This is a genomic window from Sorangiineae bacterium MSr11367 (genome assembly GCA_037157805.1).
Taxonomy (GTDB): Bacteria; Myxococcota_A; Polyangia; order Polyangiales; family Polyangiaceae; genus Pendulispora; species Pendulispora rubella.
Genome location: CP089983.1, coordinates 2536626 through 2593171, shown reverse-complemented (window position 1 = coordinate 2593171; position 56546 = coordinate 2536626). Strand labels below are relative to the sequence as shown.

The 56546-nt window shown below is 65.6% G+C and carries 53 protein-coding genes and 1 pseudogene (2 of these 54 cut by a window edge); 17 read left to right on the top strand and 37 right to left on the bottom strand.

The genetic code is table 11. The features are described from left to right. The 14 genes from LVJ94_10315 to yedA form a co-directional block, all read right to left on the bottom strand. Positions 1 to 782 carry the 5' portion of an acetyl-CoA C-acyltransferase gene (locus LVJ94_10315; protein WXB07624.1) on the bottom strand. It extends 517 nt beyond the left edge of the window, so only the first 782 of its 1299 coding nucleotides appear in the window; it begins with the start codon at positions 780 to 782; its stop codon lies beyond the left edge, outside the window. A 38-nt stretch (positions 783 to 820) separates the two neighbouring features. Next, the gene (locus LVJ94_10310; GenBank protein ID WXB07623.1) at positions 821 to 2248 is read right to left on the bottom strand and encodes a 3-oxoacyl-ACP reductase; all 1428 of its coding nucleotides are present in this window, start codon (positions 2246 to 2248) and stop codon (positions 821 to 823) included. Continuing rightward, complete coding sequence (locus LVJ94_10305; protein ID WXB07622.1) at positions 2241 to 3161, bottom strand: hypothetical protein; 921 nt, start codon at positions 3159 to 3161, stop codon at positions 2241 to 2243. Before LVJ94_10305 ends, LVJ94_10310 begins: the two co-directional genes overlap by 8 nt. A gap of 116 nt (positions 3162 to 3277) precedes the next feature. Beyond that, on the bottom strand, positions 3278 to 5290 hold the full coding sequence (locus tag LVJ94_10300; GenBank protein ID WXB07621.1) for an acyl-CoA dehydrogenase family protein: 2013 nt from the start codon (positions 5288 to 5290) through the stop codon (positions 3278 to 3280). After that, entirely contained in the window at positions 5287 to 5910 is a 624-nt protein-coding gene (locus LVJ94_10295) for a TetR/AcrR family transcriptional regulator (protein WXB07620.1), read from the bottom strand. The genes LVJ94_10300 and LVJ94_10295 overlap by 4 nt, the downstream gene beginning before the upstream one ends. 44 nt (positions 5911 to 5954) lie before the next feature. Then, the gene (locus LVJ94_10290; protein ID WXB07619.1) at positions 5955 to 7367 is read right to left on the bottom strand and encodes a HAMP domain-containing histidine kinase; all 1413 of its coding nucleotides are present in this window, start codon (positions 7365 to 7367) and stop codon (positions 5955 to 5957) included. 14 nt (positions 7368 to 7381) lie between these two features. Continuing rightward, positions 7382 to 8095: a response regulator transcription factor gene (locus LVJ94_10285; GenBank protein WXB07618.1), complete on the bottom strand. Its 714-nt coding sequence runs from the start codon at positions 8093 to 8095 to the stop codon at positions 7382 to 7384. Then, positions 8092 to 8979 carry a hypothetical protein gene (locus LVJ94_10280; protein WXB07617.1) on the bottom strand — a complete coding sequence of 296 codons (888 nt, stop codon included), beginning with the start codon at positions 8977 to 8979 and terminating at the stop codon, positions 8092 to 8094. The genes LVJ94_10285 and LVJ94_10280 overlap by 4 nt, the downstream gene beginning before the upstream one ends. Before the next feature lie 2 nt (positions 8980 to 8981). Beyond that, on the bottom strand, positions 8982 to 11030 hold the full coding sequence (locus LVJ94_10275) for a TonB-dependent receptor (GenBank protein ID WXB07616.1): 2049 nt from the start codon (positions 11028 to 11030) through the stop codon (positions 8982 to 8984). A gap of 10 nt (positions 11031 to 11040) precedes the next feature. Continuing rightward, complete coding sequence (locus tag LVJ94_10270; GenBank protein WXB07615.1) at positions 11041 to 11898, bottom strand: hypothetical protein; 858 nt, start codon at positions 11896 to 11898, stop codon at positions 11041 to 11043. Then, a complete protein-coding gene (locus tag LVJ94_10265; GenBank protein ID WXB07614.1) occupies positions 11895 to 13235 on the bottom strand; it encodes a hypothetical protein in 1341 nt (446 codons plus the stop codon). Before LVJ94_10265 ends, LVJ94_10270 begins: the two co-directional genes overlap by 4 nt. After that, positions 13232 to 13477, bottom strand: coding sequence for a hypothetical protein (locus LVJ94_10260; GenBank protein WXB07613.1), 246 nt, complete (start codon positions 13475 to 13477; stop codon positions 13232 to 13234). The genes LVJ94_10265 and LVJ94_10260 overlap by 4 nt, the downstream gene beginning before the upstream one ends. 3 nt (positions 13478 to 13480) lie before the next feature. Then, on the bottom strand, positions 13481 to 14689 hold the full coding sequence (locus tag LVJ94_10255) for a hypothetical protein (protein ID WXB07612.1): 1209 nt from the start codon (positions 14687 to 14689) through the stop codon (positions 13481 to 13483). Between the two features lie 53 nt (positions 14690 to 14742). Further along, positions 14743 to 15681: a drug/metabolite exporter YedA gene (gene yedA, locus LVJ94_10250; protein WXB07611.1), complete on the bottom strand. Its 939-nt coding sequence runs from the start codon at positions 15679 to 15681 to the stop codon at positions 14743 to 14745. A 154-nt stretch (positions 15682 to 15835) separates the two neighbouring features. Here yedA and LVJ94_10245 point away from each other — a divergent pair, with 154 nt between their 5' ends. Continuing rightward, positions 15836 to 17275, top strand: coding sequence for a PLP-dependent aminotransferase family protein (locus tag LVJ94_10245; protein WXB07610.1), 1440 nt, complete (start codon positions 15836 to 15838; stop codon positions 17273 to 17275). A 23-nt stretch (positions 17276 to 17298) separates the two neighbouring features. Further along, on the top strand, positions 17299 to 17949 hold the full coding sequence (msrA, locus tag LVJ94_10240) for a peptide-methionine (S)-S-oxide reductase MsrA (GenBank protein WXB07609.1): 651 nt from the start codon (positions 17299 to 17301) through the stop codon (positions 17947 to 17949). On the opposite strand, the gene LVJ94_10235 is transcribed toward msrA, so the two are convergent. From LVJ94_10235 to LVJ94_10215, 5 genes and pseudogenes are all read right to left on the bottom strand, one after another. Further along, positions 17936 to 18706: a BON domain-containing protein gene (locus tag LVJ94_10235; protein ID WXB07608.1), complete on the bottom strand. Its 771-nt coding sequence runs from the start codon at positions 18704 to 18706 to the stop codon at positions 17936 to 17938. The genes msrA and LVJ94_10235 overlap by 14 nt on opposite strands. Before the next feature lie 138 nt (positions 18707 to 18844). Further along, positions 18845 to 19171 (bottom strand): thioredoxin, encoded by a 327-nt coding sequence (trxA, locus tag LVJ94_10230; protein ID WXB10700.1) that lies wholly within the window; start codon positions 19169 to 19171, stop codon positions 18845 to 18847. Between the two features lie 141 nt (positions 19172 to 19312). Next, positions 19313 to 19606 (bottom strand): annotated as a pseudogene (locus tag LVJ94_10225) (Rrf2 family transcriptional regulator). A gap of 175 nt (positions 19607 to 19781) precedes the next feature. Continuing rightward, positions 19782 to 22205 carry a DUF1343 domain-containing protein gene (locus LVJ94_10220; GenBank protein WXB07607.1) on the bottom strand — a complete coding sequence of 808 codons (2424 nt, stop codon included), beginning with the start codon at positions 22203 to 22205 and terminating at the stop codon, positions 19782 to 19784. Between the two features lie 155 nt (positions 22206 to 22360). Next, positions 22361 to 23251 (bottom strand): hypothetical protein, encoded by an 891-nt coding sequence (locus LVJ94_10215; GenBank protein WXB07606.1) that lies wholly within the window; start codon positions 23249 to 23251, stop codon positions 22361 to 22363. 167 nt (positions 23252 to 23418) lie between these two features. On the opposite strand from LVJ94_10215, the gene LVJ94_10210 reads away from it, so the two are divergent. Then, a complete protein-coding gene (locus LVJ94_10210) occupies positions 23419 to 23658 on the top strand; it encodes a DUF2007 domain-containing protein (protein ID WXB07605.1) in 240 nt (79 codons plus the stop codon). Positions 23659 to 23668: 10 nt separating this feature from the next. Next, positions 23669 to 24532, top strand: a complete 864-nt coding sequence (locus tag LVJ94_10205; GenBank protein WXB07604.1) for an aldo/keto reductase — start codon at positions 23669 to 23671, stop codon at positions 24530 to 24532. A gap of 120 nt (positions 24533 to 24652) precedes the next feature. Here LVJ94_10205 and LVJ94_10200 read toward each other — a convergent pair whose 3' ends face one another. Continuing rightward, on the bottom strand, positions 24653 to 26440 hold the full coding sequence (locus LVJ94_10200; GenBank protein ID WXB07603.1) for a tryptophan 7-halogenase: 1788 nt from the start codon (positions 26438 to 26440) through the stop codon (positions 24653 to 24655). 55 nt (positions 26441 to 26495) lie between these two features. Between LVJ94_10200 and LVJ94_10195 the strand changes: the two genes are divergently transcribed. From LVJ94_10195 to LVJ94_10175, 5 genes are all read left to right on the top strand, one after another. After that, positions 26496 to 27272 (top strand): hypothetical protein, encoded by a 777-nt coding sequence (locus tag LVJ94_10195; protein WXB07602.1) that lies wholly within the window; start codon positions 26496 to 26498, stop codon positions 27270 to 27272. After that, the gene (locus LVJ94_10190; protein WXB07601.1) at positions 27272 to 27424 is read left to right on the top strand and encodes a hypothetical protein; all 153 of its coding nucleotides are present in this window, start codon (positions 27272 to 27274) and stop codon (positions 27422 to 27424) included. Before LVJ94_10195 ends, LVJ94_10190 begins: the two co-directional genes overlap by 1 nt. Positions 27425 to 27490: 66 nt before the next feature. After that, the gene (locus LVJ94_10185) at positions 27491 to 28516 is read left to right on the top strand and encodes an alpha/beta fold hydrolase (GenBank protein ID WXB07600.1); all 1026 of its coding nucleotides are present in this window, start codon (positions 27491 to 27493) and stop codon (positions 28514 to 28516) included. A 32-nt stretch (positions 28517 to 28548) separates the two neighbouring features. Further along, positions 28549 to 29043 carry a hypothetical protein gene (locus tag LVJ94_10180; protein ID WXB07599.1) on the top strand — a complete coding sequence of 165 codons (495 nt, stop codon included), beginning with the start codon at positions 28549 to 28551 and terminating at the stop codon, positions 29041 to 29043. A 77-nt stretch (positions 29044 to 29120) separates the two neighbouring features. Then, entirely contained in the window at positions 29121 to 29357 is a 237-nt protein-coding gene (locus LVJ94_10175; protein WXB07598.1) for a hypothetical protein, read from the top strand. A 169-nt stretch (positions 29358 to 29526) separates the two neighbouring features. Here LVJ94_10175 and LVJ94_10170 read toward each other — a convergent pair whose 3' ends face one another. Then, on the bottom strand, positions 29527 to 30399 hold the full coding sequence (locus tag LVJ94_10170; protein WXB07597.1) for a polyphosphate kinase 2 family protein: 873 nt from the start codon (positions 30397 to 30399) through the stop codon (positions 29527 to 29529). A 54-nt stretch (positions 30400 to 30453) separates the two neighbouring features. Here LVJ94_10170 and LVJ94_10165 point away from each other — a divergent pair, with 54 nt between their 5' ends. Beyond that, positions 30454 to 31299 (top strand): hypothetical protein, encoded by an 846-nt coding sequence (locus tag LVJ94_10165; protein WXB07596.1) that lies wholly within the window; start codon positions 30454 to 30456, stop codon positions 31297 to 31299. 3 nt (positions 31300 to 31302) lie between these two features. Here the strand turns inward: LVJ94_10165 and LVJ94_10160 are convergent, their stop codons facing one another. Then, the gene (locus LVJ94_10160) at positions 31303 to 31935 is read right to left on the bottom strand and encodes an XRE family transcriptional regulator (protein ID WXB07595.1); all 633 of its coding nucleotides are present in this window, start codon (positions 31933 to 31935) and stop codon (positions 31303 to 31305) included. Positions 31936 to 32064: 129 nt separating this feature from the next. Between LVJ94_10160 and LVJ94_10155 the strand changes: the two genes are divergently transcribed. Further along, a complete protein-coding gene (locus tag LVJ94_10155; protein ID WXB07594.1) occupies positions 32065 to 32298 on the top strand; it encodes a hypothetical protein in 234 nt (77 codons plus the stop codon). A 7-nt stretch (positions 32299 to 32305) separates the two neighbouring features. Here the strand turns inward: LVJ94_10155 and LVJ94_10150 are convergent, their stop codons facing one another. The 3 genes from LVJ94_10150 to LVJ94_10140 are packed head-to-tail and all read right to left on the bottom strand — an operon-like array spanning position 32306 to position 36275. After that, positions 32306 to 34069: a serine/threonine protein kinase gene (locus LVJ94_10150; GenBank protein ID WXB07593.1), complete on the bottom strand. Its 1764-nt coding sequence runs from the start codon at positions 34067 to 34069 to the stop codon at positions 32306 to 32308. Between the two features lie 44 nt (positions 34070 to 34113). After that, complete coding sequence (locus tag LVJ94_10145) at positions 34114 to 35328, bottom strand: VWA domain-containing protein (protein ID WXB07592.1); 1215 nt, start codon at positions 35326 to 35328, stop codon at positions 34114 to 34116. Between the two features lie 17 nt (positions 35329 to 35345). Then, a complete protein-coding gene (locus LVJ94_10140; protein WXB07591.1) occupies positions 35346 to 36275 on the bottom strand; it encodes a LysR family transcriptional regulator in 930 nt (309 codons plus the stop codon). A gap of 318 nt (positions 36276 to 36593) precedes the next feature. Here LVJ94_10140 and LVJ94_10135 point away from each other — a divergent pair, with 318 nt between their 5' ends. Further along, positions 36594 to 37271: a type 1 glutamine amidotransferase domain-containing protein gene (locus LVJ94_10135; GenBank protein ID WXB07590.1), complete on the top strand. Its 678-nt coding sequence runs from the start codon at positions 36594 to 36596 to the stop codon at positions 37269 to 37271. Between the two features lie 7 nt (positions 37272 to 37278). On the opposite strand, the gene LVJ94_10130 is transcribed toward LVJ94_10135, so the two are convergent. The 5 genes from LVJ94_10130 to LVJ94_10110 form a co-directional block, all read right to left on the bottom strand. After that, the gene (locus LVJ94_10130) at positions 37279 to 39570 is read right to left on the bottom strand and encodes a S9 family peptidase (GenBank protein ID WXB07589.1); all 2292 of its coding nucleotides are present in this window, start codon (positions 39568 to 39570) and stop codon (positions 37279 to 37281) included. 186 nt (positions 39571 to 39756) lie between these two features. Beyond that, complete coding sequence (locus tag LVJ94_10125; protein ID WXB07588.1) at positions 39757 to 40263, bottom strand: hypothetical protein; 507 nt, start codon at positions 40261 to 40263, stop codon at positions 39757 to 39759. A gap of 35 nt (positions 40264 to 40298) precedes the next feature. Beyond that, on the bottom strand, positions 40299 to 41150 hold the full coding sequence (locus LVJ94_10120) for a succinate dehydrogenase/fumarate reductase iron-sulfur subunit (protein WXB07587.1): 852 nt from the start codon (positions 41148 to 41150) through the stop codon (positions 40299 to 40301). Next, the gene (locus LVJ94_10115) at positions 41150 to 42967 is read right to left on the bottom strand and encodes a fumarate reductase/succinate dehydrogenase flavoprotein subunit (GenBank protein WXB07586.1); all 1818 of its coding nucleotides are present in this window, start codon (positions 42965 to 42967) and stop codon (positions 41150 to 41152) included. Before LVJ94_10115 ends, LVJ94_10120 begins: the two co-directional genes overlap by 1 nt. Further along, positions 42967 to 43743, bottom strand: a complete 777-nt coding sequence (locus LVJ94_10110; GenBank protein WXB07585.1) for a hypothetical protein — start codon at positions 43741 to 43743, stop codon at positions 42967 to 42969. Before LVJ94_10110 ends, LVJ94_10115 begins: the two co-directional genes overlap by 1 nt. Positions 43744 to 43789: 46 nt before the next feature. Here LVJ94_10110 and LVJ94_10105 point away from each other — a divergent pair, with 46 nt between their 5' ends. Further along, complete coding sequence (locus LVJ94_10105; GenBank protein ID WXB07584.1) at positions 43790 to 45106, top strand: cation:dicarboxylase symporter family transporter; 1317 nt, start codon at positions 43790 to 43792, stop codon at positions 45104 to 45106. 119 nt (positions 45107 to 45225) lie between these two features. Here the strand turns inward: LVJ94_10105 and LVJ94_10100 are convergent, their stop codons facing one another. Further along, positions 45226 to 46122 (bottom strand): zinc metallopeptidase, encoded by an 897-nt coding sequence (locus LVJ94_10100; GenBank protein WXB07583.1) that lies wholly within the window; start codon positions 46120 to 46122, stop codon positions 45226 to 45228. 32 nt (positions 46123 to 46154) lie between these two features. Here LVJ94_10100 and LVJ94_10095 point away from each other — a divergent pair, with 32 nt between their 5' ends. Next, a complete protein-coding gene (locus tag LVJ94_10095; protein ID WXB07582.1) occupies positions 46155 to 47348 on the top strand; it encodes a pyridoxal phosphate-dependent aminotransferase in 1194 nt (397 codons plus the stop codon). 330 nt (positions 47349 to 47678) lie between these two features. Here LVJ94_10095 and LVJ94_10090 read toward each other — a convergent pair whose 3' ends face one another. Together LVJ94_10090 and LVJ94_10085 are read right to left on the bottom strand one after the other, a co-directional pair. After that, positions 47679 to 48461, bottom strand: coding sequence for a Nif3-like dinuclear metal center hexameric protein (locus LVJ94_10090; protein ID WXB07581.1), 783 nt, complete (start codon positions 48459 to 48461; stop codon positions 47679 to 47681). 83 nt (positions 48462 to 48544) lie between these two features. After that, the gene (locus LVJ94_10085) at positions 48545 to 49147 is read right to left on the bottom strand and encodes a hypothetical protein (GenBank protein ID WXB07580.1); all 603 of its coding nucleotides are present in this window, start codon (positions 49145 to 49147) and stop codon (positions 48545 to 48547) included. Positions 49148 to 49318: 171 nt separating this feature from the next. Between LVJ94_10085 and LVJ94_10080 the strand changes: the two genes are divergently transcribed. From LVJ94_10080 to LVJ94_10070, 3 genes are read left to right on the top strand one after another with little or no spacing between them, the layout of a single operon-like run. Further along, positions 49319 to 49612 carry a DUF1232 domain-containing protein gene (locus LVJ94_10080; GenBank protein WXB07579.1) on the top strand — a complete coding sequence of 98 codons (294 nt, stop codon included), beginning with the start codon at positions 49319 to 49321 and terminating at the stop codon, positions 49610 to 49612. Next, complete coding sequence (locus LVJ94_10075) at positions 49609 to 50739, top strand: 3-deoxy-7-phosphoheptulonate synthase (GenBank protein WXB07578.1); 1131 nt, start codon at positions 49609 to 49611, stop codon at positions 50737 to 50739. Before LVJ94_10080 ends, LVJ94_10075 begins: the two co-directional genes overlap by 4 nt. A 58-nt stretch (positions 50740 to 50797) precedes the next feature. After that, entirely contained in the window at positions 50798 to 51877 is a 1080-nt protein-coding gene (locus tag LVJ94_10070) for a teichoic acid biosynthesis protein (protein ID WXB07577.1), read from the top strand. A gap of 560 nt (positions 51878 to 52437) precedes the next feature. Here LVJ94_10070 and LVJ94_10065 read toward each other — a convergent pair. The 4 genes from LVJ94_10065 to LVJ94_10050 all read right to left on the bottom strand — a co-directional run. Beyond that, entirely contained in the window at positions 52438 to 52854 is a 417-nt protein-coding gene (locus LVJ94_10065; protein WXB10699.1) for a secondary thiamine-phosphate synthase enzyme YjbQ, read from the bottom strand. Positions 52855 to 52938: 84 nt separating this feature from the next. Continuing rightward, the gene (locus LVJ94_10060) at positions 52939 to 53283 is read right to left on the bottom strand and encodes a hypothetical protein (protein ID WXB07576.1); all 345 of its coding nucleotides are present in this window, start codon (positions 53281 to 53283) and stop codon (positions 52939 to 52941) included. 272 nt (positions 53284 to 53555) lie between these two features. Beyond that, positions 53556 to 56126, bottom strand: coding sequence for an MMPL family transporter (locus LVJ94_10055; protein WXB07575.1), 2571 nt, complete (start codon positions 56124 to 56126; stop codon positions 53556 to 53558). Next, positions 56123 to 56546 carry the 3' end of a phosphatase PAP2 family protein gene (locus LVJ94_10050; GenBank protein ID WXB07574.1) on the bottom strand. Its footprint extends 581 nt past the window's final position, so the window shows 424 of its 1005 coding nt (coding positions 582–1005); its start codon lies beyond the right edge, outside the window; its stop codon occupies positions 56123 to 56125. The genes LVJ94_10055 and LVJ94_10050 overlap by 4 nt, the downstream gene beginning before the upstream one ends.

Below are 56546 nucleotides of genomic sequence, written 5' to 3'. Positions count from 1 at the left end.
GTTCCTTCCCGCGCGAACGCGGGACGCAGCTTGGCCAGCTTCTCCAGCGTCGAATCGGCGCGCACCAACGTGTCGGTGTGGACCCATTTGCCGCCCGCGCCCTGCACGGGGAACACTTCGTCCTCGAAGCGCCCCGAGGCAATGGCCGCCGCCGCGCGCTGATGCGACCGCAGCGCGAACGCGTCCTGGGCCTCGCGCGAGATTTCGTTGCGGCGGGCCATGCGCTCGGCGGATTCGCCCATCACCTCGCCGGTGGAGCGCTCGGCGACCTTCGGCTGGCGCGGGATCAATTCCGTCAGGGGGAGAAGCTTGGGCGCGGCCGAGAGGTAGTCGGCCGGGGTCGGCTTGCCCAATGCAAGGGGGGCGAAGGCGTGCACGAGCTTCTGCGGAAGCTTCACTTCGGCGTTGCTCGTGGAGTCCGCGCCGCCACAGATGAGGATATCCGCCTCACCCCGCTCGATGGCCGCCGCCCCCGAGGTGACCGCCTGCAGGCCCGACGCGCACGCACGCGTGACCGTGTACGCCTCGCAACCCGGGTCGAGACGCAGGTCGAGGGCAATCTCGCGGCCCACGTTGGGTGCGCCACTCGGCAGGATCACGCCGCCCCAGACGATGCCTTCCACCTCGCGGTACGGCAGATCGACCTTTTTGAGCAAAGCTTTCGTCGCGAGCACCCCGAGGGCAATCGCATCGAGCTCGATGTACTCGGAGAAGGCCTTCACGAAAGGTGTGCGCGCGCCCGCGACGATCACCGCCCTGCGCCCGTTCTTGACGTTGCCCATGACTCGTTCCTCTTTCTCGTCTTTGCTCGTCTTGCTTCCTATGCCCCAATCAACCCGCCGCCGCAGACGCGAAGGATCTGGCCGGTCATGCCCTGAGCCCCGGGGCTCGCAAGGAAGACCAAGGCCTGCGCCACGTCGATGGGTAGCCCGCCTTGACCGAGCGCGCTCATGCGGCGGCCGCCCTCGCGCACCACGAAGGGGATGGCCGCGGTGAGCCGCGTCTCGATGAACCCCGGGGCCACCGCGTTCACGGTGATGCCGCGGTCGGCGTATTTCTCCGAGAGAGCGCGCACGTAGCCGATGATGCCGGCCTTCGAGGCGGCGTAGTTCGTCTGCCCGACGTTGCCGGCGATGCCGGCGATCGACGAGAGGCAGATGATGCGGCCGCCGGCCTTCAACTGCGGCTCCACGGCCTTGGTGATGGCCACCACCGACACCAGGTTGACGTCCATGACCTGGTCCCAGAGCTCCGCTTTCATGCGCAGCAAGGTTTTGTCCCGGGTGATGCCCGCGTTGTGGATCACGGCGTGCACGCCGCCGAGCCCTTGCAGTGTGTCCGCGATGCGGCGCGGTGCCTCGGGGTCCGTCACGTCGAGGAGGAGCGGCGTGCCCCCCACGTCGCGTGCGAGCTTACTCGTCGCCGCGTCGTCGGCGGGGCGATCCAAACAGACGACGTGCGCGCCCTCCTGCCCGAGCGCGCGCGCCGTGGCCTCGCCGATGCCGCGTGCGGCGCCCGTCACGAGCACCACCTTGCCATCGAGCGGGCGCACGAACGGCGCCTTGCCGTTGGGCTTGTGCGCGGCGCGCGCGCGGACGACGAAGGGCTGCGCCGAGATGAACGCGGATCGCGCGGAGAGCACGAAGCGAAGCACCGGCTCCAGGTGTGCCGCAGCATCGGGCTCGACGAGGATCAGGTTCGCGGTGGCCCCCTTGCGGCCCAGCTCTTTTGCGGCGCTGCGCACGAAGCCTTCGAGGGCCGTCGCCACCAGCGCGTACTCGGGCTCCGCACGAGGATCCGTGCGGCCGACGACGACGAGCCGCCCGCACCGCGCCACGCGATCGATGTGCGCGTGGAAAAAGTCGTACAAGGCTTTCAAACCGGTCGCGCCATCGATGCCCGAGGCGTCGAAGACCAGCGCGTGCACGCGCTTTCCTTCGCCGAGCTCCGTGGCCTGGCGAAGCGGGCGCCCGTACGCCTCGCCCGCCGCCCGGAACGCCGCCTTTTGCGCCTCGCTCACCGCGACGTACGGATCGGCGCCGGCCGACGCGAGGGACGCGGCCACTTCGGAGACCAGCGCCGCACCGTCCGAGGCGCCGGCGAGGACCGCTTGATCGCGCAGCGGCGCGGTGCTCCAGGGCCCCTTGTCGCGCACGAGCTTCTCCGGGACGGGCACCGGCAGCCCGAGCGACCGAATCATGGTGCGCGCTTGCTTGTTCTGTCCGATTTCGACGAGCCAATCATTCATGGTCATCCCTCCGCTCGAACTCCCCTTCGAGATACGCGCCGGCTCCCGGAGCATCGCCGACGTAAACGCGACCGACGCGCTCACCGAGAACGGCATAAACCCCTACCGCCGCCGGCAGGACCAGCGGCCGCGTGAAACGCGCTTCCATGCTGCGAATCGCGTTGACGTCGCCGGAAAAGACATTGCGCGTGACCGCCTCGTAGGCACGCGCAAAGGTCGAAAACCCGTGCAAGATGCACGAACGGAAGCCCGCGGCCCGTGCCAGCGCCGGGACCCAGTGGATCGGGTTGATGTCGCCCGTCAGCTTCGCGAAGTCGAGCCCTGCGTCCTTCTTCAAGCGGAAGAAAGCGACCTCGCGTGCGGAAACCGGCACAGCCGCGGCATGGCGGCCGTTCTTCGGCTTCTCGCCCCCGTTCGACTTGTCGGCCGAGGCGATGGGCACGTAGGTGCGCCACTCCGCCACCAACGCCTCCGATGCGTGGCGTGTGCCCGTGATCAGGCGCGCCGTCAACTTGGCGCGTCGGTCGTCGGCTTCGACGGACTCGAGTCGCGCCTTGACGAACAGGGTTTCCCCCGAGACCAGCGGCTCGCGGTTCTCCAAGCGGAAGCCCGCGTTGATGACACGCGTGAGCGGGTAGCCCGCTTGCGCGAGCACTCGGCCCACGAGGTCGAATCCCCACTGGGGGACGAAGTGCGGCGGAAGCCTCCCGCGGTACAGCGAAGGATCTCCCCCCACATGGCGCACGTACGCGCGCACCAAGTCGTCGTTGCGCGGCGGGAGCTCCTGCTCCAACCAGGGCCCGGGCAACGCTTGCGGATGCTGCACGGTGCGCATGAGCGAGCCGACGGCGGCACGCCCGACGGCACGAAGCGCGGAGCTCTGCGAAAAAAGGTACTTGCTGGAGATCGACATGGCCTTTTACCCCGCTGCTCGGTCAGCGTTCACGATCCTCGAACCGAACAGAGAAACCGCCAAGACGCCAAGATCGCCAAGGTGGATGGATGTGCTGAAGCACCGAGGAACGCCGTTCACGAAATCTCCATCACTTGGCGTCCTTGGCGTCTTGGCGGTTCCCCTCCTACTTCCGCTGAATGAAATCCGGCTCGAGTGCCCTGCTCACCGATTTTTAGCGGCGCAGCCTCACGCGCCGGATTGGTGATGGCCAGAATACGCTCACCCGTGGTGGTGATCTCGCGATGAAGCGCGTGGCAACGAAGTTCGGCCCGCTCCAGGTAGCGCTCGAGCACGTCGCGGCGTTCGGGGAACGTTTGCGCCTGCTCCAGCAGAACGTCGCAGATGGCTTCGTCGGTCAGGATGCGCGTGATGCGCTCGGCGTGCAGCATGGCCAGTGCGAAGTCGCGCTTCGGGTTCCACCCGGCGAGCGCTCGGCGCCAGCCGCCCACGGACACGCCCGACAGCGAGCGAAGCTTGTCCACCGCCGTGCGCGTGGCCAAATGCTGCAGCCCCGACAGGGCGATCAAGGTGATGCCTGCCACCCGCCGCTCCAGCGGATCGCGCGCGGTGGCCTGCCGCCACTTGGCCTGCGCCCTTCGACGGACGAAGGCGTGCGGCTTCTTCACCAAGGCCACGAGCTGATCCTTCATCGCCATGAGCGACTGAATCTGGCTCGTGCCCTCGTAAATCGGCATCACCATGGCATCGCGCAGCAGTTTCTCCGCGCCGTAATCGCGCGTGTAGCCGGCGCCGCCGTGGATCTGCACCGCGCGGCGGGCCATCTCCACGGCCTTTTCGGCGGCGAGGTACTTCAAGAGCGGTGTCACCCGGCGCGACTTGGCCACGTGCTCGGGGAGCGTGCGCCGGACGCGTTCCGCCTCTTCGTCGGAGGCGATGCCTTGGCCGATCTTGTCGAGGAAGATGAGCTTCTGCGCCATCTCCTCGTGGAAGGCGCCGTACATGGCCAGGGCGCGCAGGCCCTGCAGATCCGTGCGCATTTCGTCGAGGTAGTCGGCAATCATCTCGTGCTGCGCGACGGCTTTGCCCATCGAGCGGCGTTCCTCGGCGTACGCTTTGGCGAGGCGGTACGCGGCCTCGCACAGGCCGATGCTCTCGAAGCCCACGCCGAGGCGGGCGTTGTTCATAAGGAGCAGCATGCACTTGAAGCCTTCGCCCCGCGCCCCGAGCAGCTCCGCCGGCGCGCGATCGAAGAGCAGCGATGCCGTCACGGAGCCGTGCTGCCCCAGTTTTTCCTCGATGCGGTCGATGGTGACGTAGCGCCGGCGCGTGCCATCGGGCAAGTCGTCGTACGCCTTGACCAGGAACATCGAGAGCCCGCGCAGGCCCGCCATGGGATCGTCGCTGCGTTCGGTGCGCTCCGTGCGGGCGATGACGAAGTGGTACTTGCCGTGGCCGGAGGTGATGAAGATCTTCTGCCCGCTGAGAAGCCAGCGGCCCTCGGCGTCTCGTTCGGCGAAGGCCCGCAGCGCGGCCATGTCGCTTCCCGCGTTGGGCTCGGTGATATCCATGCAGCCCCACGCATCGCCGCGCGCGATCTCGTCGATGGCCGCGCCGAAGCGCGTCTCGAGGATGCGCGCGTTCTCGACGTCAAAGGTCGTGGTGCCCTCGTGCAGCGAATACGCGAGCATGGCCATGGCCATGCCGCCGTGAAACGAGTGGTGCGCCACTGCCGAGGCGTCCGCACGCGCCATGAGCTCGATGTTGACGAAGTACGAGAGCACCGGCACATTGAGACCGCCCAGCTCGCGCGGAAGGCACAATCGGTGGAGATCCAACTCGCGGATCCGCTCGAAAATAGCGGTCATGGCCGGACCGGCCACGGCCTCGCCGTTCTGCAGGCGCACCTCCTCGCGATCGATGGCCGCGGCCCGCGGTGCGATGTCGTCGGCGGCGAGCTCGCCCACCATTTCGGCGACCTCGCCGTAAAAGGCGACCGCCTCGCGCGCGCTCTTGAAACCGTCCTGGGTGCGGTAGCCGTACTCGGTGACCTCGACCAGCGGCTCCCAGTCGATGCCTTTGTCGAAGTAGAACGCGAGGTCGTCGTTGTCTTTGAAGAAGTTGCTCATTCTCGACGTCCCTTCTGGATTCCCAAGCTGCTTCGCGCGATGCGCAGAAGCTCGCGCTCGTAGCGCTGCTTCGCATCTTTTCCATCGAGTGCGGCCAGCGCGACGCTCTGCGAGGCGCTGGCACCGATGACCAAGAGCAGGATGTGGATCACGTACGCCTCGGAATCCACCGACACCGACGTTTCGCCGCTGTTTTTCCCACGCTCGATGTAGCCCGAGACGGCGCCCAGCCACGGGCGCACCGCGCTCTTGAGCAACGCGCGGATCTCCGCCGGCCGATCGAGCATCTCGCGTGCGACCAGCCGCGCCCGATCCGGATCGGCGGTGAAGAAGCGGAGCAGCTCACCGATCACGCGTTCGAAGCGGTCGTCCCCGGCGGTGGCGGCGAGCAGGAGGTTCGGCAGGGTCTTCTGCCAATGGTCGAGCATGTTGCCGACCACGGCGCGCCGCAGCTCCTCCTTCGAGGAAAAATGATGGAGCACGGCCGGCTTGGTGACCCCCACCTCGTCCGCGATGAGCTGCACCGATGTGCCGTCGAACCCGCGATTGGCAAACAGCCGCGTGGCGGCCGCCAGCACCCGCGAACGCACGTCGTCCTCGGCATCGACCCGGCTTACCATCTGATTGAGATGTGCTTACCATTTGGTAAGACAAAGGCAAGCCCTCAGGGCACGCGCGGAAACCTCATGATGAACTTCGCCCCTTTTCCGAGCTCGCTTTCGACGCGGATGCGCCCGCGCATCGACTCGACGAACTGCTTCGCGATGGCCAGGCCCAACCCTGCGCCCCCCTTCTCGCGCGAGCGCTCGGGATCGACGCGGTAGAAGCGGTCGAACAGGCGCGGCAAATGGTGCGTATCGATGCCGGGGCCGTCGTCCTCGACCTCGACGAGGACTTCGTCGCGGTCTTCGTGCCCGCGAATCGCCACCGTTCCGCCGGTGCGGCCGTACTTGATGGCGTTGTCGACCAGGTTCTCCAGCACCTGTTCGAGCGCGGATGGGTCGCCGCTCATCTCGACGCGCCCTTCTACGTCCACACGGAGCGCGACGCCCTGGGCCTCGGCGCGCGCTTGCAAAGTGTCCACCACGGCGGAGGCCACGCCCCCAACGTCGACCCGCTCGAAGATCGCGTCCGCGGAAGGGCGCACTTCGAGCGACGACAGGCGCAGCATGTCCTCCACCAGACGGCCGAGGCGGCAGGCGTGGCGATGGATCGTTTCCAAGAATTGCCGCGCGGTGCTGCTGTCGGCGCCGCCCTCGATGAGCGTCTCCGAGTAGCCCTGAATGGCCATCACCGGCGTGCGCAACTCGTGCGATGCGTCGGCCATGAACTCGCGCCCCACGGTCAGGAGCTGCGCCACCTGCGTGCGCTCCGCGGTAAGCTCGCCGATGTGCGCTTTGAGCTGCGCCGCGAGCGACGAGAGCGAGCGCGCGAGAACGCCAAATTCGTCCGGCGCGCTGGACTTCACCTCCACGTCGAAGTCCCCGCCCGCAATGCGCTCCGCGGCCGCGGTCATCGCGCGAAGCGGCCCGGCGGCCACCCGTGACGCGAGAACCCCCAGGCCCAAGGCGGCCACGGCGGCCACGATGGCCGCCGCCAGCAATTGATGCCGCGTCGTCGCCAGAGTCTCGTTGATGTCCGACAGCGGTGCGGCCAGCCGCACCACCCAGCCATCGGAGGCGCCTACCGCCACGTAGTGCATCTCCTGCATCGACTCACCCGCGGGGCGGGTGGCATGCCCGATGTTTCCCTCGAGCGCGGCCCGCACCTCGGGCGCCACCTCGGCCTCCCGCTTTTGCGCGCCGCGCGAATCGCCGAGCACCTTACCCTCGCGATCGAACAGCGTGACCTCGGCGCCCACCACCGCCGCCAAACGCGCGGCAATCTTCTCCGGATGCCGTCGCTCGCCGACGCCCCACTGCGCGGCACCGCTCGCCTGCTGCTCGAGCCGCTGATCGAGGCGACGCTCCAAATCGGCGCCGAGCGAGCGATCCAGAAGGAGCACCAGCAAGGTCACAATCGCCGCCACGAGCCCAACGTGGCTCGCGAGCAGCTTCGTACGGAAGCTGATGGACATCGTCGCCTCGTCTTCTAAGGGGTACGTAACCGATAACCGACGCTGTGCACCGTCTCCACGGCGTCGCCGTAGGCGCCCAGGCGCTCGCGCAGCCGGCGCACGTGCGTGTCGACGGTGCGCGAGGGGGTGCTGCCGCTCATGCCCCACACCTCCTCGAGCAGGTCCCGCCGGGTGAAGGTGCGTTGCGCGTTCTCCAGGAAAATCGCGATCAGCTTGTATTCGAGCGGGCGTAGCGAAAGCTCGGCCCCATCGACGTAGACGCGCTGCCGGACGGTGTCGACCTCGAGCCCGCGCCAGCGAAGGCGCACGCCGGTGTCCGGTGCACGGCGCGCCACGGTTCGCTCGCTCACGCGGCGCACCAGCGCGCGCACCCGCAGCACAAGCTCGCGCACGCTGAAGGGCTTCACCACGTAGTCGTCGGCGCCGAGCTCGAAGCCGAGGATGCGGTCGTACTCGTCGCCGCGCGCGGTGAGCATCAAGATGCCCACGTCGGAGAGCGCGGGATCGGCCCGCATGCGCCGGCAGACCTCCGTCCCGGAGAGATCGGGCAGCATCAAATCGAGCACCACCACCGCGGGCCTTTGCCGCGCGGCCGCCTCGAAGGCTTCTTTCGCCGTGCCGACCGCCTCCGGGTCGAAGCCCGCCTCGCGGAAGTTGAAGAGAAAGAGCTTCTGCAGATCGACTTCGTCGTCCACGAGAAGGATGCGCGAGTTCGGGTCCAGGGTCATGGGCTCACCGAAAGCGTGTAGATGGCATAGGCAGATCCACCGCGGCTATCGCGCAAGACGACCCATAGATGAATGCGTGGAGCTGCCGTTCCGATCGACCAAACATTGCTGGTAAAGGTATCAAGTTCGGCCTCGGTGCGCCCGGTGCGATCCGCCGCGAAATTTCCCGCCGTCGCATACCACGAGACGCGCATCGCTTCGCGGCGCGCCACGATCGACTGGGTGGCCGGATCCATGGACACGTAGCCTTCGGCGTCCTCCCGCGGCCAGGTTACGGTGAATTCGACGTCGCGTCCCACAGGCAAGCGGTCGAGCGCGTACGCTTCGCCGCCGATGCGGGCGGAGAGCTCGCCGAGCCTGGGGTTCTGGTTCACCGCGTAACGTCGCCGAAATTCCAAGGTGACGTCCGCCGGTGCATTCGCCAAATTGCAGGTGACCCGCTCGCGCGCAAAGGCCGTGAGCCCGGCCCACGACGCGCGCAGCGGCTGGTAGTAGCCACCGGTGACGTCGGCATCGCGCGGGCGAAAGCCGCCGGGCGGCACATCGGGCCCGAAGAGCGCGCACGCATCGGGCAAGGTCGCCGCGGTGATGCGGGGCCCCGAGGCTGCGAGCGGCCGCACGCCCTCGCGCGTGCACTCCGGGCTCACCGAGCCATTCTCGGTGAGCAACTTGGGCGTCGCGCAATAGGCCCATTGAAGGGGTGCAGCGAGATCGGGCCCGTCGGGGGTGGCCACGACGGCGGTGTACTGCACGGCCTCGCCCGGCTTCGCCTCCGGTGGATCGGACACGATGGCCACGACGCGCGGCGACTCGATGCGGGATTCCCGTTCATCGAGGTCCGGCTTGCAGGCCGCCGCCACGAGAAGGAGCAAGGCGGCGCGCACCGTCAAAACTCCACCTTGGCGCCAACGACGGCCAAGGTCGGAAGCCCTCGAAGGGTCCCCCGCGCGCGAAAGTCCGGCGTGTAGACGAGCTCCTCGGCATTCTCGTGGTACGTGACGTTCTGCACGTCCAGCGAGAGCGCCAACGTCACCCCGCGCCCCAAGGGAAACGAGCGCTCCACCCGCGCATCGAGCTGGTAGAACGCCGGCAGGCGCACGGCATTCTGGGCGCCGAATATCGGCTCGGAGCGATCGTTGGCCACGTCGTAGTAGCTTCCCACGACGGGCGTGCGCGGCATACCCGAGGCATAGCGAAATCGCGCCCCGAACACCCAGCGACCGATCTCCTGGCTCAAGGCCAGGACGAGCACGTGCGGCTGATCGAAGTCGAAAAGCCGGTAGCGCACTTGCTCGGGGTAGCGTCGCTCGCTGCGGCTCACGGTGTACGAGAACCACCCGGAAAGCCCGTGCCCGAGCTCGCGGCGCACCATGAATTGCAGGCCATAGCTCCTGCCCTCGCCATCCTGCACCAGCGCGTGCGCGAGCTGTGGGTTCACCTCACGGCTGCGCACCACCAGATCGTGCATCGATTTGTAGAAGCCGGTCACCTCGGCGGAGAGGCCCGACCCCAAGGTGATGCGCTCGCCGAGGCTCGCGTGGAGCGCGCGCGAAAGTCCCAGGGTCGGCGTTCCGAACACGGCGCTCAGATCCGCGGGCTCGGGCGCCTGGTGGTACACGCCGCCCGCCGCCAAGAAGGCCACGCGCGGGGTCAGTTGGTAGCGCACCAGGAGCCGCGGATCGATCGACGGTTCCAAGCGCGAGAAGCCCACGGTCGGCGTTTGCCCCGAGACATTCGGCGTGAGGCGGCTTCCCTCGAGGAGAAAGGTCTCCAGCCGCACCCCGGGCGTGATCGTCACGTCGCCGAGGCGGACGTCGAGCGAAAGGTGCGGCGCCGCGTCGAGCAGGTGCGCGGTGAACTCGTCGGCGGTGGTGTCGTCGCTGGGCGGCGCACCAAAGACGGACACGTCCCCCTCGCGCGGTGGAAGCGTGAGCGACCCTCGCCGGGTGATGCGCGACGCCGTTCCCGAGGCGTCGAAGCCGGCGGAGACGACCAAGCTTCGGCCAAGCCGCGCGCGGTAGGACGCGCGCAGCCCGTACCGGTACGAGCCCACGTCGAGCCGCGTCGGCTGCGCGCCGAACGATGTCGTCAACGCGCTCTGGTCGTAGCCCACGAACGGGGTGACCTCGATACCCTCGGCCTCGCCCGTCGTCCGCTTGTAGCGCGCGTACACGCGGTGAAAGCCGCTCTCGGTGCTCTCCCGTCGCGTCTTCGCCGGATCGGCCGATGCGACGGTGCGATCGAGCGCGTCGTGGGCACCCAACAAGGTGACGTCGAGCGACTCGTTTTCGCCGATGTCGAATGCCGCACGCGCCTGGTAATCGCGGTAACGCGGAATGGGAAAATAGTCGCCGATGTCGCGCGCCGAGGTGGCCGCGAGCAGCGCATCCAAATAGCTGTACCGCGCCGCGACCCCGGCGCGTGCCCGAGGTCCGATGGCCGCCGACACGAGCCCCGACGCATCGAAGGTGTCCGCCCCCGCGTAGCCGTGCACCCCCTCGTCGCGAAGCGGGCGCGTCTCCACGCGGACGGTGCCGCCCAAGGTACGCCCGTAGTCGGCGCCGAAGGCTCCGGGCAAAAGTGTGACCTGCGACACGAGGTCCGAGTTGATGACCGAGCGCAACCCGCTCCCGTGGTACAGCGCGGGGATCTCCACGCCGTCGACGTAGACGCGGGTATCGGCCGGTGCGGAGCCCCACACGACGAGCTGCCCCGAGCCAAGCGGCGGGCGGGCCACGCCGGGCAAGCTATCGACGACCTTGCCCACGTCCCCCTGGGTGCCGGCGACATGGCGCGCCTGCTCCGCGCTCACCGCGGTGGAAACGGCCTCCCGCGGCGGGCGCGGCGCCGCACGCACGCGCACCTCGTTCGGCTCCTGCCCGCGCGCAGGGAGCGCCCATGCGAGCGCGATTAGAAGGAGCAGCGCACGGTGCATGGTGCAGCCATCACGGGACGTCGAATTCCAGCGCGAGCACCCCCGCCCCGCGATCGTGCGGGAAGCGCGCATCCGCCTCGGTGCTCAGGCCCTCCGCCGCGCCCAGCGAGGCGCCACGACGGGCAGCTTCCACGCGAAAGCGCGCGGTTTGCGCCTGGCACAGCGAAAACGTGTCGACGCGCACGATGTAATGCCCCGCGGGCGGTGCCGTCTTCCAGAGGACGGTCTCGCGCCGGCGGCCGTCGATCAAGCACGCAGCGTTGGAGTCGAAATCGAGAATCGCCCCATCGCCCGAGTTGATGTTCCGCTTCCAGATTTCCACCCCGCGGGCATCCACGACGTGCAAATCGAGATCCGCCTCGGTGTCCCATCGAAGCGACACCGCGAGCTCCGCGTCGTCGTCGGCCGCGGCGGCCGTGGACAGCGAGCGCTCCACCGGAAGACCGAACCGCCCTGCCCCATCGACGGCGCGCACCACGAGCTGGTAGGCCCCGCTCGCCAAGGTCGGCGCGAAGGCCAGGGTGGCCTCGAACGACGGAAGCTCCGGCGTCTCCACCGCGGGCGGCCCAGCAGGGACCACCCAGTAGCCGAGGTCGCCCGACAGCGCGATGGCCGCCGCCGTCGCTGGGCGTGCGAGGGCACCGCCGCACGACTTGTCCTTCGCGCCCGCGCGGATTTCGTTCGTGCGCAGCGCCACCGCCACCACGGCGGGCCCGCCCTCCTCGCCGGCGGGCATCGAACCGCGAAAAAACTGAGCCCCCTCGATGCGCAGCTTGGCATCGAGCCCGGCGTCGGCCTGCGTCCCTTCGCAACCGGCCGCCATCGCGGCGAGCACCCACACGCAGATTGGCCGTGCGCGCGCCTTCAAAACGACACCTCCCCGCGCAAGGTGAGCGAGTCGTCCGCCAAGGTCGTCGGCGCCCCCGAGGCGTCGCGCCCGAGCGCGTTCGTGCGATGGTCGTACTGCACGATGCACCGCGCCGCATAGAACACGCGTGGGAGCCCGATGTCCGTCGCCGCCAAGAGCGCACCGTCTTTGCTCCGGCCCACGGCCACCGGCTTGTAGCGCACCGCCGCCATCACCGACCACGTCGACGCCGAAATGTCGCGCGCGACGAGGCGCACGCCCGACGGCCCGCTCGCGTCGGCATCCGGATCGTACCGATCGTAGCGAACCCCCACGATGCCGTACGGCGTCACCTCTTGCAGCACGTCCACGTAATAGCCAACCTCGCGGAGATCGCGCCCCGCCGCCACGGGATCGGCCGTCCAAAGCCCGCGGTCCAAGTTCTTCGCGCGCACGATCTCGCCGCGCACGGAGAGCTCCCCCAGCCACGGAACGTCCGCACTCGCCCGCAGATCCGCCCCCAGCGCGAACCGTGAAAAGCGCTCGGACGGCGTCGCCGCCGTGCCCGCGATCACCTGAATCTCCGTCGGATCCACGGTGCCGTCTTCGTTGACGTCGCGCCACACGAATACATCTTTCGTGGGCGGCGTCCCCACGTGAAGGCCCGCGCCGGTCAGCCCGGAGAAGCCCGCCTCGATCCGAAAATGCGACGCCCGATTCGACTCCACGCCGATGCGAAAGACCAAATCTTTGCTCTGATTGGGGTCGCGCCCTGGAAAGGCACGTTCACCAATGGGATCCCCATTCAGGATACCCAATGAGTAGTTGAAGAATCGGTACCCGCCACGCAGTGCCAGGCCCAAATCGTACGCACCAGGGAACAGCGCTTCGCTGAAGAGGCTGCGGCCCAGAAACGGACGGCGCTGCGCGACCTCCTGTGTGTCGAAGCCGAACGGCGTCCGAAAGAGCCCCAGGGTCGCCTGGAAATACGCCTCCCCCGCGCGCGGTGCGCGCGCCGGCCAGCGCAAGGTCACCTCGGCATCGATGGGCCGCACCTGGCCCCCGCGCTGCGTGTTTGCATCGATCTCGAGCATGCCCGTCACCAGCCCGTGATCGACATTGGCCCGCAGGCGCGCCGAGGGAATGACGAAGCGGTCCTCGTTGAGCGGCTCCCGCGTCGACGGATTCACTTCGTCTTGGGACGATTGGCGAAACACCACCCAATCCGCATGCACATACCCGGATATGCGCACCGCACTCCAATCGATCGGCGGAATCTGCTGGGCCTGCGCAAGCAACGGCATCGCCAGGCTCACGCTCAGACCGACGCCCAACGCGACTGCGAATCGGCCGCTCAAGGCAGCGCGGGGCGTTCGCCGTTCGGCCCCAGGAGGGGCAGCGCGGGCTTCTTTTCGACCTTCTCCACGCCGTCGGCCGCGCACGCGTTGAGGATCTCCTCGTGCGATTTCGGATTCTGTACGCACGGCGGAATGTTCGGCCCGGCGTCACGCGGAGGGCTCGCAGGGGAGTCGCTGCTGGAGCAACCCCAACCCGATTGCATCGACAACACCATTCCTATTGCAAACGTGATGCGTCGCATGGCCTACCTCGCCTCGCAGTAGCCGTGGCGGCACTTGCCACTTCCACAGGTTTCACCGGTGCACGCCGTACAGCTCGTCGCGCCGTTGGGCACCTTGCTCTCGTAATAACAGCCGCATGGCTCGGGATCCTCGTAGAGCGAAAGGTCGCCACCCTCGGTCGAGCGCGTGACCTTCATCGCGCACTCGGGCACGAGCCCCTTGTCGATGACCACCGCGAGCCCGTCGACGTCGGGCAACGTCGTCCGGCCCATCACCAGATCGAGGAACACCCTCTCCCGGGGCAAAAGCGGCCCGCCGACGGCGTTGATCGGCTCGATGTAAATCGTGGGCGCCCAGGGGAAATAGTGCCCATCGCGCAGATTCCGCTTGTCGAAGCTCGTGGCCGTCGAATCGGGGTAATACGCGTAATGCTGTTTGGCCGCCTGGAACGCGAGCAAGGTCACTTTGCTGCGGTTCGCATCGTAAATCTCGGTGCCGAGCAAGCCGATGGCCTTGTCCGGCCCCGCCGCAGCCGCAGGACCGGTGAGCGCCGCGAGCACCTCGGACGACTTCTCGTATTGCGTCCCCTTCATGCGGGGCGCAGGAATGCCCAAGGCTGCGGCCAGCGTGAGCAATGTGCTTTTCGTCGTTTTGCGAATGTAAAAGAATTGATCGTCAATCCACGGAAGCGCATTGCCCTGAGCGCCGAAGCCACCAAACGCGAAATACCCTTCTTCCGCGGTGATGGCGCGTTGCGAACTCCCCTTGGGCACCGCAAAGCCGTAGCCCTGAATGGGCCCTTCGACGAGCTGCATGTCCGACGGCGGCGGACTCGCATCGCAGCTCGAAAGGTAGGTGGCACCGATGCCGAGATCGATGGGCATCCCGATCCCATCGGGCACGGTGCATTGAAGCGGCGGATCGCTCGTTTTCCAATCCTTGTTCTCCGCCGTCGATGGCATGTACGAGAGCACCGTCTTCTGCGGGATGTTCTTGTGCCCGTACATGTACTCTTGAACCGTGCACGTGCCGCCCGTCTGGTAAATGACGGTCATAGGCGTCGCCGAGTCGCGAAGCTTGCGGCCCATGGCTTTCAAGAGCGGCTCCTGCGTATCGCCCGAGAAAATCACCAGGCGATCCGAGAGCGTCGTGCACAGCGGTGGATCGGCCGCCGCCGCCGTTCGAGCCGACATCACGAGCAAGCCCGCGAGCAGCATGTTTCCGCGCATCATGCCGCGACTTTTGCACATGCCGGGGCGGCCAGTTGTTACACCTCGTGTAACGACTATGTAACGCTGGCCTTTTTGCCCGTCATGATGAACACCACGCCCAGCACGACGAGCAGGGCGGCGATGGGCGTGGAGACCCCCACGCGCTCGTGCCCGATGACGATGCCGATGGCCACGCCCACCAGCGGATTCACGTACGCGTAGCTCGTGGCAACCGACGGTGGCGCATTGCGAATCAAATACGTGTACGCGGAGAACGCGACCAGCGACCCGAAGATCACCAGGTACACCAGCGCGAGCAGCGCTTGCTGCGGCAACTCGGAGAGCGGCGCCTCGGGCATGCGCTCGCCCAGCACCAAGCCCGCGAGAATCTGCGCCAGGCCGCCCACGATCATCTGGGTGGCCGCGGCGAGCATGCCCGGCGGCAATGGCAACTTGCGCGCGAGGTTCGTGCCCAATGCCCAACAGGCCGCGGCAAGGAGCAACAACAAGAGCCACTGCGGCGAGCCGCCCATGTCGCCGACACCCATGACGAGGATGCCCAAAAAGCCGAATCCCAATCCAATCCACTGGCGGCGCGACGTGCGCTCGCCCATGGCCGCCGCGATGAGCGCGGCGAACAGCGGCATGGTGGCGATGAGAACGACGGCGGCGCTCGACGAGACGTGCTTTTCCGCCAAGGCCACGAGCCCATTGCCCATCATGAACAGGAGCAAGCCGCCCGGAATGGACGCGACCCAATGGCGACGTGTCGGCAGCGCATGGCGCCCACCCACGACCAAGAGCAATAGAAGCAGCGTGCCGGCGGCGAGAAAGCGCGCGCCGCTCGCCATCATGGCGGGAAGTACCTCGACGACGTAGCGAATCGCCAAGTACGTGGAGCCCCAAATGAAATAGAGAAGCCCGAGACAGACCGCGATGGGCGCCGTGATTCCACGCCACGCGGTCGATGTAGGTGGCAAAACCTCCGCTAACTCCGTCTTGCTCGTCGCCATGATTGGGCCATTGTGGGGTCGCGTGCGAAGCATGCACAGGTACAGATGCCGTTCTTTCGACCAGTACAGATGCATTCTGTTCCGTATCAAATCTACATGATCTGTGCCGGTGTTAAGCTGGCGTGGGGTCGTCGCTGCGCTAGTCTGACGAGCCGTGGATGACCAAGGGAGCGAGCTTTTATATCGCCGCATCGCCGCCGACATTTCTTCATTGATCGAAGAGGGCGCACTTCGCCCCGGCGACCGATTGCCCTCCGTTCGCCGCACCAGCCGCGACCGGCGCGTGAGCGTCGGAACCGTACTCGCGGCGTACCTTTCGCTGGAAAAGGACGGATTCGTCGAGGCGCGACCCAAGTCGGGGCATTTCGTCCGCCGGCGCCACGAATCGCCGACGCCACTGCGCCGCACGCGCATCAAAGTCGCGCCCGCGCGCATTTCCGTTTCCACGGGCGTGGCCGCGCTCATGTATTCGCTGCGCGAAAAGAGCGTGCTGCCCCTGGGCTCCGCCGTGCTCGCACCGGAGCTTTTGCCCATTCGCGCGCTCAACCGCACCCTGGCCACCATCGCGCGGGAAATGCCGGTGCGCGGGGGTGGCTACGAACCGCCGCCGGGTCCGCCGAGCCTGCTCCACCAGCTCGCGCGCCGCTCGCTCACCTGGGGCCTCGCGCTCGAAGAAGATGCCTTCATCACCACCGTGGGCGCCACGGAGGCGATGCATCTCTGCTTCCGCGCCCTCACCAAGCCAGGCGACACCGTGGTGGTGCACTCGCCCATGTACTTCGGCGGGCTGCAGCTGCTCGAGGAGCTCGGCCTGCGGGTCATCGAGATCCCCACCTTGCCCGGCCGCGGGATGGATCTCGATGCGCTTCGCGACGCGCTGAAAAAGGCGCCGGTGCGCGCCTGTCTGGCCATTCCCAACTTCGACAATCCGCTGGGCACGTGCATGTCGGACGAAGCCAAGGAGCGCCTGGTGCGCCTGCTCGCCCGGCACGACGTGCCGCTCATCGAGGACGACGTGTACGGCGACATGGCCTTCGACGGATCACGCCCGCGCCCCGCCAAGGCCTTCGATCGCGATGGGCGCGTCCTCCTCTGTGGCTCGGTGTCGAAGACACTCGCGGCCGGCTACCGCGTCGGCTGGGTGGTGCCGGGCCGCTACCGCGCGCTCATCGAGCGCATGAAGTTCTCCCAAACCGTGGCCACCCCCACCCTTCCCCAACTCGCCGTGGCCGAGTACTTGGCCGGCGGTGGCTACGATCGCCATCTGCGCGCGGTGCGCAACAAACTTCGTCCGCAGGTTCAACGCTACCGCGAGGCCATCGCGCTGGCCTTTCCGCGCGGCACCTGCGTCTCCGATCCGGGCGGCGGCTTCGTCCTGTGGGTGGAGATGCCGCGCGAGGTGGATGCGCTCGCCATGCAGGCGGAGGGACTTCGCCGTGGCGTGGCCATCGCCCCTGGCCCTATCTTTTCGGCCCGGCAGCGTTACACGAACTGTATTCGCATAAGCTGCGGCATTCCTTGGTCCGTGCACGTCGAGGAAGCCATCGCTACGCTGGGCGAGATTGCGCACGCCCAACTGAAAGCCGCCAAGTAAGACCGCTGAGAGGAACGTGTCCCATGGCCCATGAAAAGTCCTTGCCGACCCCCGCCCAAGCCCTTCCCGGCCGCACCGAGCGCATGCCGGTGCCCAAGAGCCACTACGTCAACGGCAACACCCTCGTTCCGCCTTTTCCCGAGGGCACCAAGCTGGCGATCTTCGGCCTCGGTTGCTTCTGGGGCGCCGAGCGCAAATTCTGGCAGCTTGGACCGGAGGGCGGCGTCTTCACCACCGCGGTGGGCTACGCGGGAGGCATCACGCCGAACGCGACCTACAAGGAGGTGTGCTCAGGCCAGACGGGGCACACCGAGGTCGTCCTCGTCGTTTACGATCCCAAGGTCGTCTCCTACGAGGCGCTGCTCAAGGTGTTCTGGGAGAACCACGACCCCACGCAGGGCATGCGCCAAGGCGGCGACATCGGCACGCAGTACCGCTCCGCGATCTACACCTTCGACGACGCGCAAAAGGCCGCCGCCATCGCCTCGCGCGACGCGTACCAGAAGGACCTTACGCGCGCGAACTACGGCACCATCACCACGGAAATCGGCCCCGCACCCGAGTTCTACTACGCCGAGGACTACCACCAGCAGTACCTGGCGAAGAACCCTGGTGGCTACTGCGGCCTGGGCGGCACCGGCGTGGTGTGCCCCGTCGGCCTCAAGACGGCCTGACGTGCCCGTTGGTCGGGCGCGCGCGCGCCGCGTCCATGATGTCCTCCCGCAGCGGCGAACCCGGGCCTCGCGCGCGCCGTGAGCCGCGGCGCTCGAGGGTGCGCGCGCGGCGTGCTCGGGTTTGCTCTTCTTTGTGTGCGGCCACCCCGATCCCGAGGAGGGTACCGATGGGCAGCAACAACGCCGGGGCCATCGCGCCCAGCGCAAGGATCCCCGCGGAGCCCAACACCAGCTTGCCCGCCGGCGAGGACAACCGCCGCATGACCGCAGGCCTCGTCGGCCGCGCCGCACCTTGAAGCGCGGGGATCGCCTCCGTGTGCGCATGCGCCTCGAGCAAATCTTTGACGATGCCGACGGCCGGCACCCGCGCCACATGGCGAATCACCGAAGCGCGCTCCTCGTTGAGTACCAGCCCGGTCAACTCGACGACCCCGCGGTCCACGGTCACGTGGATCGCGTGCGGATGGCTGCACACGTGCCCGAGCGCCGAGCGCACGCGCGCCTGCAGGACGTCGTCGGAAATGTGCTCGCGCGCCGCGAAGGTGTGAACCGCACCGTAAACCGCGCTCACCAAGCCGTGCACGCGATGCGAGAGATCGCGCGCGCCAGCGTCGACGTGGGTCTTCACGGCACCGGCGAAATGAACGGCTTTATCGCGCACCATCGCCCGGCGACGCGCACCTTGCCGGGGATCGAAGAAATAGGTCACGCCGGACCCGACGCCCACCCCCAGGAGAAAGAGTTTGGCCATTCTCATGACGCGGCGGGCTCGCATCACACATGCCAGGTGATGGGTTGGGGGCCGGGCGCGCGGGGTTAGGTTTTGGCGTTTTATCCCCTAACCCCTGCTCCCCAACCCCTGCCATTCCGCCACACGAGTGGCGATCATGCCGGATCAGACGTCGAGAAGCTTGAGCAGCGCGTCTTTGTTCGTGAGGCCCACGTGCTGGTTCTTCTTCTCGCCGCCCTTGAAGACGATGAGCGTGGGAACGCCGCGGATGCCATATTTCTGCGCGACGGCGGGCGCGTCGTCGATGTCGATCGCGACGACCTTGTACTTGCCAACGTTCTCGTCGGCGATCTTGGCGACGATGGGCGCGAGGGCTTTGCACGGCCCGCACCACGCAGCGCCGAAGTCGACGAGCACCGGAAGATCTGCTTTGAGAACCTCGCTGTCGAAGTTCGCGTCACCGACTTCGAGAACGTTTTTGCTGGATGCCATGGTGTATCTCCTAGATTCGACTGATTTTTTGGATTGGGATGGACGCCGCTTCTCTGATTTCTGCACTTCCAGTTTCGCGCGCGCGGCGATGTCGGCGATGGTTTGCTTGGCGAGACCTTCGAGGAGAGATTCGTTCGCGGCGCGTGCCGCCTCGGCGAATGCGACGCGCATCCCGCCGCCAATGCGGCATGCGTCATTCGGTTCGCTCGGACTCGGCGGAATGGGGCCCGCCGGTTCGGTGGCGAGGTACACCTCGCTCAATGCGATTTCGCAGGCGGGGCGCGCGAGGCGGTAGCCTCCGCCAAAGCCTTCGCGTGCCTCGACGAGGCCGGCCGTGCAGAGGCTCTTCATCACGCGGCGAAGGAATACCGGGTGCGTGTTGATGCTTTGGGCGACATGCTCGCTGGGGTAACCGTCCTCCAGCTGAGACAGCATCGCAAGAGCATGTGTGGCGATGGCGAACCTTCCCGACGACACGACGGCAACCTCGGACCAAAACGCCCCTCCACTGGGGCCTGAGGACCATCTGTAATCTTCACGGTTTCAGATGTCAACGCCTCGACCGCGCCAAGATTTGGCCGCGAAATCGCGTTTCTCACCAGGCAGAGGCTCAGTAGAGGAGGTACTTGGCGCGCTTGACCTTGAAGGCCTCCAGCTCGCCAGCCCACATCGCCTCCACATCCGCAAGCGGTCTGCGCGCGTCCAGCGCCTCGAGCACCTTTCGGTCGGCGAGCAGCTTGTCCAAATCGGCGAAGTGCCACTCTTTCGGATACAGCGCGCGCAAGGCCTGCGCGAGGGCGAGCCCCGTGTGCACCGGTTCGAACGACGCGCGCTGCTGCACGGTGAGCCGCACGCCACCGCATCGCTGGCCCGCGTAGACGGCTTGGCGGGGCGTGAAGGTCACGGGCGCGAAGGTCACCCCGGAGACGTTGGCCGCGCGAAGTGCGCTCGCGAGCGCGTTGCCATCGATCCAGGGGGCGCCGATCACCTCGAACGGCATCTCGGTGCCGCGACCCACGGAGAGGTTCGTTCCCTCGAGCAGGCCCACGGCGGGGTAGAGCACCGTTTCGGTGACGCTGCGCAGATTCGGCGAGGGTGGCGTCCAGGCGAGCCCCGTTTTGTCGAAGTAGTCGCCTCGGCGCCAGCCACGCATCGGGACGACTTCGAGCGGGGTGCCGGCGTGGTCTTCGGCATTGAAGAGGAGCGCGAGCTCGCCCATGGTCATGCCATGGCGCACGGGGAGAGCGCTCTCGTTGACGAAGCTTTTGGCGACGGGCACGAGCACGGGGCCGGCCACGTCGATGCCATTGATCGGGTTCGGCCGGTCCAAGACGACGACGCGCACGTGGTGCTTCGCCGCGGCGTGCATCAAGTGCCGGAGCGTCGAGGCGTACGTGTAGAACCGCACGCCCGCGTCCTGCAGATCGACGACGAAGGTGTCGATGCTCGCGAGGCTTTCGGGAGAAGGCTCGAATCCGTTCTCGCCGCGACCGTACAGGCTGTAGATGGGCAGGCCGCTCTTCGCGTCGCGCGCATCGGCGATTTTGCCTTCGCGATCGCTGCCGAGCCCGTGCTCGGGGGTGAACAGGGCGACGAGTTTCACGTCGTGCGCCGCGGCGAGGACGTCGATGGTGGACCGGCCATCGCGTGCCTTACCCGCGGCATGGGTCACGAGTCCAACTTTGGCGCCGCGGAGGCGGTGGAACTGCTCGGCGCGTAGGACGTCGATGCCGGGCAAGACGGCTCCCGGCATGACGGCTCCCGAGACGGCTCCCCCCCTCCCGGGGTTCGCGATCGCCGCGGTTTCCCCCCCTGCGGGGGGGGAATGGGCTACGAGGGTGCCGATTCGGCCGGCGAGCTGGTTGATATTGCCCTTTCCCTCCGGGTGGACCCGATTCGACAAGACGATGACGAAGAGGTCCCGCTCCGGATCGATCCAGAGCACCGTGCCCGTGTACCCACCGTGCCCGATGGATCGGGGCGACCAGCCTTCGCCGCGGCTGCCCGAATAGGAGCTTTTGACGTCCCAGCCGAGGGCGCGAATGCCACCGGGCACGTCGTGCGGGGCCATGAACTGCTGCGCGGTGCGCGGTGACCAGACGCGCTGCCCATCGAGCTCGCCTTCGCCGAGCATGGCCTGGGCGTAGCGCGTGAGGTCTTCCGCCGTGGAGAAGAGGCCCGCGTGCCCGGCCACGCCACCGAGGAGGTAAGCCCGCGGATCGTGCACCTCACCGCGCATCCACTCACCGTTGCGCTGTTCGGTCACGACCGCGCGCGGACGAAGGGCCGGCTCAGGCCGAAAGGTGGTTTGCGACATGCCCAGCGGGCGGAACACGTTTTTCGCCGCGAAGGTCGAGAGCTCCTCGCCGCTCACGCGCTTGACGACTTCCTCCAGGACGAGGAACCCCACGTCGGAATAGACGAAGGTCTGCCCCGGCGGGGTGCGCGGGACCAAATCGTAGATGCGCTCCATGGCCACGGCGCGCCCCAATTCGAAGTCGCGCAGCGGCGTCTCCACCGGCAATCCCGAAACGTGGGTCAGAAGCTGCCGCACGGTGATGGCTCCTTTACCGGCGCGCCCGAACTCGGGCACGTACCGCGCCGCCGGCTCGTCCAGGCGCACGAGACCGCGGTCGACGAGGACCATGATGCTCGACGCGGTCGCCATCGGCTTGGTGAGCGACGCGAGGTCGAACACCGTATCGAGGGTCATCTCCTCCGGCTCGGGCGCATACGCACGAAAGCCATACGCGTGGCGAAAGAGCACTTTGTCCCGCCGCCCCACGACGACCACACAACCGGGAAATCGCCCCTCCATGAGGGCGAGATCGACCGCATGATCGATGGCACCGAGCCGCGCGTCGGCAATGGGCTCGAGCGTCGCGGCGGCGACGGGTGCGGCCGCCGATTTCGGCTCCTTGGACGACACGAAGCTCGGAGAAGGAGCTACCGAGGGTGCACTTTGCGCACGTTCGCCACCGCACACGGCCAGGCCTGCGCAGGCCACGAGGCCCGCCAAGACGAAGTCCCTCACATTCTCAGTATGACCTGATCGAGCTCAAACTCGCCAAGCGTCACACGATTTCTGATCAATCGTCGGGTGAATGCCCGCCTGGGGTGGTATCCGCCGTTGCCTGTAAGTGGCCGTGGGCACCATCGCTTCGCGCGACGGTGCCCACGCTTCGGCGATCAGATGCGACGCTGACGTCGACGCGCGATGCCGATGATCGCTGCACCGAGTCCCATGGTGAGCAGCGTCCCCGAAACCGGCGCACCGCCCGGGGCAGCTGCGCCCGGGGCCGCAGCGCACGACGCGCTCGCGCTGGCCTCACCCGAGCACGTATTGCCGTAGCACCGGCCGCTCGCGCTCGCGTTGACCTTGATGTCGAACGCTTCTTCGAGCGCCTTGGCGCAGTTTTCCAGGTTGTTGCCGACGTCGACGTATTGACCGTCGCAGTACAGCGCGCCCTCAGGCTTCTGGCACTGTGCCTTGCAGCCACCACTCAGGTTGGCTTGGCACGACGCGTAGCCTTTGGCCTGGCAGTCGACGTTGCACTTGAAGTTCGACTCCGCCGTGCAGCTCCCTTGGCAGCTTGCCTGGCACTTGCCCTGACAGGACGGAGGCGATCCGGTGCACTTGGCATCGCAGGAGCCCTTGCAGCTCGCCTTGCAGGACGCTTTGCACTTCGAATCGTTGCTCGAGCAATAACCATCGCACTTGGCGTCACACGTACCTTGGCAATTCGCGGAGCAATCGAGCGTCCCGGGATCACACTGCGCGTTGCAATCGGCCTCGCACTTTCCCGTGCAGCTCACCTGCGCCGTTCCCGAGCAGCCTCCTCGGCAGCTCACATCCAACTTGGCTGCGCACGCGGCCTCGAACCGAACCGGCTCGCAGTGGGCGACACATCCGCCCTGGACCTCCACCACGCAGTTGGAGCTCGCGCTCACGTCGATGTTGCCGCAGGCCGAGAGATCGGCGGCCTGAGCCGACGATGGAAGCGCCAGGTAAGTGGCTGCTGCAGCCAAGGTCATCGACACGGCGCGAAGGAGACCCGAAACCCGGTGATTGTCACCCATGAGAAAACCCTCCGAATTCAAGCAAAACCGCGCTGCAAGGCGATCATCGTAGCAGACGCGTCTCACCGTTGGACGCAAGCCGATGGCGATTCATTCGCGATGGCGCCATCATCTCGCAGGTTGGTCTACATACCGCATCGGTTTCGACCGAACGAAAGGAGCGGACCATGGATGCCGAAGATCTGGTCACCGTAGCATCGTTTCGAACGGCCCCCGAGGCGGAGCTCGCAAAGGAACTGCTCGAGAACGAGGGCATTTCAGCGTTCCTCGGCAATGAGATGGCGGCAGGGCTCATGCCCTTCCTCACACCCGACCTCGGCGGTGTCACCCTGCAGGTGCAGCAAAAGGATGCAGGGCGTGCGCGGGAAGTCCTCACCCCCGAGAATGCTCCGACCTCGTCCTCGTAACTAGGAAGCCATGCAAACTGCTCAACTTGGATCGAACGGCCCCGTCGTCACACGACTCGGTTACGGAGCGATGCATTTGTCGCTGGCCGGCCGCCCCAGTGAAGACGACGGAGAACGCACGCTTCACGCCGTCTTCGACGCCGGCGTGACCTTGATCGACACCGCGGACGTCTACTGCATCGACGACTCGGACATCGGCCACAACGAACGACTCATCGCGCGCGCCCTGGCAAGCTGGCGCGGCGACCGCGATCGCATTTTGGTCGCCACCAAGGGCGGCCTGCGCCGTCCACGCGGGGAATGGCCCACGGATGGACGGCCCTCGGCCTTGCGCGAAGCGTGCGAAAACAGCCTGCGCGCGCTCGGTCGCCAGGTCATCGACGTCTACCAATTCCACGCCCCCGATTCGAAGGTGCCCTTTGCCGACAGCATCGGTGCGATCGCGCGCCTGCGCGAAGAGGGCAAAGTCCGGCACGTGGGGCTCTCCAACGTGAACGTGGCCGAAATCGAAGAGGCGCGGGCCATCGTTCCCATCGTGAGCGTGCAAAATCGATTCGGCCCCATGTCGCGCGAGTCGGAGCGCAACGGCGTCGTCGCCCACTGCGCGAACCACGGCATCGCGTTTCTTCCCTATGCGCCCTTCGGCGGCTCGCGGAAGGCCAAAGGGCTGGCCGAGCTGGGTACCTTGGGCAAGACCGCCGCTTCGTACGGCGTATCGCCCCACCGCCTCGTGATCGCGTGGCTGCTGGGCAAGTACCCCGGCTTCTTCCCCATCCCAGGCAGCACCCGCCGCGAGGCCATCCTCGACGTCGTGGCCGCCGAGGGCATGCGCCTCACGGCCGAGGACGTGAAGCGCATCGAGGCATCGTTCTAGTAAACGCCGCCGCAATCTCGGCGACGGTGAAACGAGAGAATTGAACAGGGAGATCGGGAGATCGGGAGATTTTTTGTTTGATTCATCTCCCGCCCTCCCGATCTCTCTGTTCATTCATTCTTAGTCGACGAGCACAGTCGTTTGCCACAAGACGAACGCCCGTGCTTCGACGGTGCTGCGAAGCTCCGCGTCCAGGTCGCCGGTGATCTCGAGGGACAGATCGTCGCGAACGCGGACGCGCTCGATGGGCGCCGTGGGGAACTCGCGCGCGAGCTCCTTTTTCAGGCGAAGGCCGAGCCGCTCGAAGAAGACGCCGACGCTCTTCTCGTCGATGTCCTTCCAGAGGACCACCGCCGGAAACGGCAGCTCCTTGAGCACCAGGTCCCGCGCGGCGAGATCCGTCTTTCCGGTGGAACGCTCGAGAACGCGTGCGAACACGCTGCCGTAGTTCTTCTGCACCTGGTCGCGGCGAACGAGCTCGTCGAGCATGGGGCCGACCCGCTTCTCGAGGGAGCGCACACCATCGAGGCCGTTGGCGAAGAGCCCTTCGTTGCGCGCGAAGTATTCCCCGGAGTCGCGTAGCTTGTCGGCCAAGGCCACGAATTGCCGCGCCATCGTGCTCTGGGCCATCAAGATGCGATCGGCGAAGCGAAGCTCGTCGCGCAGAAACGCGACGTCGCGCAGCTTACCGGCCATGAAGGGCCAGAGCACCAAGTTGTAGTAGTTGTTGAAGTCGAGCCAAAACTTGAGACGGAATACGTCGTAGCTCCCGAAGATGGGATACAAATCGATGTAAAGTCGAATCGTCGATTCATATTTGAATCGATAGTAGTCATTGTACGTCGCCACCTTGGTGCGAAACGCCTCCGCGTCCCCATCGAGATCCGACGCGATCATCGAGGCGATGAACTCGTTCGCGGTGGCGATGAAGTCGGAGCCCGGGCTGTAGAACGGATCGGTGAACGCGCCGGCCTCACCGGTGAGCGCCCAGCGGTCTTCCGAGAAGTACACGTCGGAGCGGTACGGGAGGTGCGCGTAGGCCTGGAAATCCTCGAAGACGGCGCCCTCCATCAGATCGCGCACGGCGCGGTGCTCGCGCAGGAACGCTTCGAAGGCCGGCTTCGTGCGCACGCTGTCGCCGATGCGGCTCTTGTCGTAAACGACGCCGACGCTCATGAGATCGCCCGCGAGCGGGATGAACCAGATCCAGTAGCCGTCGTACATCAAGTGGTTCGTCGATAGATGGCGCGACGTCCATCGCACGCGCTGGCGCCACTCGGGATCGGTCGGCGCATCGAGCCCTGCAACGTTTCGGTAGCGCCCCCACGCCGCCGCCGTGGGAAGACGCTCCTCTTTGTGAACTTTGTGGCCGAGGGCTCGCGGGAGCAGGTGCCTTCGACCGGTCGCATCACAGAGCCAGCGGGCACTCACTTCGTGGCGGACCTTCTCCTGCTCGCCGTCTTCGTAGACGACACGATGCGGAGACCCCACCGCGACTTCGACCACCTTGGCTCCGAGTTGGACGTCAATCCCAATCGCCCGATTCAAATCGACCAAATCGCGCTCCAAAGCGGCGCGTTCGAGCTGAAAACTCGGACAGTAGGGCATATGATCCGAGCCGATCTCACTCATCCGTGTAAGTGGGAGCGACTTGTCCGCGTTGTCGAAAAAGAAACGGAGACCATTTTTCGGGAGCTGATGCTGATAGAGGTACGTACCCAGATTCAGGCGGGTGATCATGTAGTGAGCGGCCACCTCCACGGTCGATTCACCGACCTTCAGGTTGTCGATGTCCCGCGCCTGTTCGAGCACCAGAATCGACAACGAAGGGCGCTCGAGCTTCAGCTGCCGCGCTAGAAATGCCCCTGCAATTCCGCCCCCTGCGATGATCACGTCGTACGTTGTCATTTCACTCATCGTTGGTTTGGGCTTATGAAAGGACACAACCTGTCCGGAGACAACCATGACGAAGCCTTTCTCTCGTTCCTCGCGCCGCTCGGTTCTCTGTGCTGTCGTTCTCGCGGGGAGCATCGTCCCCTTGGCCGGCTGCGGAAGCAGCAACAAGGAGGCAGAGCAGCCCCCCCCGCAAGGGACCTACGGTGCATACCCGCAACAGCCGGGGCAACCGGGTTACGGGCAGCAACAGCCCGGGCAGTATCCGCCGCAGGGGCAGTACCCGCAGCAACAGCCGCAGGGACAGTACCCGCAGCAGCAGTACCCCCAGCAGCAACCGGGCTATCCCCAGCAGCAGCCGGGGTACCCGCAACAGCAACCGGGCTACCCGCAGCAGCAACCTGGCGCGCAGCAACCGGGCCCCGCACCGAGCGGCGCTCCGGCCCCGGGCAACGTGGATCCGGCGCTCGTGAACATGCTGATGACGCCCCTCGCCGCGCGCTATGCCCCGGGCATGCAGCCGGAGGGCGCGCCCATCACCGCGCAGCTCACGGAAGGGCAAAGCACGTCGATGACCGTCACGATGCAGGCGGGCAAGTGCTACACGATCATCGGCGCTTCGCCGATTGGCGTGGGCGTGAAGGATGTGAACCTGAACCTCCTCACGCCGCCGTTCTACACGGTGTCGGCAGGCCAGGATAAGACCACGAGCAACGAAGCCGTCATCGGCGCCTCGCCGAACCCGACGTGCCCCATGCTTCCGGTTCCGGTGGCGTACAAGCTGGATATCCGCGCTAACAAGGGCTCCGGCCCGGTCGCCGTGCAGGTATACTCGAAGGCAAAGTGATGTCTGGAAAGCCCCCTGAGGAAGACCCGGTGATGGAGATCCGTTGCCCGAAGTGCAAGGCGATGGTGAAAATCACCGTGAGCGAAGCCGAGGCGGGGATGAAGGTGAAGTGCCCCAAGGGCCACGACGTGCCCTTGGTCAAGGCGTTCTGAGCCGTTCGCTTTGGGCGGCGTGATACATCTTGACAGACGTATCACGTTGTATCACGCTGCCGCATCATGCTCGGTCTCGCAGGGCCCCAGCGCGCGTTCACGCGGTTGGGGGGACTGGATCTCCATTGGGCAGAAATGGGGCGCGGGCGGCCGCTGGTGCTGCTGCACGGCATTTCCGACTCGCACGGCACGTGGTCGCGGGTCGCGCCGCGTTTGGCTCGCCACCGCCGCGTCCTCATGCCGGACCTTCCCGGCCACGGTTTTTCGGGCCGCCCGCACGCCAGCTACGGCCTCGACTGGTACGCCGAGACGATCGGCCAATGGCTCGATGCACTCGGCCTCGATGACTTCGACCTGGTCGGGCACTCCTTTGGTGGCGGGGTGGCGCAGCGGCTCCTGCTCGAGGAAGCCGGTTCGCGCGTAGGGCGGCTGGCGTTGGTCGCCAGCGGCGGCCTCGGCACCGGCGTCGGCCTGCCGCTTCGCCTTTGCGCTTCGAGCGGCGTCGTCGAGCATTTTGGCCAGCCCTTCATGGGCCTCGGCACCCGCGTCTTCTTGCAGCACGCCGCCGTCTTCGATCGCCACGAGATCGACGGTCTCTCGTGGCTGAATTCGCAGCCCGGCTCGGCACGCGTCCTCTCGCGCACCACGCGCGACGTCATCGATTGGCGCGGGCAGACGAAGCATTTTCTCGATCGCGCGCACGAGATTCCGCACCTCCCACCGATGATGCTCTTCTGGGGGGATCGCGATCCCATCATCCCCGCGCGCCACGCGACCAGCGTCACCGATTACCTCGAGGGCCTCTACGTCGTGCGCTTCGCCGGCTGCGGCCACTTCCCACATCGCGAGTGCCCCGACGCGTTCGCCGGCTCCCTCGAAGCCTTTTTGCGGGCCGACCACCACCGGCGCCCGCGCCTTCGGAGCACCAGCCTCTTGCCTCCGCGCGCCGAACGAATGCGGCGCACTCGCGGCGGTTCGCGCGGCGGCTCCCATGCACCGGGTTCCCCGTTTTTCGCCCGCCTCTGGGAGCGCGTTGCGGCTGTGTTTGGGTTTCGCAAGCCCTATTTTGCAGAATCGGTACCCGCAACTTGACGCGTGATACACAGCGCGTTATGTATCACGGCGTGACACAGCGAGACCCGCAGCGAGACAAGGTCGACGGCGTGGATGGTTCACGCGCGGTCGAGGAGAGCGACGATGCAGAGCCCAAAAAAGAGCGGGTGCTGCACACGCGCGTTCCCGCCGTGCTCGAGCGGGAGTTGAAACGGTTCGCGGACAACCTTCGCGTCCCCGTTTCCAACTTGGTGCGCACCATCTTGGAAGATGCGCTCAACGTCGCCGACGCCGCGACGGAAAACGTGGAGTCACGCCTGCGCAACGCCGCCAAGCAACTCGAGCACGAGCGCGAGCGGCTCAAGGCGCGGGTCAAATTCGATCCGCTGAAGGACGTCTTCGCATTTCAAACGATCACCCTCGCGCAGGATGCCACGTGCGCGAAATGCGAACGAGATTTGGCCGCGGGCGTGCGCGCAAACCTGGGCCTCACCGACGAGCCGACCAACGGCAAGAAAAAGGCGCGCATCTTCGTCTGTGACGAGTGCCTTCCCGGCGCCCGTTAGCCCAGACCACATTTCGATTTTCCCATCAACCCGGAGGTTCGCCGCTTGCGGCGGCCGTTCCACAGGAGAGGTATGCCATGAGCACGAACGAAACCAGCAGCACCGTTGCCATCGAGACGCCCGCCACCGAGAACGTCGCAGGCGAGAAGAAGTCGCCAAACACCCTCGTCGATATCATCTTCGATCTCGGCACCGAGTGGGCAACCTACGGACTGGGCCTCGCCAAGTCCGCCCTCGAGCAAAGCGCCAAGACCCTCGAGAAGCTCGCCAGCTCGATCGACGCGCTCAAAAAGCAACTCGCCAGCAAAGCCTGATAACCGCGCGCAGCGATGCACGCCGGGGGGAGGATTCACAGGAAGACGGGAAGACGGGAAGTTTTTTGGGATTCCAATGCGCCCGATGGCCAATTGGAAACCCCAAAAAAGCGTTCCGCGCTGTCCGTGCCGTAAGTCCTTCCCGCCTTCCCGCCTTCATGTTCAATCCTCAGGATTTCTCGAGGCGAGCGCGGGTCAGTTTTAGCTTCTTTACTTCGTCGCGATTTAGCTTGGGATAATCGATATCCATGTTCTTCATGGTACGAGCGACGATGTCGGCGACGACCCATCGCATATAGGGTTTGTCGTCGGCCGGAATCGCGTACCACGGCGCCCACGGGCGGGATGTCTCGTTGAGAATCTCCTCGTAGGCGACCATGTATTTCGACCATTGCTCGCGTTCATCGATGTCCGACGGTTGGAACTTCCAATTGGCGGAAGGATCGTCGATGCGCGCGAGCAATCGCTTTTTTTGTTCTTTCTTGGATACGTTGAGCCAGAACTTGAGAATCACCGTGCCGTTGCGCGCAAGGTGCTTTTCGAAGTCGCGAATCGACTCGTGCCGCTCTTTCCATAGTTTGCCCAGCGGCGGCACGGACGGGAGGCGCTGGCGCTCGAGGAAGTCGGGATGCACCCGCACGGTGAGCACCTCCTCGTAGTGGCTCCGATTGAACACGCCAATCATGCCGCGCTCGGGAAGTGCGCGGTTGATGCGCCACAAGAAATCGTGGTCGAGCTCCTCCTCCGACGGTGACTTGAAGGATTGAACCTGGCACGCCGCCGGGTTGGTACCCGTGAGCACCGCGCGAATGGTGCCATCCTTTCCGGCGGCGTCGATCGCCTGAAACACCAAGAGCACCGAGTGGCGATTGTCCGCGTAGAGCTTCTTCTGAAGGTGCGCGATTTCGTCCACACATTGAGCCAGGCGCAGCTCCGCCTCCGCCTTGTCCGGCGCGCCCTTCGGCGGCTCATTGTGCGCTTTTTTCACGCGGAAGGACCCGTCGAAGGGAACGAGGAAGGGGCTCTTCAGAGGTTGGGGCATGGCCGACCAATCTACGTCAGAATCCGCCGATTCCATGGTAAAAGGAGCGTTTCCATGCGAAGAGAGCACGCACTCGGCCTGGCCACGATGGCACTCGTCGAATCGCTCGCGCTGGGCGCGGGGCGGGCGGAGGCGGCGCCGACGCTTTCGCCGGAGTCGCAGTCCAGCAAAGCGGGTGGCGATCTCAATTGGTGGAGTGCCAAGGGCGCGGGGTCGACCTTCGGGCTCATCCCTTTTCTTCAATATGGCTTTGCGGACCGCGTCTACCTCACGGTCCATGCGCCCGTGGCCGTCAACGTCAACGGCCCCGGCAGCAAGGGCTACGCGGGCATCGGCAATCCAACCGTGGGTCTGCATTACGCCGCCACCACGCGCGCCCTCACCTGGTACCTCGGCGCCCGCGCCGCCATTCCGCTGGCCACCGTGCACGATAGCGGCTGGCGCACGGCCATGGTCCTGGGGAACTCGTCCACAGCGGGCCTCGACGTGCACTATTGGCTGCCGCAGTACCTTCCCATCGGGGCCTACGGCGGCGTGGAGTACCTCGCCTCCAACGCATTCATCGTGCGCGGTGAGGTCGCTCCGCAGCTCTTCATCCCCATCGAGGATGCCATCTCCCGCGGCACCGACAACAAAGCGCGATTCATCTACACCGCGCGGGTCGAGGCGGAGGGGCGCGCCGACGGGGGCCTCGGCGGAGGCATCGCGCTGCATCTCATGCACAACCCATCGGCCGACGGCGACAACGCACAGAGCGCCTTCGAGGGGTTCGGCTCCTACGACAATGGGAAGTTCTTCGGCCGACTGGGCTTGCTCGTCGCCCTCGACGAGCCGTTCGGCTTCGGCTTCGATCAAGGCCAAGTCGCCACCGCGCGCGCCCGCGCCGGCGTACGGTTCTAGGCGCTAGCGATCGTCGCGCGCGTACGTCATGACCAGGTACATTACCGTCTCGACGTCCCCCGGGTTCTCGTAGATGTGCGGGCGATCGGCCTCGAAGTAGACGGCATCGCCCGTGTTCAGCGAGTAACTTTCGCGATCGACGGTGAGGCGAAGGACACCGGATTGCACCACCAGGTTCTCCGTGGTGCCGGGCGGATGTGGATTGGCATCCTCGATGCCATGGGCGGCGAGGCGAAGCTCGTAGAACTCGACGGCACGGCGCGTGTCGAACGGGAACAGCGCGCGGGACTTGAAGGTGCCATCGCGCGACATGAGCATGCGCGCCCGCGACTGAGGCAGAAGCGACACCGACGGCGTCACCCCCGCGCCACCGAGCAACGATGAGAAGGGCACATCCAACGCGAGGGAGATCTTCCAGAGCACGTTGATGGTCGGGGTGCTCTGCCCCAGCTCGATCTGTCCGAGCATCGCGCGGCTCACGCCGGATTGCTTCGCCAGCCGCTCCAGCGAAAGGCCGCGCTTGACGCGAAGCCGGCGCAAATTCGCGCCCACGATCGGCGTGAGATCGGCCGACGCATCGGGATGGGCGACTTCGCCGTCAGACGGCGCGGCGGGCGGATCGTTGGGCGGTGTCACAGGGAATCGCGCATCCTATCGCCCAACGGACTTCGTTATTCTAGAAAAACGGGTGCAGGAAACGAAGGCGGCCAAGAGGCCGCTTTGCGCCGCGGGCATGGCTTTCAAACGTAGTTTGTTCCATCTTGCATGGGCAAGACGTTGGACGGCTTCGATCGAGACGCATGGAGCGCGCGCGCCAAGACGTTGCGACACCGCTGCCCGGAGTGCGGCGAGATCATGCGCGGCACGGGCAAGCTTTACTATTTGGCCCAAAAAGACGCATGGTTCGTCGAGTATTTCTGCGAGCGCGAGCAGGAAATCGTCCCGCTCTGGTCGCCCGATACGCAAAAGCTCGCCGAAGAGATCGCCGCCGACGGCTAGCCAATCGTCAGGGCGTCATCGATTGCTTCAACACGGTGACGTCGTTTTCATGGACCACCACGTCGACGACTTTTTCCACGGACGGGTCGGATACGCGCAACGTGATGTGGTGTGTGCCCAGCGACGTGGACCGCTTGTAGATGGGCGACGGTCCCAGGGACACGCGGCCATCGAGCACGTCGTCGCATGCCGGATCGCAGATGACCGTGAGCTTGCCCTTCGGTGCAGGCGGCGCGGCCGGGGTCGTCGCAGCACGAGGCGCCGTGCGTGCGGCCGATGCCGCTTCCTGCACCGAGGCCGGCGATAGAATGGGAATCGCTCCGCCCGAAGCCGAGGCCGTCCCGCTCACGCTGGGTGCGCTGGATGCCGCCGGCACGGGGGATGGCGCAACCGACGGCGCCGGAGGATGCGGCGTGGCCACCGCCACCGGGCCCGTCGTCGAAGGACGGCGCACCACGACGATGATGAGCACCGCCACGACGGCGAGCGCGATGCCGAGCACCACGAAGAGCATCGTGGGCCCCATCGGATCGAGCTTTCGCACGCGCATCGTCGTCGAGGCGAGATCCGCCGGCGGCGCAGGCGTGGGCGGCGCGGCCTGGGCCGACGTCAAAATGTGCGGCGGCAATCGCCGCACCGGCATCCGCGGGCTGGGCGCGTTGCCCGCGTCGGAGGCCCGGGGCGCTTGCGCGACCGCTCCGGGCCAAGGCCCCGATTGCGCGGCCGCTCCGGACGGCAGCGATAGCATGCTCCGGTTGAAGACGTGCGTGACGTCCGCCGCGGTCAGCAGCCGCTCCTTCTTGCGCGCGAGCCGGTCCGGAAACAGCTGCGACAGGTAGCGCGCCACCTCGTCATCGGTCACCACCAGCGCATCGCGCACCAGCACCTGATGCAGCGCGCGCGCAAGCGCCTTCGCCGTGATGAAGCGCGCCGCCGGATCGGGGGCAAGCGCTTGCCGTATGAGCGACTCCACGTCGGCCGGAAAACCACGCACCGACTCGGAGAGCGGCGGAATGACATTGCCTTGAATCTTCGCGCGCGTCTCGCTTTCGTCGCGCCCGCCGAAGAGGCGGCGCCCCGCGCAGAGCTCCCACAGCACGGCCCCCAGCGAGAAAACATCCGCTCGCCGATCGAACGCCTCGCCCCGCAGCAACTCCGGGGCGGTGTACGCGACCGCGCGACCGACCATGGTCTTCGCCTGCCCGGGCTCGCCCGCGGAAAGCGTGACCATCGGCGCCGACGGCTCGAGCACCTTGGTCACGCCGTCGTACGTCACGACCAACCGGTGCGGCGCGAGCCGACCATGCACCAGGCGCATCGGTGTACCGTTCGTCGCGTGCGCGAGCTCGTGGATCGCATCCACACCGAGGGCGGCGTCGGCCATCATGCGGCAGGCGATGTCCCACGGAATGGGCATTTTCGCCTGCTGCGCGGCCATCAAGAGATCCTTCGCCGTCTCGCCGAGCAGGTACTCCGAGGCGAGCCAGAGCATGCCTTCGGTCTCGCCCACGTCGAGCGTCGCCACCACGTTGGCGTGCTGAATCCTCGCCGCCGTGCGCGCCGACTGGAAGAAGGCGTCTTTGAACTCGGGATCGCGGGCAAACCGCAGCTCGACCTCGAGCACCGACGTCCACCGCTGAAAGCCATTGGGGCCTTCGAACCGCGCGAGGTGCAGCGGCCCGAAGGTCCCCTTCCCCACCTCTTCGAGGAGGTGGTAGCGCCCCACCATACGCGGGACGGCCTTCGTGGGAATCGACGCGTCGCTCGTCATCCCAACGTACCCTTCGATGGATCGTCCCGATGGGCCATTACGTACTAAGGATTGAAATCCTGGGGTTGCTTCGCCGGTTGTGGCGATGAGGCAGGTGACGAGCTTGGCGGGGGCGGCAATCGCACGGAGCCGCCCTGCGACGGTTTGACCGTAGCGCGCGCGCCGGCCTTCACTTCGCCTTTTTCGCCCCCGGACGACGAGGACTTTTCACTATCTTCCTTTTTCGGAGCGAGGGCATCGCCCTTCGACACATCGAAAGAGGGGGGCGTATTGGGATCGCATCCGTGGGTGAATCCAGAGGCGTCGAATTCACTTACGAGCGATCCCGAACGCTCTCCCTTTTCATTTTTCGCCTGGACGTGAATCTTCACTTCGTGCTTTCCCGCACGTGAAGGCGAGCAATAGCTCAAAAGGTAATACGACTTGGTCGAAGCCTCGATGCGCTGGGCGATATCGTCGAAGGATTTGACGACCTCTTGTTTGTTGTCCGTGCGCGAGGTTCCGCTGCGGCCGATGTCTTTGAGCTCGGATTCCTGCATTTCCTTGCCCAGGCCGATGGCGAAGATCTCGTACTTGCGATCTTTGATCGCTTTTTTCATTTCATCTTTGGTAGCGCGACCGGCTCGATCTTGACCGTCGCTGAAGACCACCAAGGTGCCGAAGCGCATCGGATGCTCGGCGTGCGCGAGCGCGCGATCGAGCTCGGTCAAGCCTTTGACCACGGCGCCGTTCAAGTTGGTGCTGGGATCCTGCGGCTTGTACGAGAGCAAACCGCGAATCGCACCCTTGGCTCCGCCGGGGCTGCCGAAGGGGGCCACGGCATGAATCTCCGGACTGCCGTCGAAGGTGTAGACCGCGACCTTGTGCGTCTTCTCGACGCGATCCGTAAACGCCGTGGCGGCGTCGACCAGCGTCTTCACCGCATCGGGATCGCCGCTGACGCTGCCGCTCATGTCGATGAGCAGCAAGGTGTAGTGCGAGGCCGCAACCTCGGGGTTCAAGATGGTCTGCTTGCTCTCGTTCTCCGAAACGAGCGAACCGTCTTCATAGATGCGGAACTGGTCGGCGGTGAGACCGCTCACCGGCTCTCCACCTGCTTGCACTTTGAAGTACACGGCCACGTTGCTCGGCCGGTTCTGCGTCGACTTCACGGGCGTGAGCTGGAGGCCCCCACCGCATCCGGTGGCAAATGCCAACGAAGCCAACGAGACGAAGGCCAGGAAGCGAGGCGCCTGAAGAAAATTGGGGAATGCTTGCATGAGATTGGCCGGCAATTTTACGCCGAACGCGCCCCAGAAAGGAGAGCATCCCGTACGGCCCTTAGTCGTGCCGTTTCGACCACCCCTTTGCGCCAGGCCACGTAAATGGCGTTTTTCGCGGTAGTTTGCCGCGCCAGGCGCGAAAGATGAGCCGGTCCAACGGGCACGACCGTTTTGGCTTTCAATGCGTCTGCAACGAAATAATTTGGCAACACCGCAACGGCGAGTCCTTCGACAACGAGCGCGAGCATTTCGTCCAAGCTGGTGATGCGGCAGATGATCTTCGTCGGCAAGGGCTCGCGACGACCAAATGTGGCAGCCCAATACGCCGCGTGCATGGCCAGATCGTCGTCGAACACGACGAAGGGATGCTCGCACAGCTCGCGCGCGGTCTCCGGCTTTTTCTTCGAGCCATGTTGCCAGCGCTTGGGCGATGCGACGGCGAGGAACTCCTCGACGTAGACGGGGTGCATCTCGAGCGTGGGCGCATCCGCGGTGCGCACGATGAGGGCGAGATCCAGCTCGCCTTCGATCAGCTCCTGCGTGAGCACGGAAGGGACGTTGAAGCACACGTCGAGGACGAGCTCGGGGTACGTGCGCAAGAGGCTCACGAGGCGCGGACGCAGCCACATGCGCGAAAAGGGCCCGGGCCCGCCGATGCGCACGCGCCCCCGAACGGCGCGCGCATCCGAGGTGGCCGCGTCCAGCGCGTCGTCGATGCGCGCGAAGGAGGCGCGAAGCTCGTGCACGAGCAGCTCGCCCGCGGGCGTGAGCTTCGCGCGACGCCCCACGCGCTCGAACAGGGTCACGTCGAGCTGGGCCTGCAAGGTGCGCAGCTGATGGCTGACCGCCGAGGGTGTGACGCGAAGACGGCGCGCCGCCTCGGCGAAGGTGCGGGCCTGGCCGACTTCGTAGAGGGTCCGCAAGAGTTCGTAATTGATGACCACAGCTCAACGATATCGTGAATTCGTTTCGGCAGATTAACCTTACAGCCTGCAGTAAGGTCCTCGAATCGAAACTACGCGGATGCCGAGCAGCGGCAGCGGGACGATCCCGGCGAGGCCGGCGCCAAGCCATTGCCTGGCACGAGGATCGCCAAACCTCATGGCGATCCTCGCAATGTGAGATCGGTATGGCTCCGGCCCCGCCGGGATGGTCTCGCTACCGCGGTTCGATTGCAGCGTGCAATTCAAAGACTCGTACGCGTTCTCGAACCGTCAGTTCCTGGAGGCGTACATATGAGCCCACCGAAGGAGACGACCCCCATGTCCAAGCGAATTCTCATGATCGTCACGAGCCACGATCGCCTCGGGAACACCGACAAGAAGACCGGGTTCTGGCTCGAAGAGCTGGCTGCGCCCTACCGCACTTTCGTGGAGGCCGGCGCCCAGGTCGATATCGCGTCCCCCAAGGGTGGAAAGGCCCCGGCCGATCCGGGCAGCGCCGAGCAGGCGACGGACGACGTGCGATGGTTTCTCGCGAACGCCGAGGCCTCAAAGAAGCTCGAGTCGACCCTTCGCCTCGCGGACATCGCGCCGTCGAACTACGACGCGTACTTCCTGGTGGGCGGGCACGGCGTCATGTGGGATCTCGCCGTGAACGAGCAGAGCGCGACGCTGCTGGGTAGCGCCTTCGACCAAGGCAAGGTCGTCGCGGCCGTGTGCCACGGGCCGGGTGGCCTGGTGAACGTGCGCACGGGCGACGGCAAGCCCCTCGTGCAAGGCCGGCGGGTGACGGGCTTCTCCGACGAAGAGGAGAAGGCCGTGAAGCTCGAGACGGTCGTGCCGTTCCTGCTCGAGACGCGGCTGCGCGAGCTCGGCGGGCGCTACGAGCGCGGAGCGATGTGGTCCTCCTTTGCCGTCCGTGATGGCAAACTGGTCACGGGGCAGAATCCACAGTCGTCCGCACTCGTCGCACGCGAAACGCTCGCCGCGCTCGGCTAGATCGACGTCACAAGTGCTCGCGGAAGAATTCCGCGGTGCGCTTGGCGACGGCGGCCGAGGACTCGGGATCCGAAACCATGTGCGTCTGGCCGACGAGCGGCATGAACTCCATGGGGCGGCCGGCGCGGGCCATCGCTTCGGCGAATCGGAGCGAGTGCACCAGGTAGACGTTGTCGTCGGCCGTGCCGTGGATGAGCAACAGGGGTCGCGCTGGCGCCGCCGCACTCGGCGGACGCGCGGCCCACGTGAGCAGCGACTGCTTGTCGTACGCGTCGTTGTTCGGCTCCAGGCCGATGAAGCGCTCCATCAGCGCGTCGTAGTCGCGCAGATCGGCCACCGGCGCACCCGAGACGCCGACCTTGAAGACGTCGGGCCGGCGCAAGACGGCCAACGCCGTCGCATACCCGCCGCCGGACCACCCGTACAGGCCCGCGCGCGTTCCGTCGATCTCCGGGTACTTCTTCGCGAGCTCGCCAATGGCCTCGGCATGGCCGTCGATGGCCACCTCGCCGTAATTGTGCGGCGTGCGCTCCCAATCGTGGCCCCGTCGCGCCGTACCGCGCACGTCAATGGCCACCACGATGGCATCGGTGACGTCGGCGAGCCATTGCTGTTCGATGTAGCGACGCGCATCGGAGTGCACCTGGTACGAGCCGGGCCCCGCGTAGATGTAGTCGATCACTGGGTAACGCCGCGCCTTGTCGAACTTTTGCGGCCGGAGAATCGCCACCCGGTAGTCGTCCTTGCCGACCTTCGTGTACTCGATGTTCGTCTTGAACGGAGGCTCCTCCGCCACCGAGGGAACGGGGATGTTCACCGCCCCGTCCACGCTGCGGACGGAGAAACGGCGCGCACCCTTTTGCGTGCCCTCGTACTGCGCGTAAACGCGCGAATTGTCGCCGAAGTTCGCATACACGAGGCTGTCGGTGTTGTGCGAAAGGGACTGCGGCGCGCCGCCGCCCCACGGGGCCGCCCAAATCTCGTCGCGGATTGGTTCCGCGGAGGCACGCACGTAGGCAACCTTCTTCGCCGCGTCGAGGCCGACCAGACTGCGGTAGCCCATCGACTTCGGCGCCACGGTGGCGATTTTCGCGCCGTCGCGACCGTGCAACTCGAGCTCCCAGTCGCCACTGCGCTCGGTGGACCAGAGAAAGCCGCTGCCATCGGGAAGCCAGCGCGGAACGGAGGGGTCCTCGCCGAGCCACAACTTGTCCTCCTCGGTGAGCAGCTCCTTCGCGTTCCCAGTTTTCCCGTCGACGGCCACGACGGACCCATGCCGGTATTCGCGGTCGACCACGAAAAGCGTCAGCGGCGCGTTCTTCGGCCACGTCACCGAGACGAGGTACGGATAGCGCTCCGCCTCCCATTTGATCTTGCGCGCGGGCTGCTGCGGCGCACGCACCTGCGCCACCGCCAGGCGAACGATGGCGTGCGCCTTTCCCGTCTTCGGGTACGCGACGATCTGCGGGGGCTGCTCGGGTTTGCCCGGATCCGCGAGCGTCCACTTCTCGACCTTCGACAGATCGGCATCCTCGTAGGCAATCTCGTTGCCATCGGGGGACCACCAGAAGCCGCGCTGCCGCGAAAACTCTTCCTGGGCCATGAAGTCGGCCACGCCGTGCGGGTTCGTCTCCGTCCCACCGCGCGTGATGGCCACGGGCTTCGCCGCCCCATCGCCCTCGACGGAGATGACGTACACGTCGTTGTTGCGCACGTAGGCCAGCTTCTTCGCATCGGGCGACAGGTGCGGATCGATGACCCCCGGCCCCGTGGCCAGCTCGCGCGCTTTGCCGGTGGCGCGCTTCCACACGTAAAGCTTGCCCGATAGCGAGACTACGATCACCGAAGCATCGGCATTCGCCTCGAAGAAGGTGAACCCTCCCCCGCGAATGCGTTGCCGCTCACGCCGCGCCTTTTCCTCGGCCGTGAGAACCTCGGGCCCGGCCAGCAACGTATCCGGCTTGATCAGCTCACGCGTGCTGCCGGTCGCCACATCGACTTCCCACAGCGCATTGCGCGGATCCTGCGGCGTCGCGCGCAAGAACAAGACGCGCTTGCCATCCTCCGTCGGCGTGAGCCGCTTCGGTTCCCCAAGGGAAAAGCGCTGCGTCTTGGCATATCGAAGCGGAAAGTCCGTCGATATGGCCACCCGCTCCACGACAGGCGGCGGCGCGACAGGACCTTGCGCCACCGGCGCTTTGGCGGACGTGGGCGTAGGCGCCACGGCTGGAGGTGGAGGCTCGCCGGCACACGCGGCGAGGAAGCACGGAAGCATGAGAAGAGCGGCTCGGCGGATCATGGCTGCGCACGATACCCCGAACCCGAAAGAAGAGAATTCACATGAAGGCGGGAAGGCGGGAAGGTTTTTGGGATTTCCGCTGGGCCCAGTGGCCCATCTGAAAACAACAAAAACAGCGTTCCGCGACGGTTCGTGCCGTAACTCCTTCCCGTCTTCCCGTCTTCCTGTGAATTTCTCTCTCTCTTCTTAGTCGCCGAGCACCGAGTGCATGGCGCCGCGGGCGGGGCCCGACGCGTCGCGTAATTCGGGGTGGTCGTTCAACATCCGCACGCAACGGTTCCAGCGCAGGATTGGATCGGCGTTGCTCTCCGGCGGTGCGAGTTGCTCGGCCCGGGCGAAGAGTTCCAAGGCGTTCTCGAAGGAGACGAAGGCGTTGTGCGCCTGGCCGTGTTCGAGTTGGGCCTTGGCGCAGCGCTCGTAGGCGATACCTGCATAGTACACGCGCTCGTACTCGGTGGCGAGCCGATCGCAGATGCCCAGCGTCTCGTCGAACAGTCGGGTCCACGCCGTGCGGAACTGGTCCGTCAACGACAGCGTGAGCAGCTTCAGCGCGTCGTCGTGGTCCGGGCGCACCGCGAGGATATCGCGGCAGATGCTCTCCGCCTCTTCCGGCTGATTGAGCTCGCGGTAGTGGTCGGCCTTGGAGAGAGCTTGCGCGATGCTGTTCGTCGGTAGCCGTTTGAGCTCGTACATAGGCTCATTGTAAATCGAATTCGCAGTCCGTTCCGTTACGGTTTGCCCTTATTTCCATGCCCGCCGTCGACGCGGTGCGTCCCAGAGAGGTCCGCCGTTTTGCCCGCTTCCGTTGGCTGCGCTGGAACTTTGTTCGGCCGGGGATTGCCGGTGAACTTGCGCAGCAGCCAGCGGACCGGATCGTAATGGTCGTCGGCCACGCGCTCCTTCAGCGGAATGATCCCATTGTCCGTGATGGTGATGTGCTCGGGACAAACCTCGGTGCAACATTTCGTGATGTTGCAATAACCGACGCCGAAATCCTGCTTGATCATGTCGCGCCGATCGAGCGTGTCGAGCGGATGCATGTCGAGCGTGGCCAGATGAATGAGAAAGCGCGGCCCGGAGAAGGCCTCCTTCTTCTGGTGGTCGCGCACCACGTGGCACACGTCCTGGCAGAGGAAGCACTCGATGCATTTGCGGAACTCCTGAATGCGATCGATGTCCATCTGCTGCATGCGCCAGTGGCCGTCGGCATCGCGCGGGCGCGGCTTGAACGGCGGGATCTTCTTGGCCATCTCGAAGTTCCACGAGACGTCGGTGACCAAGTCTTTGATGATGGGGAACGCCCGCATCGGCGTCACCGTGATGGGCTCGCCCTCGGGAAACGCGCTCATGCGCGTCATGCACAGAAGGCGCGGCTTGCCGTTGATCTCCGCGCTGCACGAGCCGCAGCGCCCGGCCTTGCAGTTCCAACGCACGGCCAGATCCGGCGCCTGCTTCGCCTGGATGTCGTGGATGGCGTCGAGCACCACCATGCCCGGGTAGGTCTCGACGTCGTAGGTCTGGAAGTCTCCGGCTTCTTCGGTGCCACGAAAGACGCGCAGTCGTGCTTTGGGCTCGGCCATTATTCTTCCTCGAGGACTTTCTTGATCTCGGCGGGAACGGGCGGAAGATCGATCTCTGCGACCTCCATCGTGCTCCCGTGCAGGCGCGACACGATGTTCACCTTGGCGAAGTGCTCCTTGTCGGTCTCGGGAAAGTCGTCACGCGCGTGGGCGCCGCGGCTCTCTTTGCGAAGCAGCGCGGCGCGGGCCATCGCCTCCGAGACGATGAGCAGGTTGCGCATGTCGATGGTCTCGTGCCAGCCCGAGTTGTAGTGCCGGTTGCCGTCGATGCGGATGGTGCGCGAACGCTCTTTGAGGTTCTCGAGCTGGCGCAATCCCTCGCTCAAGTCCTCCTCCGTGCGGATGATGCCCACGTGGGTCTGCATCGTGTCCTTCAGCTCTTCGTGGAGCTGGAATGGATTCGGCCCCTCGTGCCGGTTGAACGGTGCCAGCGCCTCCTGCGACGCGTCCTGAATTTCGCCCGCATCGAGCGACGGCAGGTTCGTTTGCTCTTTGGCATAGCGCCCCGCATGGAGGCCGGCGATGCGCCCGAAGACGAGAAGGTCCGACAGCGAATTGCCGCCGAGACGATTCGCCCCGTGCATGCCCGCCGCACATTCGCCCGCCGCAAAAAGCCCCTTCACGCGCGACTGCTGCGTCTCCGGATCGACGCGGATGCCACCCATGGTGTAGTGCGCCGTCGGCCCGACCTCCATGGGCTCCTTGGTGATGTCCACGTCGCCCAGCTCTTTGAACTGGTGGTACATCGCCGGAAGCTTTCGCTTGATGTCCGCCGCCGTGCGGCGCGTGGCAATGTCCAAGAAGACTCCCCCGTGCGGACTTCCCCGCCCCGCCTTCACCTCGGCATGGATGGCGCGGGCCACGATGTCGCGCGGAAGAAGATCGGGCGTGCGCCGCACGTTCTTGTCCATCTGCCCGGAGGTGCTCAGCGCGAGCCAGCGATCGGCTTCCTCCTCCGTGGGCGCCGTTTCGTTGGCGTACAGCGGATGGATGTAGTCGAACATGATGCGCTTCTGATCCTTGTTGCGCAGCGTCCCGCCCTCACCGCGCACGCCCTCGGTGATCAAGGTGCCGCGCACCGACGGAGGCCACACCATGCCGGTGGGGTGAAACTGCATGAACTCCATGTCCATGAGCTCGGCGCCGGCCAAGTACGCGAGCGCTTGCCCGTCGCCGGTGCACTCCCACGAATTGGAGTTGATCTTGAACGCGCGCCCGATGCCGCCGGTGGCGAGCACGATGGCCTTGGCGCGGAAGACCACGAAACGGCCGCTCTCGCGCCAGTAGCCGAAGGCACCCGACACGGCGTCGCCCGCCTTGAGGAGGCGCGTGACGGTGCACTCCATGTACACCTTCATGCCGGTATGGATGCCGTGCTGCTGCAGGGTGCGGATCATCTCGAGGCCGGTGCGATCGCCGACGTGGGCGAGGCGCGGGTACTTGTGGCCGCCGAAGTTGCGCTGAAGGATGCGCCCGTCCGGCGTGCGATCGAACAGCGCACCCCACTCTTCCAGCTCGTTGACGCGGTCAGGCGCCTCCATGGCGTGGAGTTGCGCCATCCTCCATTGATTGAGGTAGCGCCCGCCCTTCATCGTGTCCCGAAAGTGGACCTTCCAGTTGTCCTTCGGTTCGACGTTGCCCAACGCGGCGGCGACGCCGCCCTCGGCCATCACCGTGTGCGCTTTGCCCAGCAGCGACTTGCACACCAGCCCCACGCTGAGGCCCATCGACGAAGCTTCGATGGCCGCGCGCAGACCCGCTCCCCCCGCGCCAATGATGATGACATCGTGTTCGTGCGTCTCGTAATTCCCTGCCATCAGAGGATCCTCACGTCCTGGATGACGCCCATCGCCACCAGGCGCACGTACACGTCGGCACCGGCCACCGCGAAGAGGCTGCTCCAGGCAAAAAGCATATGGTTCTGGTTGAGGCGCGACACACCGCGCCAAAGCGTATGACGGAGTTGGCCGAATGCCGCGGTCGAATAGCTATCGACGCTACCTCCGACGAGATGACGCAGTGAGTGACAAGAGAAGGTGTAACCCGACAGAAGCGTAGTGTTGAGCGCCAGCACCAACGTGCCCACGCCGACCCCGAAGGTCGTCTCGTCGCTGCCGGGAACCCGGAACCAAAGGGCCTTGTAGACATCGTGCCAGAGGATCACGAGGAACAAGAGCGCGACGTAGAGCGCAAAGCGATGAAGGTTCTGAAAGATGAAAAGCTTCGTTTCTCCGTTGTACCGATGGCGATTTCGCTCGCCGACCGCGCATGCGGGCGGGTCCATGGCGAAGGCGCGGTAGTAGGCCTTGCGGTAGTAGTAGCAGGTGAGTCGAAAGCCTGCGGGGCCCGGTAAAATGAGCATCGCCGGCGACAAAAACGGTATTCCCCAGCCCGAGGTGGGAATGAGCGGCGAGTAAAACGGCGAGAGGTACGGACCGACTTGGTAGTAGTCGTTTTCGAAGGCGCGAAACGTGGCGTAAACAATGAAACCGGTAAGGATGACGAAGGTCGTTGCCGGCCCGACCCACCAGTTATCCTTCCGCAACGTCGCCCCGAGATTGAGCACCGGCAAATGCACGGCCTTGTTCGCCATGGACAACCTCTCTTCCCCTCTCCCTGAAACTCCCCCAGGGGGGAGCGTGACGGTATCCCGCGCAACCGAAGAAGGCCGGCTTGCCTCTGCCGACGTACAACCCGCCGGACCCTATCACAAATCGTTGCTCTTCTCCCCATTTGCGCAGGTCGTCGCGCTTGCACTGCTCGGGATTCTCTTCGGAGCCATTTGGCCAAATGCCGGCGCAGCCCTGAAGCCGCTCGGCGATGCCTTCATCCGCGCGATCAAGATGGTCATCTCGCCGCTGGTCTTCTGCGTCGTGGTCACCGGGATTGCCAAGGCGGGCGATCTCAAATCGGTGGGACGCATCGGGCTCAAGGCCCTCGTCTACTTCGAGGTGGTGACGTCGGCGGCGCTGCTTCTCGGGCTGGGGATGGCCAACCTCGCGCGCCCCGGTTCGGGTTTGCACATCGACCCGGCGACGCTCGATTCCGCTGCGGTCGCAAAAAAGACGGCGGGGGCCGCGCTGCCCGGTGTGGGCGGCTTCCTGCTGCACGTGATCCCCGAGAGCGTGTTCGCGGCCTTCGCCGAGAACCAATTGCTGCAGGTGCTGCTCTTCGCGGTGGTCTTCGGATGTGCATTGGTGCACGTGGGGCAGGACAAGGCTCCGCTCGTCCTGTCGTTCGTGGAGCAGGCCGGCGAGGTGATCTTTCGCATCGTCGGCTACGTGATGCGCCTCGCGCCCATCGCGGTCTTCGGCTCGATGGCGTACCTGATTGGGCAGTATGGCCTGTCGTCACTGGCCATGTACGCCAAGCTGATCGCGGCGTGCTATGCGGCGGCCGCGCTCTTTTGCGGAGTGCTCGCGCTCATTTTGCGCAGCTTCACGGGGGTGAGCCTGTGGCGCTTCCTGAAGTACACGCGGGCGGAGTTCATGCTGGCCATCGGTACCGCTTCGAGCGAATCGGTGATGCCGCGGATGATGGACAAGCTGCGCGCGTGCGGGTGTCATCCCGCAGCCGTCGGCCTGGTGCTGCCCACGGGGTATTCGTTCAATCTGGACGGCGCGTCGATTTACCTATCGCTGGCCACGCTCTTCATGGCCCAAGCGGTAGGAGTCCAGCTCAGCCTTGGCCAGCAGCTGACGGTGCTCTTCGTGTTGATGCTGACGTCCAAGGGCATGGCCGGCATCCCCGGCTCCGCGTTCCTGGCGCTGTCGGCGACCGCCTCCGCCGTGGGCGTCATCCCCGTGGGCGCGGTGGCGTTGATGCTCGGCGCGGACCGCATCATGGACACGATGCGCGTCGTGACGAACCTCCTCGGGAACTGCGTGGCGACGTTCGTGGTTGCGCGGTGGGAAAACGCGCTGGACCTCGAAACCGCGCGCCGCGAGCTCGGCTAGGAGAGGATTGAACAGGGAGATCGGGAGATCGGGAGGTTTTTGGTGATTCTGAGCCCGCTCAATTCAACACAAAAACACTCACTGCTCCCGATCTCCCGATCTCCCTGTCAATCCATCTTCTAGAGTTCCCGCGCCGAGAAGGTGTCGCAGGATTCGAGCTTGCCGGTCGTGTAGCCCTGTTTGAACCAGCGGACCCGTTGTTGGGAGGAGCCGTGGGTCCAGCGTTCGGGGCTCACGGTGCCACCGGACATCTTTTGCAAGCGGTCGTCGCCGATGGCGGTGGCGGCGCCGATGGCGGATTCGATGTCGCCGTCCTCGAGCAATTTCCGTTGGGCGGTGGAGTGGGCCCAGATGCCTGCGTAGCAATCGGCTTGCAGCTCGAGGCGCACGGAGGCGCTGGTCGGGCCCGTCTTCGAGGCGCCACGGCCCATGCGCTCCTCGGTGCCCAGGAGGTTCTGCACGTGGTGGCCGATCTCGTGCGCAATCACGTAGGCCTGCGCGAATTGTCCGCGCGCGCCGAGACGCCCCGACAGTTCCTTGTAGAAGCCCAAGTCGATGTACACGCGCTGATCCGCGGGGCAGTAGAACGGCCCCGTGGCCGACTCGCCGTAGCCGCATCCCGTCGCGGTGCGGTTCGTAAAGAGCACCAACTTGGCGCGTTGGTAACGTTCCTTGCGCTCCGCGAACTCTTTGGTCCACGTATCCTGTGCGTCGTCGAGGACGAACGACACGAAGGACACCTGCTCCTTCTGCGGATCGCCCGCGGCCACGTTGGGCGCGCGATCGTTGTGCACGGCGCGGCTGCCGCCGCCGCCGCCCAAGAGCCCGAGCGACGTCACGACGTAGTAGCCGCCGATGCCGAGCAAAATGAGCCAGCCAATCGGGCTGCGGAGCAGCGGTCCGAGAAGCGGCAGCAGCCCGAGCAAGCCCGGACCACGCCCGCCGCCTCCTCCCCCGTCGTCTTCTCCGCGCCGATCGATGACGTCCCGACTCTCGTGATCTTCGTCCCAGCGCATGATGCCCGTAAGGATGCAAGCAAGCGGCCGCCGTGTCCAACCTCTGCTATGACCGCTGCGCTTTGACCTTCTCCCACCGCAGCGCCTTCGATCCACGCCCCAACGCGCTCACGCTCGCGCTCGACCGGGTGCGTGGCGAGGGACGAACCATCCTCGACCTCACGGTTTCCAACCCCACGAGCGCGGGCATCCCCTACGACGACGCAGCCATCCTCGGCGCGCTCTCCGATGCGCGCGCCATGCTCTACGAGCCCCACGCCTTTGGCCTGCCGCATGCCCGCGAGGTCGTCGCACGCGATGTGGCCGCGCTGGCGGGTGTCGACGTGGACCCGGCCCAGGTCGTTCTCACGGCCAGCACGAGCGAGGCCTACGCCTTTCTCCTCAAGGTGCTCTGCGATCCCGGCGACGACGTGCTCGTGCCGCAGCCGAGCTACCCGCTGTTCGAGCACCTGGGGGCCTTCGAGTCGGTGCGGCTCACGCCCTACCCTCTGGCCTACGACGGCGCGTGGCACATCGATTTCGACGGGTTGCGCCGCGCCATCGGCCCACGCACGCGCGCCGTGCTCGTGGTCAGCCCGAACAACCCCACCGGTTCGTTCTTGAAACGGGGCGAGCTCGCGCATCTGGCCGCGTTGGGACTGCCCATCGTCTCGGACGAAGTGTTCGCCACTTACGTGCTCGACGACGATGCGACCCGTGCCCGTTCCGTGCTCGAAACGAAGGACGCGCTGGTCTTCTCCCTCGGCGGCCTCTCGAAACTGGCGGCACTGCCGCAGATGAAGGCCGCCTGGACGGTGGTCTCGGGTCCCGCGCACCACGAGGCGCTCTCCCGCCTCGAGCTCATCGCCGACACCTTTCTCTCCGTCGGAACGCCGGTGCAGCACGCGCTGCCGGCCCTCCTCGCCACGCGCGCCCGCGCCCACGACGCGATTTTGCATCGCGCGCGCCGAAACCTGGCCACGTTGCGCGCCGCGCTCACGCGCGCCGCCTCGCCTGCGACGTTGCTACGCGCCGAGGGCGGTTGGTACGCGACCTTGAGATTGCCACGCACCCGCAACGAAGAAACGTGGGTGCTCGAACTTCTCGAGCACGACAACGTCTACGTGCACCCCGGCGCGTTCTTCGAGTTTCCCGGCGAAGCGTTCATCGTGCTGAGCCTCCTCACGCCCGAGCCCACCTTCGCCGAAGGTATGGCCCGCATCATCGCACGCGTATCATTGGCCTAACCTGCCGGCGGTCACCTTGTGCGTCCATCGCCAAGGCCTGCTTGGCGGCGGCCCGAACGCGGGACGTGACGGCGCCATCGGAGGCCACGCGCGCGAGGAAGGTCCCGCGCTTCGGCTCCCCATGCCCCGGCAAGAGCGCGTCGAATGCGATGAGCCCTATGGACATTGGCATTCCCGTGCACCCGCTCTGCATCATGATGGCTCCTGCGTGACCTCACCCATGCAATCCATGAACAACCCTACAAGGATCCCTAACCAGAGCGTTCTCATCTGCCCTGGTTTCTCTTACGAACTTTCGGGCGTGCAGCAACGACGAATCGGTACGGAGCCTCACAAAATCGCGAAGGGGTCGCGATCTCGCTCACTTCGATCCACGACGATCGACGCAGCTCGCAGCCTTTGGGCGAGCGCCTCCAGGGCCACACGCTCGCTGTTCGAGTGGAGCGCGCAGACCACGGTCATTCCCGCGGCCGCCGCGGCCAGCGCATCGTGGTGGCGAAGCTCGCCCGTGAGAAACAGGTCCGCGCTACCCACAAGGGCATCGCGGTAAAGATCGCCGCACGAGCCCGCGCATACGGCCACGCGGCGCGCGTCCCCGGCTACCGGCCCCGCGACGAGCGCGTGAGAAACGCCGAGCCCCGCTTTGATGCGCGCGATCAACGCACCGCGCGTGGTGGGTTCCACGTCGCCGATGCGTCCCATGCCAAAACCCGGGGGCAGCGGTTCGCCGCCCTTTGGCGGCTGCGCACGCAATGGACCGCGGGTCACGAGCCCCACCACGTCGCCGAGCACGTCGTTCGTCCCGCCCGGCGCGACGTCCAGCGCCGTGTGCGGACTGAAGATCGCGAGCCCATCGCGGATGGCCGCAAACACGAGCCCGGGCGCGGTGATCCGTTTGAGCGGCTGAAAAATGGGCGGATGGTACGCGACGATCATCTCCGCGCCGCGCGCACGCGCCTCGTCGGCCACCGCCTCCGTGCAATCGATGGCGAGAAGCACACGCGACACCGAGGCGCCGGGATCGCCGACGAGAAGCCCCACGTTATCCCAGGGCTCGGCAAACCGAGTCGGGGCGATCCCTTCGAGAACGGCTACGACGTCGCGGACATGCATGTCGCGGCAACGTTACCTTCACTGCGCGAAGTTATGCTCCGAATCGAGAGCTCGATTCAAAATCGTAACCTCGCACTGTAGCGTTATCGATGCAGCGGCTTCAGAGCAATCACCGCGCCGAAGCCCTCGGAATGGCCGATCAGCTCTTCGGCGGCCCGGGGTGCCGCGCGGCACCAGGCGAGGAAAGCGTCGACGGCCGCGGGATCGGCATCGCGCATCGCGCGGAAGTCTTCCCACCCATGGCGATTCAGCATGAAGCCGCCAACCGGCTCGTACGGATTGGCGATGGCCCATCGCACGAGCATGCGCACGTGATCGGACTGCTCGTCCTCCCAACGAATCAAGCGTGCTGCGCTGTCGGGATGATCGCTTTTCCAATCGCCGAGCATCTTCGCCGGGAAGGGATACCGCTCCCGCCATTCCGCCGCCGTCTCGATCAGCGGCATCGGGTACTTCTGATCCTCCTCCATCTGCTTTTGGATCGGTGTGGCGACGCCTGGCGCGGGCTTGCGATCGCCGTAACCGGCCGGTAGCTTGATTTGCACATTGGTGGCTTCGGCCGATGTCAGCTGCGTTTGCGCCGTCTGCTGTGGCGGCGAAGAGGACGCGCACGCGAGGGCGCCCACCGCGAGGGCGACCACGGCGGTCACAATTGCAGGGATGCGAACGACATTCGAGGTTGCCATGGGAGGGGCCTCCTGCCGACGCACGCGTGCATTGTGCGCGCCAATCCGCTCGAGCTACCCGAATTCACGCTACGCGGAAACGGACGCACCCGGGCACCGGTGCAGTGGACACGCATTGGATTCGATGTGTGGCATGTGGCGCGCGTGCCGCGTTGCGTTTATGTTCCGCGCATGGCCCGTCCAGTTCGCAGGGGAACCGTCCCCATCGGGTACCTCGCGGCGCTGTACCGGTTCTTCCGCGACCCGAAAGCGTCCAAGATCGGCAAGCTGTTCGTCGTTCTGACGGTGGCCTACGTCGTCTGGCCGCTCGACTTCGTGCCGGACGTGGCGCCCATCGTCGGCTGGCTGGACGACGCGGGGCTTGCGACGGTGGCGCTCGCCTATCTCGCGCGGGTGGCCGCCCGCTATCGAAACGAATCGCTTCAACTCCCTTCGCCCCAAGCCTCAGGAACCCAACCGTCGTGATCATCATTCTCAAGCCGGACGTCGCCCCCGACGGACCGGAAGTCCAAGCCCTCGTTGCCCAAGCGTCCCGTTATCCAAATATCGCCACCAAGGTTCATTCGTACCGGGGCGAGAATCACCTATTGACCGAGGTGCACCTGATTGGTGAAACCAAAGTCGTTCCGGCGGAGCCTTTTGCCGAGCAGGCCTATGTCGTGCGCGTGGTGCGCGTTTCGGAGAAGTACCGCGTGCTGGGCCGCCACGATGGTCAGGTGGATGCCGTCGGGTTCGAATACCGCGGCATTCGTTTTGCCCAGGATACGCTGAATGTCTTTCCGGGCCTCTGCGCGGTGGACAATCGCGAAAACGTCGAGGCCACCTTCAAAGCCATTGGCGCCGCCGGCGTAAAAACGGCGCGCATGGGCGCCTACAAACCGCGCACGAGCCCGTACGATTTTCAGGGGCATGGCAAAGACTGCCTTCCGTACGTCTTCGAACTTGCCGGCAAATACGGAATCCAAGTCGTGGCGATGGAAATCACGCGCGAGCAACATTTGGACGAGATCCGCGAGGCGCTGCGCCAGGTTGGCCACCCGACCGGCGTCATGCTTCAAATTGGAACGCGCAATGCGCAGAACTTCGAATTGCTGAAAGTGGTCGGTCAGCAGAAGGAGTTCCCCGTGTTGTTCAAGCGCGGCATGGGCATCACCTTGGAGGAGGCGCTCAACGCCTGCGAGTACGTCGCGAGCGAAGGAAACTCGAGCATCGTCTTCTGCTTGCGCGGGGTCAAATCGCACCTAGGGGCGCCCCACCGCAACATGATCGACTTCGCGCACGTGCCGGTCATCAAGCGCCTCACGCGGATGCCGGTCTGTGTCGATCCGTCGCACTCGGCGGGCCGGCGCGCCATCTCGCCCGACGGCATGACCGAGATTCACCACGCCACCGCCGAAGGCATCATCATCGGCGCCAACATGGTCTTGGTGGACTTCCACCCCGATCCGGCCCACGCCCTCTGCGACGGGCCGCAGGCGCTCACCCTGGAGGAGCTGCCGGCCTTCCTGGACGACGTCAGCCTCGTCCGGCAGACGTACCTAGCGCGGCTCGAGCGCGCGAAGGCCCACGCACCTGTCAGAGCCACCGCGTAGCGAACACGTACGTCATCGCACGCATGGGCAAGGGCAACAAAGGGTGTAGCCTTTGCCCATGCGAATTCTCTACGGGGTCGTGGGCGAGGGCATGGGGCACGCGATGCGGTCGCGTGTCGTGTTGGAGCATCTCGTGCGGGAGAACCACGAGGTGGAGATCATGGCCTCGGGACGCGCGGTCGACTTTTTGTCGAAACGCTTCGACGAGGTGCGGAAAATCCATGGCTACCACCTCATTTACGAGGAGAACCGGGTTCGTCTGGGCAAGACGGTCTGGTCCAACGTGCTGGCGGGCACCGGCGGCGTCCCCGAGAACATTGCCGCGTATTTCGAGCTGCTGACCAGCTTTCGTCCCGAAGTCGTCATTAGCGATTTCGAATCGTGGACATATCTATACGGCAAAACGCACAAGCTTCCCGTTTTGAGCATCGACAACATGCAAATCATCAGTCGGTGTACGCATGACGACGAAATCGTCCGCGGCTACGAAACGGATTTCCAACTCGCCCGTGCATTCGTGAAGAGTAAGTTGCCCTTCTCGAGCGAGTACTTCATCACGACGTTCTTTCATCCTGCCGTTCGCAAGGAGCGGACGCGCCTTTTCCCGCCCATTCTGCGGCCGGAAATCGAGCAGGCCAAGGCCATCGCGCGCCGGGGCGATCACCTGCTCGTCTACCAAACGGCGGAGGGCAACGAAGGGCTCGCACGTGCCCTGGCCAGCGCCAACGTGGAGTGCCGCGTCTATGGCATGCGGCGACAGATTCAAGAGGAACAAGTCGAAGGCAATCTTCGTTATATGCCATTCAGCGAAACGCGATTCATCGAAGACCTCGCCACTGCGCGCGCCGTGATTGCGGGCGGTGGATTCACCCTGATGGGGGAGGCGGTCTACCTGCAGAAGCCGATGCTTTCCCTGCCCGTACGCCGGCAATTCGAGCAGGTTCTCAACGCGCGCTACCTGGAGAAACTGGGCTACGGGCGCGAGGCTTCGCAGATCGATGCCGAAGCCGTAAAGTCGTTTCTAGATATCGTGCCTCGATGCGAAGAAAAGCTCGCGAGCTATACGCAAGACGGCAATCGCGAACTGTTTCGCGCGGTCGATGAATTCCTCGATCGGGCCGCCGCAGGCCTCGTCTAGGCATCGTCACCGGCAAGCAGACGGGGCTCGCGAGCTATATTTCACGGCAAAAACGCGGCATTTTCGTATTTCGTTTCTTACAGCGCATGCGCCACTTGCCAGCTGGAGTCTGTGGCTTATCTTCAAGCTTAGAGGGTGACGCAACCTTGAGAAAAACGTCCCCCAAGAGCTTTATCCCCGCTGCACGTCGCTTCGGCGACACCTGGATCATCGGAATTCAATCCTTCCCCTGAAAACCGATGCTCCAGGACGCTGCGGCCCCACCAAACGGGGCTTACGCGGGGTCCTAACTGGCCTCCTTCGCGCGCCCTCCCCTCCCCGCGCGTTGGAGGCCGTTTTTTTTTAAATCGGCCACCCCGCCGACCCCAACGTTGACGTGGTCGTAGACGTCTGACGTTGACGTGGTCGTAGACGGCGACGGCGACGTTGACGTCAATGCGTAGTCGTCGTCGTTGTCGAACGAGGCGGCGTCAACGACGACGACTACGTCTTGCCGTCTACGTCGCCGTCGCCGTCAAGGTCAACGACCACGACAACGTCAACGTCAACGGTTGCGTTGGCTATTGGCCCAACACGGTCACGACGAGGCGGCGCGAATGCGCGTGGGAGCGGTGTTCCCACAGATAGATCGCCTGCCAGGTCCCCAATGCAAGGCGCCCCTGGACGATGGGGATCGACTCACTGGTCTTCGTGATGGCGCCGCGCAGGTGGGCCGGCATGTCGTCCGGGCCCTCGTCATCGTGCTCGTAGCGGGCCGATTCCGGCGCGAGCCGCGACATCCATGTCTCCAGATCACGGAGCACCGCCGGGTCCGCATTCTCCTGAATGACCAACGACGCGCTCGTATGCTGTACGAACACCGTGCAAAGCCCGTTGGTCACCTGCGCCCCGGCCACGATGCGCGCGACCTCGCGCGTCACATCGAAAAATCCCCGTCCATCCGTCCGGACATTTAACACATCGTGGTGGATCTTCATCGCGTCGCCGTTTGCATAGAGCCAAAGCTCATCGGCGTACACGCCCCAGTTGGGGCTCTTTTGTAGCCCGCCCGAATCCTGCCGTCAGGCGTGGCCGTTGGCCGTGGGAAACGGCTCCGGGATCGCATCGACCGGATTCATCTCGTCGACCGTGACCGCGAATTCTTCCTGGGCCTGCGTCTCGACGAAGGGACCACCCACTTCATCGGCATTCAAGGCATCCCGAAGCTCCTGAGTCACCTCTTCGCCCGAGGTTGCGGACGCGAGAAAGTCCTCCGCAAGCGATTCGGCCATGGGCTCAGCCGCGCGCGTGTGGCCGCTCTGACCCCGACCATACGGATCAGGAATGAACGCCTCGCCACCGTCCGTACGCTCGCGCGAATGATGTGAGCCAACGCTGCGGCGGGTTGCGCCGTCCGAATGCTTCATAGGATGTCTCCTTCTCGTCGTTCCTCGTTGCGGTTCCCAAGTGTCTCCCCCTCCGTCGTTAAGACTTGGGGCTTCGACCGTTCAACCGCAACTCAGCAATGCGCGTGCCCGGAACCTGTCAGACCGCACCTTGAAGGCACGCGTGGGCTCCCTATCCGACGACTTCTCTGACCCCGCTCGACTTCGTCGTCAAGGGTCGACGCGCGCAATCGTACATTGCGCGCTCGACCGCGTTTCGAGGCAGACCCCGACCGAGAAAACCGAAGTCGGCGTCAGTGTGTCGCCGTGCGCCCGTGCTCCGAACCAGGAGACGACTCCGAGGCCGTCGAACGACGACCACCGCGTCGCTTGTCGAGCCACGAAACCAACGCGGGAAGCGCCAGAATCGCCGCGGTAACGCATGCTACCTCGCCCAGCACCGCGACCAATCCGAACAAGAACAGCGCGCGATTCTGTGCCATCAGCAGCGACGAATAGCCGATCGTCGTCGTGAGGGAGCATAGCGCCACCGCTCCGCCGGTCGCACGAACAGCAAGCCCAACGTCCCTACGCCCATCCTGCGCGTAGCGCGCCATCACGTTCACCGCGTAGTCGACACCGATGCCGAACGTGATGGGAAACGCGATGAAGTTCGCGAAGTTGATACGCACGCCGAACGCCATCATCCCGCCGGCGAGCCACACGACGCCGAGCAGCAACCCGCCGATGATGTACACCGAGATCAAGTTCGTTCGGAAAAGCAGCAACACCACCAGAATGACGCCCACGAGGGCCGCTGCACTCGCATGGATTCCGTCACGACGGATCGACTCGAGGATGTCGGCGGACAGCGGAAGCGACCCGGCCACGCGCGCCGGCTTGGCCTGCGGCCCCACCGCGTCACGCGCAATCGTTCGCAGCGACTCCACGAACTGGGCCAGCGGCGGTCCCTCCCAGAGCGCGCGCGAAGGACGGGGAAACACCAGCACCGCGCGACCGTACGACCCATCGCGCTCACGGAGGCCCGTGGTGAACACGCGCGGAAGATCCGCGAACGTGATCGGCTTGTTCTCCTCGTTGGCCAGCAGCCGATCGATCTGCTCCTTCTTCTCCTCGGGGACGAGCGATCGCATCTTCGGCGTCATATCCTCGCGGATGGCATCGGCCTCCACGAATTTTGCCGCCTGATCCTTCGGAAGCACGTCGTCGATCGTGCGGATGTTCGAGATCATGGCGTGCAGCGGGCTGTCCTTCGCCGCCGACGCACGACGCAGCGCCTCCTCCACCGCATGCGCTTGCTCCGGGCTGTCCGTCAGGATCACCGTGGGCGTGAGGTAGGTCGCGAGGAGCGCGTCCATCTTGCGCCCCCAGTACCCCTCCCCGCTCACCCACGTGTCCGCACGGCGCAGCTTGGAGAAGTCGTACTCCAACTCGTTCGCGCCGAAGCGGCTGAGTTGATGCACGGATAGAACCAACAGCACCGCGGTGGCCGCGATGACGACCCCGGAGTAGCGCGTCACCAGCTTGGCGAGAGGCGCCATGAAGCCGCCGTGCGTCACACGACGATGGGCCTTCGAATCCTTGTCGAGCGCCTTGGTCAGCGACGGCATGAGCAAGTACGCCGTCGTCCACGACGTCACCATGCCGATGCCGCCGATGTACCCGAACTGCGCGAAGCCACGGAAATCCGTCAGGGCGAGCGACGCATACGACACACCCGCCGCCAGGGCCGCCGACAGCGTGCCGACCCGCGAGCTCCACACACCGACGACCAGCGCCTCGTCGACGCCGACCCCCGCCCGCCTCTCTTCGATGTAGCGCGCGAGCAGAATGATCCCGAAGTTGATCCCGTTGCCGACGATGATCGACCCGAGGAACGCGGTATTCGAATTGAGCTCCCGCACGTTGAACGGCGGAAACGACGCAATCGCAAACGAGTACGCCGTGGCGAGGAGCAGCGGCGGAAGCAGCACGAGCACGCTGCGCCACCAGCGGTAGTAAACCACCAGCACGCCCACGACGAGAATCAGCACGACGATCGACGAGAACGACAGATCGGCCATCAGCGCCGAGGTCTCCTCGACGGAGATCGCCACGTCGCCCGTGTATCCGACCTTCATGCTCGGGGCGTAATGATCCGTCCCGCCGAGCGAGACGATGTCCGCCTTCACGCGCTCGAGAAGCTCCGTGCCGCGGCCGCGACCCGACGAGAACTCCGCGACCTCGATGAGCATCAGCGAAACGTGCTGCTCCGCGCTGGACCAGCGCCCGTTGGGGAAGCGATCCTTCGCGTCGCTGCTGCCGCCGAGGCGTTCCTTGTACTTCGCCTCCAGATCGGTGAAATCCAGCGGCGGGGGCGCCTCGTCGTCGTCGAGCGACGCGCCCGTCTGCTTGTTCACTTCGTAATCGCGTCGCGCCTCGATGCGCGCGCGGATGGTCTTCAGGTCCTCGAGGTCCGTGTAGAGTGCAGCATTCTTCTCGAGGAAGGCCTTCTCCTCGGCCTGCCCCAGGCGCACCTCGCGCACCAGCTCCGGCGGATACGCGCGCACGCGCGCCGCCAGATCGTCGAGCATCTTTTCACCGGCCGGGAGATTCTGCGCCGACCCCGTGTCCACGATGACCCCGAGGTACTGCAGACCAGGCATGCGCTGGCGCAATTCGTCGATCGCCACCACGCTAGGTGCATTGCGCGGGAGGAGCTCTTCGAGCTCGCTGCGCAGATGCATGTACATGTTGGCGGTGCGCCACACGGCTGGAACCGCGAGCAGGAGCGCGATGACCCAGAGCATGCGGCCATGACGAACCGTCCAAGCTACTGCGGCACGGGCCCACGGAGGCGCCGGATTTCCCAATCCGTGGCTCATGACTGAATCTCCTGTACCTCTCCCGCCGCACTGGGCAGAAGAATGTCTTGGGCCGTACTTTCGCTACGGCGCCGCAGCGCGTTGCCGATCATGCGCAACGCGACGAAGGTGATGATGGCGTAGGTAATGCCGACGATCGCGTCCACCACCCAATGGTGATCGAGGTAGATCGCCGAGAAGCACATGAGCATGAAGAACGCGACGGTGAAGGCCCTTCCGCGCCAGCGGAACTGAGACCATCCCTCGAGCACCACCAAAAGCGGATAGGCGCAGTGGAGCGAGGGCACGGCACCGAACACGTCGCTCGCGCGGCCGTACATGCCGTGAAAGTAGGTGATACCGAGCAACGCATCGACGCGCGCAAGGTTCGGTCCTTCGCTCGCCTTGGCGAGGAGGTCGACGGTGCAGCCGTGCGAGTGG

Bases quoted from the DNA above. Each gene is read 5' to 3' on its own strand.
- LVJ94_10100 (WXB07583.1), bottom strand. From the start codon at position 46,122: ATGCGCTGGGACGAAGATCACGAGAGTCGGGACGTCATCGATCGGCGC.
- yedA (WXB07611.1), bottom strand. From the start codon at position 15,681: ATGGCGACGAGCAAGACGGAGTTAGCGGAGGTTTTGCCACCTACATCG.
- LVJ94_10310 (WXB07623.1), bottom strand. From the start codon at position 2,248: ATGAATGATTGGCTCGTCGAAATCGGACAGAACAAGCAAGCGCGCACC.
- LVJ94_10205 (WXB07604.1), top strand. From the start codon at position 23,669: ATGCAAACTGCTCAACTTGGATCGAACGGCCCCGTCGTCACACGACTC.
- LVJ94_10060 (WXB07576.1), bottom strand. From the start codon at position 53,283: ATGAAGCATTCGGACGGCGCAACCCGCCGCAGCGTTGGCTCACATCAT.
- LVJ94_10130 (WXB07589.1), bottom strand. From the start codon at position 39,570: ATGATCCGCCGAGCCGCTCTTCTCATGCTTCCGTGCTTCCTCGCCGCG.
- LVJ94_10170 (WXB07597.1), bottom strand. From the start codon at position 30,399: ATGCCCCAACCTCTGAAGAGCCCCTTCCTCGTTCCCTTCGACGGGTCC.
- LVJ94_10055 (WXB07575.1), bottom strand. From the start codon at position 56,126: ATGAGCCACGGATTGGGAAATCCGGCGCCTCCGTGGGCCCGTGCCGCA.
- LVJ94_10120 (WXB07587.1), bottom strand. From the start codon at position 41,150: ATGGCCGAGCCCAAAGCACGACTGCGCGTCTTTCGTGGCACCGAAGAA.
- LVJ94_10260 (WXB07613.1), bottom strand. From the start codon at position 13,477: ATGCGACGCATCACGTTTGCAATAGGAATGGTGTTGTCGATGCAATCG.
- LVJ94_10065 (WXB10699.1), bottom strand. From the start codon at position 52,854: ATGAAGATCCACCACGATGTGTTAAATGTCCGGACGGATGGACGGGGA.
- LVJ94_10135 (WXB07590.1), top strand. From the start codon at position 36,594: ATGTCCAAGCGAATTCTCATGATCGTCACGAGCCACGATCGCCTCGGG.
- LVJ94_10165 (WXB07596.1), top strand. From the start codon at position 30,454: ATGCGAAGAGAGCACGCACTCGGCCTGGCCACGATGGCACTCGTCGAA.
- LVJ94_10110 (WXB07585.1), bottom strand. From the start codon at position 43,743: ATGGCGAACAAGGCCGTGCATTTGCCGGTGCTCAATCTCGGGGCGACG.
- LVJ94_10155 (WXB07594.1), top strand. From the start codon at position 32,065: ATGGGCAAGACGTTGGACGGCTTCGATCGAGACGCATGGAGCGCGCGC.
- LVJ94_10080 (WXB07579.1), top strand. From the start codon at position 49,319: ATGGCCCGTCCAGTTCGCAGGGGAACCGTCCCCATCGGGTACCTCGCG.
- LVJ94_10090 (WXB07581.1), bottom strand. From the start codon at position 48,461: ATGCATGTCCGCGACGTCGTAGCCGTTCTCGAAGGGATCGCCCCGACT.
- LVJ94_10185 (WXB07600.1), top strand. From the start codon at position 27,491: ATGCTCGGTCTCGCAGGGCCCCAGCGCGCGTTCACGCGGTTGGGGGGA.
- LVJ94_10125 (WXB07588.1), bottom strand. From the start codon at position 40,263: ATGTACGAGCTCAAACGGCTACCGACGAACAGCATCGCGCAAGCTCTC.
- LVJ94_10255 (WXB07612.1), bottom strand. From the start codon at position 14,689: ATGATGCGCGGAAACATGCTGCTCGCGGGCTTGCTCGTGATGTCGGCT.
- LVJ94_10070 (WXB07577.1), top strand. From the start codon at position 50,798: ATGCGAATTCTCTACGGGGTCGTGGGCGAGGGCATGGGGCACGCGATG.
- LVJ94_10295 (WXB07620.1), bottom strand. From the start codon at position 5,910: ATGGTAAGCCGGGTCGATGCCGAGGACGACGTGCGTTCGCGGGTGCTG.
- LVJ94_10195 (WXB07602.1), top strand. From the start codon at position 26,496: ATGACGAAGCCTTTCTCTCGTTCCTCGCGCCGCTCGGTTCTCTGTGCT.
- LVJ94_10300 (WXB07621.1), bottom strand. From the start codon at position 5,290: ATGAGCAACTTCTTCAAAGACAACGACGACCTCGCGTTCTACTTCGAC.
- LVJ94_10200 (WXB07603.1), bottom strand. From the start codon at position 26,440: ATGACAACGTACGACGTGATCATCGCAGGGGGCGGAATTGCAGGGGCA.
- LVJ94_10085 (WXB07580.1), bottom strand. From the start codon at position 49,147: ATGGCAACCTCGAATGTCGTTCGCATCCCTGCAATTGTGACCGCCGTG.
- LVJ94_10190 (WXB07601.1), top strand. From the start codon at position 27,272: ATGTCTGGAAAGCCCCCTGAGGAAGACCCGGTGATGGAGATCCGTTGC.
- LVJ94_10210 (WXB07605.1), top strand. From the start codon at position 23,419: ATGGATGCCGAAGATCTGGTCACCGTAGCATCGTTTCGAACGGCCCCC.
- LVJ94_10150 (WXB07593.1), bottom strand. From the start codon at position 34,069: ATGACGAGCGACGCGTCGATTCCCACGAAGGCCGTCCCGCGTATGGTG.
- LVJ94_10305 (WXB07622.1), bottom strand. From the start codon at position 3,161: ATGTCGATCTCCAGCAAGTACCTTTTTTCGCAGAGCTCCGCGCTTCGT.
- LVJ94_10285 (WXB07618.1), bottom strand. From the start codon at position 8,095: ATGACCCTGGACCCGAACTCGCGCATCCTTCTCGTGGACGACGAAGTC.
- trxA (WXB10700.1), bottom strand. From the start codon at position 19,171: ATGGCATCCAGCAAAAACGTTCTCGAAGTCGGTGACGCGAACTTCGAC.
- LVJ94_10235 (WXB07608.1), bottom strand. From the start codon at position 18,706: ATGAGAATGGCCAAACTCTTTCTCCTGGGGGTGGGCGTCGGGTCCGGC.
- LVJ94_10275 (WXB07616.1), bottom strand. From the start codon at position 11,030: ATGCACCGTGCGCTGCTCCTTCTAATCGCGCTCGCATGGGCGCTCCCT.
- LVJ94_10175 (WXB07598.1), top strand. From the start codon at position 29,121: ATGAGCACGAACGAAACCAGCAGCACCGTTGCCATCGAGACGCCCGCC.
- LVJ94_10145 (WXB07592.1), bottom strand. From the start codon at position 35,328: ATGCAAGCATTCCCCAATTTTCTTCAGGCGCCTCGCTTCCTGGCCTTC.
- LVJ94_10215 (WXB07606.1), bottom strand. From the start codon at position 23,251: ATGGGTGACAATCACCGGGTTTCGGGTCTCCTTCGCGCCGTGTCGATG.
- LVJ94_10115 (WXB07586.1), bottom strand. From the start codon at position 42,967: ATGGCAGGGAATTACGAGACGCACGAACACGATGTCATCATCATTGGC.
- LVJ94_10290 (WXB07619.1), bottom strand. From the start codon at position 7,367: ATGTCCATCAGCTTCCGTACGAAGCTGCTCGCGAGCCACGTTGGGCTC.
- msrA (WXB07609.1), top strand. From the start codon at position 17,299: ATGGCCCATGAAAAGTCCTTGCCGACCCCCGCCCAAGCCCTTCCCGGC.